The sequence below is a fragment of the Vibrio gallicus genome (assembly GCF_024346875.1).
In the GTDB taxonomy this organism is placed as follows: Bacteria; Pseudomonadota; Gammaproteobacteria; order Enterobacterales; family Vibrionaceae; genus Vibrio; species Vibrio gallicus.
This window is the reverse complement of the sequence record NZ_AP024872.1, coordinates 403699-461369: the sequence shown is the minus strand read 5'-3', so window position 1 is coordinate 461369 and position 57671 is coordinate 403699. Positions and strand designations below refer to the sequence as shown.

Below are 57671 nucleotides of genomic sequence, written 5' to 3'. Positions count from 1 at the left end.
GCAGGTTTAAACTGCGCCTTACGCAGCCGGTTAACCGTGGCTAATGCGTCCAATTTACGCGGCTTAGCCAGATCGCCATTGTTAGGCATGCTCTGATACCAATCTTGTTGGTTGAAGATAGTATCTATCTCTAAACCAAGGTCTTGGCTCCAGCCAGGTTGTTGGGCAACTTGAAATAGGCTCCAACCGATAGCGTTTATCTCGTTAGGGGTTTGTAGCTGCTCAAGAGCGCTAATATCGATAAACTCTTTGCCTAATCTTAAGGAGTCAGTGCCTTTTGCTGTCACTCTGTATTTACCATCGGCAAGGATAGTCTGAATGCACTGGCGATTAAAGGCACGCGCAGCGGTAGTAGTAAATACGGTTTCGCCCTCAGCCTTGCGCGCACTCGGGTGTTGAGTGACAACAATCTTGGTTTTCTCTGTTACATCGATGGCTTGATAGTCGTGCATTTGGATAACGCTGTCGGCATGATCAAAATAGTCCCCTGAGCCACCCATAACGATAATACTGCTCACATCTGCGGTGTCACGAAGATCAGAGATGCGATCCACCAGTGGTGTAATGGGCTCATCGGTTTTATTGACCAAGGCTTGCATACGTTCATCACGAATCATGAAGTTAGTGGCAGAGGTATCTTCGTCAATCAAAAGTGCGCTGACCCCGGACTCAAGAGACTCTTGCAACCACGCGGCTTGTGAGGTTGATCCTGACGCGTCTTGAGTTGAAAAATCGACGGTTGAGCGTCCCATCGGCAGGTGTGAGATGAAATTATCAATATTAAGGTTGTGGATACATCGACCATCTTCTGCACGGATCTTCATGCTCATAGGGTCTGTGACACAATACTCACGACCGTCTTGTGGAATATGATTATAGATAGCCAGCTCGATTGCATTTAGCAGAGTTGATTTACCGTGAAATCCACCCCCTACGATTAAGGTAATTCCCTTTTTGATACCAAGCCCGGTAATCGGGCCTTTATTTGGGGTATCAAGGGTTATGGCCATAGATTCGGGAGCTGTGAAAGCAATCGCATCTTTCATTGGCAGTTCGCTATTACCGGCAAGGCGAGGCAGGCGTGCGTCGTTGGCGATAAAACTGACCAGATTGTGCTGCTGGAGCTGGCTACGTAGCGCTTCTTGATCTTCAATTACTTCGCAGTGTTGATTTAGGGCTGGAGCCGGTAGTTCGCGCAACAAGGTTGCTTTGCGTATGTACTTAGGAAGATGGAATGTAATCAGATTTATGGCTTTTTTACCTAGCACTGAACGACCGTCTGCTGGAAGGTTTACCCGAAAGCGTAATTCAATGCCTTCATCAGTAAACAGTACTGCGGTATTGTCGAGTACTATTTGACCTGTGGTGGCTACGGAAATGGCGTTATCTTGTTTGGCAAACTGCGCTAGGCTACGGGCAATAAAATCGCGGGCAGCGATTTGATAGGCTTGTGACTTATCTCTTAGGTAATCTAAACCGGTCACTGACCATGGTCTAATGGCACGAAAACGCGATGGAGAGGCGTAAGGGTCTCCCTGAACCTGATCTATGATAAGAGTAAAGTCTTTGAAATCGTACTGTCCCTTGATCTGTTGATAAGCGCGATAGTTTTGTTTCTCAATTTTTTTTAGTTTGGATATCAGCAGATCCATCGGAAGGACTCTTAATTTAGTTAGCTATGGCTCTAATGATACTTATTTTTCAACGAATTGCTGAATAAGTTTGCAAGCAGAGGGTCTGCTTGCTTAGAGCTTGCTCAAATTCGTGCGCGTTGAGGGGGATTTGATATATTTCTCCCTCCGCAAATGGCCTTTTGAACTGGGTTAACCATCGCTCTTGTTCCTTGGTTTTGATACCAGTAACAACCGGTTGCAGTTCCAGTTTTTCGATAATCTGCATCAATGAGTGTAAGAACGCCTTGTCTTCAGCACTGCCTTGAAGGTTATAGGTGAAATTTTTATCTATCTTAATGCGTTTAAATGGGCTGTGCTTTAGATAACTAAATGAAGCATGACCATGGCCAAAATCGCTTAACGTGAGAATTATACCCAGCTTGGCAATGGCATCGAGCGAGGTACTTAATGCTGCTTGGTTGGAAACCAGTTGCTTTTCTGAGATCTCAATCTCGATAGCATCTGGAGGAAGCTTAAAATGTTGCAACTGCTGTTGTAATAATTCAGCAAGGGTGTTTGACGCCAGCTGGCTAGCAGTGAGCTTGATTGCGATCCTGAAATCTTTGTTGTATTTGCGCCATTTTACTGCGGTTTTAAGGGAGTGGTGGACTAAGTAGTGGCATAGGGAGTCGGCTAATTCAGGTTGATCGCAAAGCTGTACAATGGATAGCTCAGAAATCATTCCTAAAATAGGATGACTCCAGTAAATACTGGTGGTGGCACATTGCCAAACTGCGCTGTGAACACAAACTTGGGGTTGATAATGCAGGCTTAAGGTATGATCTTGTATGGATTCAATAAAATAACTCTCCATACGGTTGAAACGCGTCCCTCCGTCATTTTGCGTCTCATCGAAGAATAAAATACGCTTACCCGATTGTTGGGCGTGTTGCATTGCTTGGCGCGCTTGCACGGTTAAACCTAGGTTTCTTTGTCCAGCCAGCGAATTGGAAACCGAGACTCCGATATATGCTTGCAGGCGAACATGATTATCTGCTACGTGAAACTGTTGCGCTGTGATGTCCAATATCCGTTGGATACTCGAATCATACTGCTCCTGTGCAATTGGATTAACCAAGGTGTACGCAATGTCGCTACTATGGGGGCGTGCAGTGATCTGAGTTCCGTTACTGAGTCGGCCAAGTTTATCGGTTAACTGCTTGAAAATAAGATCAAGAGCGCGCGCACCTAGCTCGGCTTGGATGCGCGCACCATTACTAATTCCGATATAAAATACCGCCACTTCATGGGTATAAAGGTCTGTTTGATTGACCAGACGATTACTTTCTAGCTCCCACGCTTTGGCATTGAGCAAGCCACTCCCGATATCGTGATAACGTTGATAGTGAACCTCACGCTCTAACTGCTTGCACCGGGAGGACTCCTTATCAAGTTGATAGCTGAGGCTAGCAAGTTCAATGGTACGATTGTGAATTCGGGAGGTGAGGGTTTCGTTGTTACGTTGTAGCTTTTTGTTTTGATATATAACAGTCAATTGCGCTTCCACAGAGTCTTTAAATACTTCCAGTAGTTCCAATACCTGAGGCTTAAACTTATTGGGTTGCGTGTCTTGTAGAGTGAGAGTGCCAAACGGGCTGCCGTTAGGCCAATGAATTGGGATACCTAGGTATGCCTTAATCCCGAAGTGGGTAACGGGATCGAATGTACTCCATTGCGACTGATTTAGGGCGTCATTTAGGTCTAATATCCGGTCAGTTTTTAGTACCGATTCGCAGAAATTATTGCTATTTAGCGGAAAAGTGGTGCCAACACGATATGGATTCGTCGCGTCATGGTTAACGCAATACACCTCAAGCTGATTGGTGTTGAGGCGGTTTATCGCCGCAATTGGCGCCTTGGCAAACTGAGCAAATACCTCAAGCATGTCCTGCCAAGAGTGATAGGTTTTATTGGGAATTTGTAGTGCATGTATTTCGACCCTAGGCATAATATCATCCATAATTGCCCGAGCCCACTGACTCAATAGCAAGTCGTGGGCACCTTCGTTTGTCTATAAGGATAGTCGCGAAGCGGCAAAGGGTACAAATTACTGTTATTGTACCCCTAAAGCGATAAGCTGCTCAAGGTCAAATTCATGTTCATAATCAACACCTTCTATCTCAAATCCATTTAACTGCATAAACTCTTGTTTAAAGCCTTTATAGTCGCCCAGTAGTTTAAAATTATGTTTGGTGAGCTCACTTAATATCTGGTCGACTCTAGTTTGAACCCGTGGATTGAGCTCCAGATCATCGATTCGAATCAGTCGTTCCTGATCCACTCTCGGTGATGGGTAGAGATGAGCATTGAATAGGCGAATCATCTGTTCGATAGGTGTTTCGTGGACCCCTTGTTCTTTCATTGCTTTATACAGCGCAATGACATAGGGTGCGAAAGTAGGGATGTAAACACTGGCCTTAGTCACTAACGCTTTGCAAACTACCGCGTAAGCACTACCAGCAAATGGTGCTAGCTTTAGATTAATAGCATGACTGGTTTGATGTAGGTCAACCTTGGCTCTGCCTAGCGTTCCTTGGTGGTAGGTAGCATGGGTACTGCTTGGTCCTATATAAGAAAAAGCAATACTCTGCGCCCCTTTAGCAATAACATCGGCGTTAATCAGTTCGTCTATCCAGTTTGCCCAATCCTCGCCGCCCATTACTTTTTGAGTTTCATATATCTCTTGTTCAGTCGCAGGGGCGAGGGTACTTTCAAGCCACTGTTCACTGTCAAAGGTAATACTGGCGCCGGTTAACGACTCTCCAATCGGTTTTATGGCTGAGCGCCACAACTCGCCATTTGCTCCCGGTCTTGCCCCGGTAGCAAGGCTATAAATTATTAGGTCAACCTGTCCGTCAAATTCTTCCTTTATGGCTTGGATAACCTGCTTTCTTATGTCTTGGGCAAAGGCATCGCCATTGATATTGATAGCCTTTCGGTGCGCCTGCTGTGCACTTTGCTTAAAGTAAATATTGTTATACCAACCCGCGGTACCAACGCCTTTGTCACTGGGGCCTTTTTCATAGCTAACGCTAATGGTATCTGCTTGCGCTGCGCCAAATGCCAACGCAATCCGACTGGCAAGACCGAACCCAGAAGAGCCCCCCAATACCAGCACTCGCTTAGGTAATATGCTTTGGTCGAGAACATCATTAGCGCTGTCGACGGCTTTAATCTGATTCAATATTGCTTGCTTACAACCGAGTGGGTGGGCAGAGCGCGCAACAACACCTTTGACTATGGGTTCTATTTTCATCGTTTAGTTTCCCTTATTGATGATATTGGCAATGTTTTCAGCGACATACTGAGCAATCCATGGTTGTGCTTCTGGCTTAGGATGCAAACCATCTTGCATCATTAAATCATCATTTGTGATGATCTGTGCCAGAAAAAACGGCATAAGTGGCACGGATTGTTGCTCGCTTAGGGTAGGATAGACTTGTTCAAATGATTGCGTATAACGGCGACCATAATTTGGTGGTACTTGGATCTGCATCATAATGACTTGAGCCCCGGATTGACGGCTGATTTCAATAATTTGAGTGAGATTATTTTTGATCAGTTTAGGGGGGAAGCCTCGTAAACCATCATTAGCACCTAACTCAATCAGAACATAGCTGGGCTTATGTTGCGTAAGAAGCTGCGGAAGGCGAGCTAGGCCATTGCCAGTCGTATCTCCCGATACGCTGCCATTGATGGTTTCAATCTCAATCCCTTTATGGGCGAGTTCATCGGTTAAAAAAGACGGCCAGGCCTGATTTTCAGACATCTGGTAACCTGCGCTCAAGCTATCACCCAAAACCAATAGTGTGCTTGCTTGAGTGGAGAAGGAAAAAATAAATAAGAGTAAGGAAAATAAACGCGTCATGACTAAATCCGTAATTTGTGCTAAATCGCTAACTAAAATAGTGTCTACGAAACAAGAGCATTTAACAATCTTAAAGGATGTGAATTTAGACATCAAAGAAGGTGAAAGTGTTGCGATTGTTGGCGCATCCGGGGCGGGAAAATCCACGCTCATGACTTTGTTGGCTGGATTAGATACTGCCAGTGAAGGGGATGTTGCGTTACTAGGCCACTCGCTGACCAATATGGATGATGAAGCACGCGCTAAAATACGTAGTGATTATATTGGCTTTGTATTTCAAAGCTTTTTGTTGATTCCAAGTCTTAGCGCCCTAGAGAATGTTACGTTACCTTGTTTATTACGTGGTGAAGCAGAAGATAAACTGCGCGCTAAGGGGTTACTTGAATCTGTGGGTTTAGAACACAGGCTTGACCATGTTCCATCACAGCTATCCGGTGGCGAACAACAACGGGTAGCGTTGGCTCGTGCGTTTATGCTTCGCCCAAGAATTTTATTTGCTGACGAACCCACAGGCAATCTTGATCAACACACCGCACAAAATATCATTGAGCAGTTATTCTCTTTAAATAAGCAACACGGGACAACACTAATAATGGTGACCCACGATAGTGCGCTAGCGAGTCGCTGCGACCGAACCTTTACTATGCAAGCGGGCTCATTGGTGAGTGATTCCACATTGCAAACCTCGACCGATGAAGTGAGGTAAGGATGGAATCGACTAAAGCTGAAATACCATTGCCTGAACAACCACAACTGAATCGCCGATTATTGGCGTGGAGTTTCAAAGAGATCCGATACGGGCAGCTTTGGCCTATTTCTGTGGCGCTAACCCTTATTATTGCGTGTGTATTTGCTCTTTCAGCCCTTGCAGGGCGTATGGAACAAATTATTGTTAAGCAAGGTCGTGACGCACTCACTGCCGATCTTGTGTATCGCTCTTCCAATCCTGTGCCTCAACCACTAGTGCTTAAAGCGCAGCAATTAAAGCTAAACAATACCAGCATGGTCTCGTTCGCGACTATGGCATTTAGTCAAGACCAGATGATGCTGGTATCGGTTAAAGCGGTGGGAGATGGTTATCCATTACGTGGCGAGTTGCAATTGCAGGGAAGAGCAGATGCAAAGGGTGTCCGTCCGGGTGAGTTATGGCTAGACGAGCGGATTATCTCAGCGTTGGGGGTTGATGTGGGTGACGTTGTCACTATAGGTGACGCAGACCTTAAGGTTTCTGGGCGACTGCTACAAGAACCGGGGTTAGTATTTAACCCTTTCCAACAGATGCCAACAGCTATGATTCATGATTCTGATGTTGAACGAACCGGGGCCTTGCAAATGGGCTCTCGGGTACGCTATCAACAGTTTTTTAAGGGAGAGGATAGCGCGCTAAATCAATTACAGCAGGGGATTGAGCTGTCGCCGTCCGATCGCTGGCGCGACCAGAGTTCGCGCAGTCGAACCAATGATATTTTCACTCGCACCACGCAGTATCTATCATTGACTGTGGCGATTGTGATCATTATGGCGGCCACAACCTTAGTTTTAACCTGTCAACACTATGTAAGTGGGCGTCGCACTACGGTCGCGATGCTTAAAAGCATAGGCGCTAGTACGCATTGGATTGGTCGCTGGTTATTGACCCAAGTACTGCTTTTGATTGTGATAGGGATAGTGTTTGGAACCGGGATAGGTTATTTACTGGAGATATTACTAAGGATTCCGTTAACTGATTTACTTCCAACGCCTCTGCCTAGTTACGGCGTTTCCCCCGCGATTATTGCGATATCTACTTGCTTGTTGATTGGCGTGCCAGCATTGGGCATTCCCATGCTTAATTTACTTAACACCTCGGCAATTAATGTGATGCAACCTGCTCCAGTAAAGCAGGGTAAAAGCTGGTGGCTTATATTGGTGCCGTTTATCCCAATGCTGGTGGCGTATTCTGACAATACCTTAGTATGGATAGTTTTATTTGGTATTAGCGTATTGTTTGTGGTGTTGGCCTTATCGGCGGTATTGGTATCTCGGCTTATTGGTCGGTTCAAGTTACGGCCTGCGCTTGCCCTTGCTGTCAGTCGTATAAACCGCTCATGGGTTGCCAGTGGGCTTCAGTTTGGCGCACTTGGATTGTCTTTAATGTTGCTAGCTATCGTGTGGTTGGTCAGAACAGACTTGCTGCAAGATTGGCAAAGCACCCTACCTGCGGATGCACCCAATGCCTTTGCTATCAACATCGCGCCTTATGAAATAGATGATTACCTTGCGCTAATCGACAAACAAGGGATAGCGCGCTCACAGGCTTATCCGATAATTCGGGGCAGGTTGAGTGAGATAAATGGTCTTGACGCTAAGCAGGTTGCAGGGGATTCAGATACCGATTCGGTGCGTCGTGAGCTTAATCTAACTTGGGCAAATGAATTACCACTTCATAATGAGGTGTTGGCGGGAGAATGGGGAAGCGATAACGGCGTGTCAGTGGAATCCGAGGTCGCCCAATCCTTGGGGTTAGAGATAGGTGATAAGTTAACCTTTGTTATCAATAGCCAATCAATCACCGCCATCGTAAATTCTATTCGTAAGGTCGAATGGAGGGAAATGAAACCCAATTTTTACTTTATCTTTGCGCCACAACTTACTCAAGATATACCCGGTGCGTATATGGTCTCGTATCGACTACAAGATAAAGACAATCGGTTTATTCAAGCCCTTTCAGCACAATTTCCGACGGTAAGCTTATTAGATATCCGAATTATGGGAAACAAGATCCAAGCCTTGTTAGAGCAGATTGCGTGGTCAATTACGGTGCTTGCAGTGCTGGGAGTAGTTGCGGGTATGCTACTTATCTTCACTTTACTTCGTCTTAGTATCACACAGCGACAGATGGAAATTCGCTTGTACCGAACGCTAGGCGCAAGCCGAAAACGCATATCCGACACCTTATGGTTTGAGTATGGCCTTATGGCGTTAATTGCTGGAGCAATAGCCAGCGTGGCGGCCGATGCGAGCGTCGCGGGAGTGCTTTACTTTGGATTCGATCTACAGCCCAATATTCATCCACAGCTTTGGATTTGGTTACCTGTTATCACCTTTATAATGTTGGCTTTGGTGGTTAATAGCTTGATTCGTCAGTTGTTAATTCCGGTAAAAAATGGCGCGCTATAAAGGAGGGATCTCTTGTATAGCAAGGGCTTACGTTAACCGATTAGTTACAACCCTAAGTGGATAAATCAGTAATGACTACCGGTGTATACCTAATTAATATTATCCACACCATTTGTGGATAACTGTCGGGATAACTTATTTTAAAGGGTAGCGTAGTGACACGCTGCCCTTTATTATTGGGCGCTAGCAGCTTTTGGTTATGCACAGTCAGGGAAATGTAAAAAATGCCGAAAATCGGTCAAGCATTTTTTTATAATTTTATTGGAAACATAAGTGTTAAAAAAGCATCAATTGTTAAGAGGTTGGTTGAAATATTGCAACCAGTCTTGATACTGCTTGCGGCAGTTTTCAAGGTCAGCGGGATGAAACTTTACCCTTTGTCCAGGTTTAGCCTGAGCCAATTTACTGATGTCCATACGCACCACATTGCCGAGTTTGTGATAGCCACCTATGGTTTGGCGTTCGCAAAGCATAATAATGGGGTGACCACTGCTTGGGACTTGAATTGCGCCAAGGGTTATAGGCTCAGATATTAGATCAGTTTGTGGTGCTAACAAGGGCTCACCCTGCAACTGATAACCCATTTTATCGGCCGCTGCTGTTATCTTATATGGTGTAGTAAATAGTTTTACTAATTCTGTTTTTGCAAAGCCGTCGACTTGGGAACCTAGTGTCACGCGCAGGTCAATAGTGTCGCTATATTGTGGAACATAGTCCGCTGACACAAAGGCGTGCTTGAGAGTGGTGCGGGGCGTATTACAATAAAGTATATCTTGGAACTGCAAAGACGAACCATCACCTTTGAGCCCACCAAGTTGCTGAATTTTAGAGGTTGAGACACTGCCACTATCAGATTTTGCAATGAGCCCTCCATTAAAAGCGACATAGTTTCTTAGCCCATCTCTGGGTACCCCAATAACTAAGTGTTGTCCGGCAGCTGCGTAATAGGTTTGCCATGATGCGATTGGTGTTTGGTCTAGACAGGCGTTATTTTTGGCTCCTGACACACTAAAGTGAGTAGCTTTTAAGAATTTGAGCTCTAGACCACCCAAAGTTACCTCAATTACCGCACTGTTAAATAGGTTACCCAGTAACTTATTAGCCCAATGAAAGGCATATTCATCGGCAACGCCACCCTGACTCATACCGTAATGTGCCAACCTACAGCGACCGCTATCTTGAATAGAGCAGCCTTGGTGAGCGCGAACAACGACCGCAGTAGCAATCAAATCACGCCTCCCATTAGTAGAAAGTCGGATTTGCTTATAGAGGTAAATCTAACCTTGTCGCCAACCTTTAATAAGCAAGGATTTTGATGTTTCGGTTGGTATAGGGACAGTGGTGTTTTGCCAATTATGTTCCATCCTCCGGGAGAAGCGCTCGGGTAAATTGCGGTTTGATTGGCCGCTATCGCAACGCTTCCGGCCGCAACGTAGGGGCGAGGAGTCGGATTTCTGGGCATTTGCAGATCCGTGGCTACCTCGGCCATAAATGCAAAACCTGGGGTAAAGCCCAGCGCATAAACAAGGTAATCGATACTGGTGTGCAAACGAATTACATCATCAACAGCTAGCCCATTACCTTGATAGAGGTTTAAATCTAAACCGGTCTCTAGGCCATAATAGGTGGGCACTTCAATCACCCTAGTTGGTATAGGAGTCGCTAACGTACTGTTATCAGGGCACAATAACTTAGATATTTGCCAAGTGATGGTATCTGATTCAAACCGCAGTGGATCAAATTCGAGTAGCAAGGTGGTGTAACTGGGTACAAGCTGGTGCAGACTATCTTGGAAGTGATGTTGAATTACTGTCGCTACCTGTTGAATCGTAATGGGTAATGATGGTGTTATCTGCGACGAAAAGCGCAGTAATATGGAAAATTCTCCGACATGTTCTATACAAAAGTATGGCTTATTTTGCATCTAATATAAGCCTTGCTTTAGATGCAATCATCATAGCGTTTGGGTTATCACCATGGATACACAGCGACTGCGCATAAATTGGGATTGAGGTGCCATCGCTTGCTGTAATCCTTTGCATTACAAAGCCTTTCATTTGTTGCTCGATCTCGTTCCAATCATGGAGAACAGCGTTGGGATGGGAGCGCGGTACTAATAACCCATTGGCTAGATATCGACGGTCTAGAAATGCTTCTTTAATCAGTGTAACGCCGCATTGTTGCGCTAATTGATCAAGCTTCACGTTTGGCGTAGCGAGGACCATTAACGGCAGGTCGAGTGTCGTGGCAGCTCTTAATATAGCTTGGTAGATATCGATATTGGTCATCATGTCGTTGTATAACGCGCCGTGAGGCTTGATGTAACTAACGGCAGTACTATAAAGCGCGCAGATCCCGTTCAATGCACCAACTTGATACAAAATAGCATTGGTGATCTGTTGTGAGGTATGGGGTATTGAGCGCCGCCCAAAACCATGCAGGTCGTGATAGCTTGGGTGTGCGCCAATGCTAACCTTGTGTTGCTGGGCCAGGCGCACCGTTGTTTGCATAACATCAGGGTCTGACGCATGAAAGCCACAGGCAATATTGGCCATATCAATATAAGGCATTATTCCTTGGTCTTGACCCATGGTCCAGGCAGAAAAGCTTTCACCCATGTCGCAATTTAGATTCATTGTATGATTAAGTTATTGTTTAATTGGAATTAAGTATAGATTCTTTAATCGGTTTTTTGCTATCTCGCGGCTGTTTCTTTAATATAGCGTTATTCACATCACATTGAGTCAGTATTTAGATGAACGTATTAGTAACCGGCGGTATGGGCTATATCGGTAGCCACACATGTATTCAGCTTCTCCAAGCCAACATAACTCCTATCATCTTTGACAACCTGTATAACAGTAAAGCCAGTGTTACTTCACGCTTACATGAGGTAACGGGTCAAGAGCTTGCTTTTGTTAAAGGTGATATCCGCGATAAAGAACTATTGGTTTCAACTATGCGCCAGTACAATATTGATGCGGTTATCCATTTCGCTGGCTTAAAAGCTGTGGGTGAATCAGTGCAAAAGCCATTGGAATACTATGACAACAATGTGAATGGTACATTAGTTTTGGTCGATGCAATGCGAGAGGCTGGTGTAAACAGCTTGATCTTTAGCTCGTCGGCTACGGTTTATGGTGACCCACATACTGTGCCTATCACAGAAGACTTCCCAACCAGCGCGACTAATCCATACGGACGTAGCAAGTTAATGGTTGAGGAATGCCTTACTGATTTCCAAAAAGCTAACCCGGATTGGAGTATCACTTTGCTACGTTACTTTAACCCTGTTGGCTCGCACCAAAGTGGTCGTTTAGGCGAGGATCCCCAAGGAATTCCTAATAATCTGATGCCATTTGTGGCGCAAGTAGCGGTGGGCCGTCGAGAGTACCTATCAGTATTTGGTGACGACTATGCAACTCCAGATGGTACCGGGGTGCGCGATTACATCCATGTTATGGATCTTGCAGATGGTCATATCGCGGCGCTAACTAAAGTCGGCGACCGCAGTGGACTACATACCTTTAATCTAGGAACGGGTAATGGTTCAAGCGTATTAGATATGGTTAAAGCGTTTGAGCAAGCTAGCGGTAAAAGTATCGCATATAAGATTGCTCCGCGTCGCGCTGGAGATATTGCCGAGTGCTGGGCTGATCCGGCCAAGGCTGAAAAAGAGCTAGGATGGAAAGCAACCCGCAGTTTACAACAAATGACACAAGATACATGGCGTTGGCAATCGGAAAATCCGAATGGTTACCCTGAATAATTCCGAATAAACGATGTAAATATTTCCTCATATGTTGTTACACTATTGGTAGAGTTTTGTTTCGGGACACGGAACGTCAGGTCTGAATTAGACATATCTTGTATATATAGTGGGGAATATAATGGAATTAGCGTTAATTGTTACGTTTATTGTGTCAGCGGTTGTTATGCTTAAAAAAGAGATAAACGCTAACAAATAACTTTTTGATAGCCACTCCTTTTCATTTACAATTTAAGCTATCTGTAAGCCAACTCAACCGAGTTGGCTTTTTCGTATTTACTAAACGGAGCAATCCACAAAAGGATTTTGATGATCACCCCAATCACGTTAGAAGCGATGCATATCTTGGACGCAATTGAGCGAAGAAGCAGCTTTTCTGCGGCAGCAGAAGAGTTAGACCGTGCACCATCCTCATTGAGCTATCAAATCCAGAAGTTAGAGCAAGAGCTTGATATTGTTATCTTTGATCGCTCAGGCCATAGAGCTAAACTTACGCCCGCAGGGCGGGTTTTATTAGACAAAGGGCGCATGATTCTAACCGCAACACAAGAAATGATAGCCGATGCTAATAGTGTAGCAAATGGCTGGGAATTAGAGCTTACCATCGCCTTTGATGGGGTGATCCCGGTCTCGCATTTTTTTCCGTTAGTCGAAGAGTTGGGTAAGCGCAGCAAGACCAGACTCAAGCTTCAAGAGGAGATCTTAGCAGGTAGCTGGGAGTCATTGAGTAGTGATAGGGCGGATATTCTCGTTACACCCAAGATAGGAAATATGTTGCCTGAGGCAAAGATACAAACTATAGGTAATATAGGTTTTACTTGGGTTGCCGCACCATCGCATCAAGTACATAAACGTAGTAGTGAGTTTGATCGCGAGGCACAAACCAAATATAGGGTGATTGCGATTGCGGATTCAGCCAGAACTAACCCAGTTAGAAGTATTAATGTGTTGGAAAAACAATCACGCCTAACGGTATCCAACTTTGCAGCAAAACTAGAAGCGCTAGAAATGGGGCTTGGTATTGGCACTTTATCCACTCATGTTGCGCAACAAAAAATCGAGCAGGGAAAGCTAAAGCGCATAGAGGGCAGTGAACATGGAAACCTTGAACTGATTGTGGCTTGGAAGCGTAATCAGATGGGTAAAGCTAAGGCATGGGTTATTCGTAACCTATCCAAGATATGCGATCTTGAGTTATTGGATAGGAAATAACTCTGATTAATCGTGTGAGCGACCTTTAAACGCCAAGGCGATACGCTGACCAAATACATTCACCATTGCGCCGATTACTATCAGTGCCGCGCCTATATAGGTAGATATCGTAGGGCTTTCTTGAAATAACCATATGCCGAGCAGCGCAGAAAAAATAATCTGTACGTAAGAGTAGGCCGATGCCTGTCCTGCGGCTTGGGTTTGCATCGCTTTGGTTAATCCAAATTGGCCAATCTGAGTAAATATTCCCACTAAAACCAGTAATAGAATCATATTCATACTTGGCAAAATGAGGGTATCCCACCCTAAAACCAGTGAAACCGGTAGGGCTATTAGCGGAAAATAAAAGATAATTACAGAGCTATCTTCGCTATTGCTTAGCTTTCTTACGATCACATAAGCGATAGAACTACCCAAAGCACCCAGCAAGGCTACCATGATACTAAAGGGTGGCAATTCACTTGTGGTAGGGTTTGCCATTGATGGTTGGACAATAACGATTAAACCGACCAAGCAAAGGGCTATGCAAGCTATCGTAGGTAGCTTAATGGTCTCTTTTAAGAACAATAAACCGAGAAGTGCGGTAAATACGGGATGGGTGTATTGTAAAATCGTTGCTTCAGCCAATGGCAAAGTCGTAATCGCATAATAGACACACATCAATGCCATAGAGCCAACCACACCGCGTAAAATAAGCAAAGGCTTGTTGTTTCCCCAAATGGAGATCCGTTTTCTTTTTACGTCAGCATAACTAATGACCAAAGATACCAGTGCACGCGCTGCAACAATCTCAAATACGGGTACTCCGTGGTTGGAGACGTATTTAACACAAGCGGACATGAAGGCAAAGCCGAGTGCTGATAACAGCATGAAACGGACACCAGTAGGTATCAATGAGTGTGTTGTGGGCATGATTACTTTATACAACTGAACTGCGCGTCATGGACGCGCAGTGGGGGGAGATTAGAATTTTTTTGGAGCGAAACCTGTCATTACGTCAACGCGTAATTCTTTACCTAGTTTGGTCGTAGGGTGTACAACAACCAGTCCTTTGACAGAGCGTTTTAGTTTACCCATATCTGCTTGTTCTGCTTTGGTAATTTCACGAGAAAAAGGCATATCAAGTAGAGTCTTGCGTTCCTTGTTCATGTCGTAGCTTTGCTTATGCTTAAGCGTATTTGCTTTTTTGGTAAGCTTTTCAATTTCATCAGTAAATTTACTGATCATTTCCTGATCGCTACGTGATTTAGCCGCGTCGAGTTTACGCTTACAGGTTTCGATGCGGTTATGTAGATTTTGTAGCTCTTGCTTAGTTGACATGAAAATATTCTCGTTAGCTCAGGGTAAAGGCCGAGGATTGTAACATAGCACCATCCGTATTCTTAGCCTAAAACGGTATTATTTAACTAAAATCTAGCTTCATTTCGGCAATCCCTTCTTCAAAGTCGACCGCGACACTAAAGCCCAATGCTTGCGCTAGCCCTATCATTCCGCGGTTGGTAGGCATAGTGACCCCCTCTAAGCGCTTAAGGCCTTTGTTGCGGCTGTGTTGTATCGCCGCTTGCATTAGTATTTTACCTAACCCGACTCCTTTTTTATCAGAGCGTATCAATACCGCAAACTCAGCCACATTGTTACGGATATTGGTAATAACTCTAGCCACACCTATGATATCTCCGTCCAATTCGGCAATGAACGCCATTTCACGGTCATAATCAATTTGAGTGAGATTTGCGAGAGCCATATGGTCGAATTCACCCACGTCACTAAAGAAACGCTTATACAGATCTTCTTTGCTTACCTTGCTAATAAACGCCGCGTGGTTCGGTTCGTCTTCTGGACGAATAGGTCTAATTGTAACCTTAGTGGCGTCTTTTAGTTGGGTGCTTTGTTCGAGTTCAACAGGGTAGGCTTTTATGGCGAAGGTTGATTCCTTGGCTGAGGTTTCTAACCATGCGTCAATGTAGTTGAGTTGATGTTGGCTATCAAACACCCCAGCCAGTGTTATCCCGCTAATGCACGGTAAATCAATGACCATCTGCGAAAAAGAGACTAAGTTTCGAGTTAATTGGTCAAACCTCGTTTCAGATAAAGGGGCTAATTTTTGTTGCTTTAGGGCATCTTTTATCAGGGTTTGAGCAAGCTTTTGATTGAGTGGTGGTAGGCCAATGGTCAGTAAATGGTCTTGTGCATCGTCCAATCGTGAAAGGGCAATCACGGCACCGAAGGTAGGGTCATTATACATTTTGATATAAAGGTCGACTGGCCGTAACTGAGTGATCAGATTCAAGTCGTAGTGACTGAGAATTCGGTGTGCCACCTCTCTTGAAATGGAACCAGATACAGAGTCAAGAATTGAGACAACCTCAGTAAGTGGCTGACGCGCTTTGGTGATGGATAATGGTGTCTCCATAAGCTGGATCTGACTGGCGCGATAGCGAATAAGGTGCATAAATGCCGTGACACTGCTTTCTGGGGTGCGATAGGTAGGAATTCCTGCCTCGGCGAACAGGTTACGCGCTTGCTTGGCACTGGTTTCACCTAACCAATTGGTTAATAAATTAATTCGTTGTCGTTTAGGGTGGCGCTGGTAGGTATCAAGAATGGTTTGCGCAACATAAACCGGGTCAGCAAGTGCTGTTGGACTATACATAACGAGGATGGCATCCACGCAGTCGCTTTCCATTAGATGCTCTAATACCTGAGATAGCCGGCTAACCTGGTCTTCTCCTGATATATCAATCGGATTACAGTGACTAGATTGATTACCGGTTAGGCTGTTTATCTTGTCCTGGGTTGCATCATTGAGTTGCGCTAACTTACCCCCAAGTCGATATAGGGTATCGGTAGCGATTACCGCAGGGCCCGAGCCATTGGTAATGATGGCTAATCTCTTACCTTTAAGAGGAACAGAATGAGTCAAGGTTTCTGCGGCCGCAAATAGCTCATGGGTTGAGAATACCTGTAAAATCCCACTGCGCTCAAATGCGGAATCGTATACAACATTAAGAGATTTAAGGCCACCGTGATGCTGAATCGACAGCGATTTTGATGCGTCATTACGCGCGCCTTTTAACACCAAGATTCGCTTGTTCCGCGCACATGAACGCGCCGCTGAAATGAAGCTTCGCGCATCTTTAATATGTTCAATATAGAGCAATATTGCTTCTGTTTTGCTGTGCATTGCAAGGTAATCAATAACCTCTGACACCCCCACATCAGCCATACTACCGATAGAAATATAGGCTGAAAAGCCGATGTTCTTCTCTGCCGCCCAATCTAAGATGGTACTCCCCATTGCCGCTGACTGAGATACAAAGGCTATTTTCCCTGGTAACACCGGGGTTGGTGATAGAGAGGCGTTGAGATTTGCCCAAGGTAAAATGATACCCAGGCTGTTTGGGCCCAACAAACGGATTTTGTAGCGCGCCGATAATGCTCTGAGTGTAGAGAATTTGCTTGGGTCGTAAAAAGTATTGGCAATAATTATCGCGACGCGTACGCCGGAGGTGCGCATTTGTTCAAACAGTATCTCGTCATCAAAATGCTCAATGCAAATCACAGCAAATTCTGTGCTTATGGGCAGCTCGCTCAATGATGGATAACACAATATCCCTGCCACAGAGGTATGTTTTGGATTGACGGGTAAGATAGTTCCGCTGTAATCACTTTTTAGCAGGTTTTTTATGATCACGTTACCCGCAGAGCGAGGTTGGTTGGACGCTCCGATTATGGCAAGGCTTCTAGGATTGAATAACGAGTCCATCACAGTTCCGTAGTGAGATATCTGAGCGATGGTTTAATATTAATCTAAAACGTATCGATATTTTGTGGCTTTTGTTATGGATTAGTAAAATGTGCGTATGTGATCACAACAGATTATCGAATCAAATGACTATTTCCTTGCTTATCAATCAGATGATGGCATCATTTTATAAAATCTTAAGGATAGAGCCCTTGTTATGAAAAAAATTGCCATTATCAGTATCGCGTTATTGTTGGGAGCTTGCAGCTCGAGTGATGAATATCAAACTCAAGTTGAATCAGAGGGCTACCAAGAGCAGTTCCAACAGCAACCACAAGTTGTTGATCCAGTAGAGCAACCATCCGCAGCCCAAGATGAAGACGACGTAGTAGTAAACCAGCCGGTCGTTCAGGACCAACAAGCGATCTCAGAACAAGAGGTTGCAGCTACACCTGTCGCGGTAGACGAGTCACAACCACAAACTGATGATGCAAACAAACAAGCGCCAAGCCAAGGGTTTGCCATTCAATTGGCGACGTTGTCTGATCATGATAAAGCGATGGCGTTTGCTAAGAGCCTGAATTTAGACTCCTCATTATGGGTGCAACAAAAACAAATATCCGGAAAAACTGTCTATTCAGTGGTAATGGGCGACTTTGGTGATTATGACCAAACTAAGGCGACAATCGCAGCGATGCCACAAGACTTACAAAAATTAAAGCCATTTGTTAAAAACTTCTCCGATAGCGAGCTTTCTGACACGCAAAGCTTTGAGTTGATTAAGTAATTATTGAGTTAGGTATAAATAATAATGTCAAAAATTAATGTGCTGTTATTGTGCGGCGGCGGTTCTTCAGAACATGAGGTTTCATTAGTTTCTGCAGACTATGTGCAACAACAATTAGCGTTAACCGCGGAGTTTAATGTTGTTCGTGTCGAGCTTAAGAATGATAAATGGGTACTTAGTGATGGGAATGAATGTTACCTAGATATCCATAGTTCAGAGTTAGTCGATCAACAAAAACGCACGCACCTTGATTACATTGTCCCTTGTATTCATGGTTATCCGGGCGAAACTGGCGATATTCAATCGCTGTTTGAACTGGCTAACATCCCGTATTTAGGCTGTGGACCAGAGGCAAGCAGTAATAGCTTCAATAAAATCACCTCTAAGCTTTGGTATGATGCAATTGATGTTGCCAATACACCCTATTTATTCCTAACTCAAAATAACCCGCACAGTATTGAGAAAGCGCAGCAAGCGTTTGAACAATGGGGTGGGCTGTTTGTTAAAGCTGCTCGCCAAGGCTCTTCTGTTGGTTGTTACAAGGTCACGTCAGAGGGTGCGGTTGCAACAGCGATTCAAAACGCATTTGGCTATTCAGACCAAGTGTTAGTTGAGAAGACCGTAGTTACCCGCGAACTTGAGGTTGCTGCTTATCAGTATAACGGTGAGCTTATTGTCACACCGCCTGGAGAAGTGGCCGCACCGGTTGATAGCTTCTACACCTATGAAGAAAAATACAGCTGTGATAGCCATGCAGTTACTGAAGTTGAGGCAAAAGGACTCACTGAGCAACAACTTGAGCTCATTGAACAATATTCTCGACGCGTTTTCACCCAGATGGGGCTTAAGGATTTGTCGCGAATTGATTTCTTTTTAACCCAAGAAGGCGATATTTACTTGAACGAGGTGAATACCTTCCCGGGGATGACACCTATTTCAATGTTCCCGAAAATGGTGATAAACAACGGACATCAATTTTCTGAATTCCTTGCTCAAGCGATAAAACGCAGCCTTTAATCCCAAGGTTTTATGGTCTTGAATCGTAAGCGCTCTTTGTCTGCCATTACCTGTTTACCTAGGTATTGGGCAGGCATTGCAGGACTAACCCAGCGTCCAAATTCCGTGATGTCTGTTATGTGATATCCCTGTGCGGACAACTGTTTTACTGCGCCAACTCGCGCCGATTGTCCGGTAAACTTGGTATTCACATTAAGCCTTTGTTCAATTGCACGAAATACGCGGTAGATAGACGAAGCATCTAGAGCCATATCACCTATATTGCCGTGACGATCGAGTCGCCTAAATACCGGCCCGCTGTGCTCGGCAATCATTAGCATCCAACTACCTAAAATATCACTGCTGGCCTGAGATAACTGATAGGTCTGTTCGCCAAAACGGATCCAATAGTAGGGCGCTTTGTATTGTAGCTGTGCAAATTGAAGCGCTCTTAACTCGCTCCGTTTTAGGGCACATTCAAACATAACTGAGACAAGGGCGACATCTCTTAGCGTTTTAAGGTCGCTGTCACTGCTTAACTGCTGTTGTAGTATCTGCAAATGTTGTCGGTCAAAAGAGGGGGCTTGACGAGCGTCGCCTTTTTTATCTAAACGAGTTTGCGCCATATTTAGCTTAATCTGCCGGTGATTACATGGGTCTTTGTGGTCGTGAAAACGATGCACTAACCCTATGCTAATGGCAGTACGTTTGATTGTGGAGTACTTCTTGGTCTTGGCTTGCTTGTCGAGAAACAACCTAACTGCGATAGTCGAAGCCGGTAGGGCAACTACGTTATTGTTATGGCAAAACTCCACAAAGTGGTTCCAATCATTTGTCATAGATAACAATGAGTTGTGGCTATATTGCTGCACGGTTAATTGATTTAAATCTTCAATTGAGACCAAGGAGTTAAATCTGGCACAGCTCAATTGCCGCATTTGAACATCAACGATGGGGATACACTTCTTTCTCATCTAACGCACTATAACTAATATATTGTATGTCTTAACAATAAACCAAATCGCGCCAAATATCCAATGTATTACCTGGCTTCTATTCTATAGTGATACACACAGAGACTTCATCAATTTTTCAACCAACACTGCGATCAACGCTGAGCTTCGTTCGTAAAAATGATAATATTAACTATCACAAATTATTAGGGCATATCCATGAGTCTCGTATATTCAACCGAAGTTGGCAGAATCAAACCAGAACAAGAGAAAGTACAGCGCGAAAAAGGTGATGGCGTGGTACGAATTCAAAGACAAACTAAAGGTCGCAAAGGCAAGGGCGTGTGTTTAGTTACCGGTTTAGATCTTGATGATGTAGGGCTTAAGTTGATGGCTGCGGAACTTAAAAAAGTATGCGGTTGTGGTGGGTCGGTCAAAGACGGCGTTATCGAAATTCAAGGCGATAACAGAGACAAGATCAAACTACACTTAGAAAAGAAAAATTTTACCGTTAAACTTGCTGGCGGTTAATCTCCATCCCACTATTTAAGAGAGCCTCTTAAAATAGAGGCTTTTTGTGTTTTAATACCTAGATAAAACATCGAGAGAAGATGACAACTAAAAGTCACAAAAAATACGCACTTAAAGGCGCTATTGCTATGATCCCTTTAAGTGTTGCGGTCATTCCTTGGGGCCTATTAGCAGGCTCATATGCCATCGACTCAGGGCTAAGCCCGTTAGAGAGTCAGGCATTATCAACTATCTTGTTTGCTGGATCAGCACAACTGGTCATCACTGGGATGCTAAAGGCAGGCGCTGGAATGGTAACCATGCTGCTAACTACGCTGTTTATCACTTCAAGGCACTTTTTATATAGTGTATCGATGCGCGATCGGATTAGCCCATTGTCATTGAAATGGCGTTTGATCCTCGGTTTCTTATTAACAGATGAACTGTTTGCTATCTGCGGTAATCAATCAAAAGATAGGTTTAACACTTGGTATGCGCTTGGCGCAGGACTGAGCTTTTATTTATGCTGGAATATCGCAACCTTAGTTGGCATTGTGGCCGGAAGTTATCTTCCTATTTTAAGCGAATTAGGGTTGGAGTTTGCGGTAGCCGCCACCTTTATCGCTTTAGTCGTACCCGCAATTAAGGACTCTCCGACGTTAATCGCTGTACTGGTCGCCTTGTTCCTATCGGTGGGACTTCATCTATTAAACATTGAAGGGGCTCTTATGCTCTCAAGCCTTGGTGGAATGTTAGCCGGCTTTGCTGCAGAGAAAGTGAAGGGGAGTCAGCTTTGACTTTAATAACAATCTTCATACTTGCAAGCTTGGTTTTTTTCAGTCGTTATCTTTTCCTGGAGCCTAAACTGCCACTCAGGATTGCGCCTTGGTTGCAGCGGATCCTAAGTTATTCAGGGCCTACCGTTTTGACCGCTATCACGGCGCCAATTGTATTTACGCCGCAAGATACATTATGGGTTTCTTTATACAATCCATATCTTCTGTGTGCCATATTAGCCATCATCATTATATATAGAACTCATAACGTACTGTTGACCACAGTAGTTAGCATGATGATCTTCTTAGTGCTTAATAACCTGGTATTTACTCATTAACATTCAGTCAAAATTTGGCACAAAAAAAGCCCCGTTAATAACGGGGCTTAATAATATCTATCAGATTATCTGAGATTACTTCTTAAGGTTAGTGAAGTAGTCGAAGATAACTGGTACGTCGTTTTGACCCATGCCTGCATCAACAGCAGCTTGTAGGCTAGTAGAAGTACCTTGAGCGATTAGAGACTCAGTACCTAGCTCTTCACATAGTGCAAGGAAGTAACCAAGGTCTTTGTTTGCGTTAGCAACAGAGAAACCTAGTTTTTCTTCGCCATCTACAGCGTAGAATTTGCAGAACTGCATGAATGGAGAGTTAGAAGGACCAGCTGACATTATGTCAAATAGTTGCTGACCGTCAACGCCTGCTAGTTTAGCAACTGCGAACGCTTGAGACATAGTAGCAACAGTAGTCATACCCATGAAGTTGTTAACAAGCTTAGTAACGTGACCTGCACCTAGAGCACCTAGGTGGAATACGTTTTCGCCTTGTTCGTCAAGAACTGGTTTAACTTTGTTGAAAGTATCGATGTCGCCAGCAGCCATGATGTTAAGAAGACCATCTTTAGCGTGAGCAGGAGTACGACCTAGAGGAGCATCGATCATGCCAGCGCCTTTAGCAGCAAGGTCAGCACCAATCTTCTTAGTAGAAGCAGGGATAGAAGTACCGAAGTCGATTAGAGTTTTGCCTTCAGACATACCCGCTAGGATACCAGTTTCGCCGTAAACAACTTTCTCAACAACTTCAGAAGTTGTTAGGCAAAGCATTACGATGTCAGATTTTTCAGCAAGTTCTTTACCAGAAGTTGCTTGAGATGCATTACCACGAGCTAGAACAGCTGCAACTGCATCTTTGTTTAGATCCATTACGTTTACTTCAAAACCGCGGGTTTGAAGGTTTTCTACCATGTTGCCGCCCATAAGGCCAAGGCCGATGAAACCAATTACTGGTTTAGTCATGTCTAACTCCTAATTCATATACTATTGTATTACTATTTATGAGGATAATATACTTTGCCTTAGATTTACGCAATGACTCAGAGGCCAAAAGTGTTAAATAGGTCGCGTTTCTTGATTTGATGTCGTCCAAAACAGGTGCCTAATCGCATATTAGTATAGGCAATACCTGAGTTTATAAGCACTTTTTTTAAAAATTCTTTAAACGCAGGTAAGTGTTACTAGATATGAATAGGGATAATAACGACGCTTAAAAGACCAAATATGCACCGTTTCAATAGAAGAATATCACTCGAAAATAGGGTTATATTGTAATATTAATTAGATCAAGTTCGAATGAGTCTATCACCTGTATATACACACAAATCAGGCAAGATTGAGGATAAAGCTAAGTTGTGCGTTTACACCGGTCTGAAAAATATGAGCAATAAAAGTATCCGCAATAAAACTATGCGCAATCGTTACAAAGACAATTCATCTCTAACTGTTGACTGGAAAGCGTGTAACCAGCTTGCTGCGCGCAAGATTGCAGCTCGGCCATAGTAGATTGACTGATACTGAACTCAGAAACCTTATTACAGTTACTACAAATAAAGAATTGCGGAACCCCGTGGTCGTGTTGGCAGGTAATATGAGAACATGCGACATATTTATTGGCTAGGCTTAGTTTATGTACTAACGACTCAGCCTCTAAAAACTCGAGAATGCGGTACATAGACATTGCAGGTACCGTAATATCAAACTCCTGTTTGCAGTAATCGATTAGCTCATAAGCAGATAATGCTTTTTTAGACAGTACCAAACCAGATAAAATCTGCTTACGCTTTGTAGTTAAGCGAGAGCCTCGATCCTTACAAACCGATTCTGCATGGTTAATGATATCGTCTAATTGCGTCATTGAAATTACCTGTAAAAGCGAGCATAGCCTCATAGAGCCTGTATGATATAACATACAGAGCAGTTTCCATAATCCATATTAAAGAACTCTAAGTTTCTATTCAAATGTTGATATTTTTGGCGTAAAAGAATCTGCCAACTACCACACCTAGTTACGGCTATACAAGGAAAGTTAAGAACATGGTATTACCAAACACACAGATATGCATTGAAACACCAAATCTGTTGATTTCGAACTTAGTCGATGCCGATTGGGACATGTTCCACTCTCTATATACTGACACAGACGTAATTAAACATTGTTTTGACCAACCCCAACTTCCTGATATTAAAAACAAGTTCGTAGATAGAGTACAACCTTGGCTAAAAGAGTCCGATTCGTGGTTATGCCTCACCATTCAACAATCCAATAGTTCAGTTAAGTTTGGAATCACCGGTTTCTGGCTGGATGGGGACACCGCCGAAGTGGGGTTTCTATTAAGGTCCCAGTTTCAAGGCAAGGGCTATGGCACAGAGTCCTTATCAGCATTGATACATTGGGCAGAGCGCCATCACGGGATAGACAAATTTCGCGCGGTTGTAACGCAAGGTAACATTGCCTCAGAACGCGTACTACACAAATGTGGATTCAGACTTCAAAAAATCATCCCAGATGTTTATCAAATGCGCGGGCAGCTTTATTCTGATCTTATTTACGAGAGATAAAAATTGAGGAAACCCAAATATATTGACGTCTCTTGACCCCACAACTAGCCTTGCACGCGATAGCGGGGCTAGGGTATTTTAATCCGAATTTTTTGGAATAACGGTTTTCGTGTTTGACGGCCTCAATCGCTAAGAAAATTTGTGGACACCCATAAATATTGACGCCTCTTGGTCCCACAACTAGTTTTAAGTGATTCATAGCGCACTTCGGAGGTAGTTGTTATGACCCAATCTCGACAGTCTCAAGTCTCCCTTTCTGATACTCCTTATTATCATTGTATCTCGCGTTGTGTTCGCAGAGCCTATCTGTGTGGTGACGATAAATATACAGGGCAATCATTTGAGCACCGCCGAGCGTGGGTGGTTGAGCGGATGCATTATTTGTCGACGGTATTTAGTATGGATATCTGCGCCTATGCGGTGATGTCAAATCATTACCACATTGTGCTGCATGTCGACGAGCAATTAAATCAACAGCTTAGTGATGAAGAGGTCTGCTGGAGGTGGGGGCTGTTGTACTCACTTCCCGTATTAGTTCAGCGCTGGCTAAAAAAGCAAACCTGCGCTGAAGTTGAAAGTAAAGCGGCTCTTAGTATCATCAATGATTGGCGAGATCGCCTGATTGATATTTCATGGTTTATGCGCAGCCTAAATGAGTTTATTGCACGCAAAGCCAACGCAGAAGATGACTGCTCCGGAAGGTTTTGGGAGGGGAGGTTTAAGTCTCAAGCGTTACTTGATGAAGAAGCCTTATTAACGTGCATGGCTTATGTCGATTTGAATCCGATACGCGCAGGCATCAACGACAGTATCGAAGCGTCTGAATACACCTCCGTTTATGAGCGTGTTCACGGAGTGTCACATCAAGATGAACAGCAAAGTGACAACCCTTGTAACAAGAAGGCATTATTTGGTTTTGTTGGCGATACCAGTGAGTCTGAGCAGCTTGGCATTCCGTATTCATTACTCGATTATATTGAGCTAGTGGATTGGAGTGGCCGTGTTATTCGAAATGACAAACCCGGTGCAATTGTCGCTTCGCACCCGAAACTACTGCACTCACTCGGCTTAGATACAGAGACTTGGATGGGCTTAGCCAGTAATTTTGGTAAAGATTATCAAGGAGCTGTCGGTACACTAGATGAATTGGCGTTATTTGCAGAGCACACAGGTAGGCGATGGATAGCGAAAAAGAACCAACTGCGACGATGTTTGCACTAACCACTCGCTCTATTTACTCATATTCACCACATCTCCATATTAATTAGCCTAGCTAACGATACGCCACGCCTTGAATTCCCCAATTTACGTATTTTAATGTCAATTTCACGGCACTGACCAACATTTAGCCGATTTGAACGCTTGATTTTGCGCTTTACCATGTAGGGGTTAAGTATCGTTCTGATTTCGAAATAAACTGGATGTCTGATTTCTACTATTGAGCTCCGAATCGAATACTAAGCAGAGCATATTATTTATAAAGAACCTTAAGAAGAGGGTAAGCAATCTATCTTGATTGCTTATGAGCTATATTAACAATATTATTCAATTTAACATAATATACATTATGCGCACCGAGGTATTCTAGGTATCGAACCAAGGCCGACACTTAATCATGAGTTCATTTTGGTAATGTTACTGCCGCCTTACGAGCTGCAACTCCAATTAAAATTACACCCGCACCTAAAATCCATTGAGAGTCTAAATGTTTTAAAAAATCATTATAGCCATCAACAAGCGCCAATACAGTCAAAGCTACCCCGCAACATAAACAAACTGCGCGGAACACATGTTTAGGTCGGATCATCAGGTAGCACCTCTAAATCTATTCTACACCAACAAGTGGCTCGGAAATCAGATCCACTGCATATCAATAATTATAACTTGTGTTGGTTAATTCGTATTCTTTGGCTCTTGAGTACATTTACGCCCTAAAGCCCTAAACGATATACATCGTCAGAATAATTACTAGTGACGCGGTCACAAAGAGCGTCATTTTAAATAACGACCACAGGCTTAGATGAATCCAATATACGCTTGTTTAATTGCGAACCAAAACATAATAAGCTATTGATAATTAAATAGTTACGCCTATTCACATAGAATTAATCTTGCTTGTTTTTATACTCAGCTCGAATTCGTTCTGCTACTAACTTAATTGCTTGTGCAGTACTCATTCCTTCACTCATCAAGCGTTGGATCTCTTCAACTGCTTTCTGTTGCTCGGCATGGCTTATCGGTGGTAAATCATCAAACATGTTAATCCTCTTTTACCCTACTCTTCTGTAAGGTCAATGGTTTTACTAATGGTGTTTTGCTGCTGTATTACTACCGGTCCCTGCCAACGAGAATTGACCATGGAGACGCTCAGTAAATAGCGATTTGCTTCAATCGCATTTTTCGGTAAATGAGTAGGATATCGGGGCGACTCGTAGCTATTACTCCACACCTGACTGTATTTACCTTCTTTATATTCTGAAACTTGTATTTCTTGCCTTGGCAGTGGGCAGGCTCGATTAAGCAATTTGGTTTTATCTACCACCCACTTATCTCGAGATTCCCAGCGCACTGATTGTGGCGGCTTTATCGCATCAATAATGACCCAAGAGTTCCAGCTTTCCCCGTCATTATCTTTAATAGTGAGTTGGTACAATCCACTATCTAAACGGCGAGGGATGTTATAGACCTTCTGCGTTGTATGCATCTGTCTATCATCATTGTAGATTTTTTCAGTCTTTTGAAAGATCTGGTGTTCAGCAGAGATGTGTCGTTCCGGCCATCGGATAAAATCAATACTGTCTAATTTAGACTGACTATCTATTGTGATTACCAGTTTATGAGACGTTCTACCAGGTCGCTGGGTTGTATTGCGGCTGATATTTATGCTAGTTAACCAAGTTGGCAGGCTTTGTGTCATCAAGCTTTTACCACAATCCTTACTAACAGCCTGCTCAAGTAACGCATCTAAATGAGGTCGAATGTACTGTTCTGACTCTTGCTGCCAAACCTGCACCATCTGTTCAAACATCCCATCTAGGTCATCTTGCAGCAGGCTTTTATGCATCTGTGCAATAGTATTGCTTTCTTCGAACCATTTAGCTTGTGGAGCACTAAATGGCAGTAGCAAAATTAATGAGGCAAGGGATGTTATTTTCATTCAGCTTTCATTTTGTAGCCAACACCACGCAATGTTTCAATTTCGACGCCAGGTAACTTCTGTCGTAATTGCAATACATGGGTATCAACGGTTCTGGTAGTAGGGAAATGATTGTAGCCCCAAACATGGTCTAACAATTCGTCTCTAGTAAATACTCTGCCTAAATTGCTAGCTAGAAACATTAGCAAATCAAACTCAGTGCGTGTTAATGTCACGTCGTCACCTTTATAAGATACCTCTCGGGTAGCTTTATCGATGACAAGGCTTTGTGTAATCACTTTAGAGTCGTCTTGGTCTTCGTCACTATTTAGTGAGCGCAGGTTAGCCCTAACACGTGCAAATAGCTCTGCTTCGGCAAACGGTTTGGTTAGATAATCATCCGCTCCTGCGTCTAACCCTGTCACTTTATCCTTAACTGTAACCAATGCTGTTAACAAGATAATAGGTACGTCTTTAAGGGCCTTCCATTCATGAATATGTGACGCTGAGTCTCCATCGGGTAATTGACGGTCTAGGATAACGAGATCCGCTTGTTGCCAAAGCTTGTTGGCTTCAGCAATAGATTCCGCATGTAAGCATTTATAGCCAGCTAATTCTAAGCTAACCAATAAACCATCGGCTAAGTTTTTATCATCTTCAACGAGAAGAAGGGTCTGTTCCACTTGGGATCTCCATTACAAATTTAGTTGGCGGGCCTTCAAGGTGCATTCGTCCCCCCATTCGATTAACCATAGACTCAACAATCGTTAAGCCCAAACCAAGACCTGCTTCACTTACAAATGGTTTGCGTAGTGATTTCCAATCTTTGGAGCGCAAATTGCCTTGGTCTTCAACTGAAATTATTAAATTTTGTTTGATCTTCATAACACTCAGGCTAACGGGCGCTTGTCCGTACTTAATCGCGTTATTTACCAGATTATCGATACAGTTACCCAACCAATAGATATTGACGTTAGCGTCGGTATCAGAATCAATAACTAATTGAACTGGCGCACTATATTCTTCAACTTTATATTCAAGCCACTCTTTAATCGAAGGCAAATATTCAGTCGCTAGTACCTGATTATCTGATTGCAGATAATCTTTGCTCGCTTCCGCCAACTGCCTAAGACGCATAGAATCTTCACATAAGCGCCTAAATTCATCGTATACAGACTCAGGCAGTTGCTCAAATTCTCGGCGAAACCCCTCTACTGTCATAGACAAACTAGCGATTGGTGTACGCAGTTCGTGAGTCAGTATTTGCAGTACTAACATGCGACTTCTAAGGTCTTGTCGTTTACTATTCCAGCGATAGATTGCCCAACCTGAGATCAGTAACAGGTTTATCACAACCAATAGGTACGCAAACGGCTTTATGAAATCTTGGTCACTATTCTGACTCCAGCAGATATTTCCACGCTCAAAAAAGCATTCATCCACCTGATTGCGCAATGTAAATGTCAGATCGACAGCTTTGGCCTTTTTCTCTATGTTAGCTCTATCAAAAATAAAGTAACTGTCACCCTTTCGAATCCAAAACTCATCACCTTGTATCAACATTGGTGCGCCTTTAATAAGGGCGGTAATAGCATCTCGATTCATTATTTGTAAACGACCGAGCAATGTATCTGGTGAAGCCAAGCTACGTTCACTAATGTGCATGAATGGTTGCAGCTGCTTAAACATATCTGGATGCGCAACCACGTATCGGGATGCGTATGTGCCACCACCGGGATGAATATGATCAGAACGAGCGAACCATTTCAGTGGTAAATGAGTACCACGACAGATAGCTCGGGTAAAAACCAAAGGCTCAGTTACTGCGGGACTCAGCGGCAGCTTACCCTTACATTTTTGCTCCAAACGATAAAGCAACTGAATATCTTTAAGGGGATAATTACTGGTCTGCGGTAGCATCGAATCGGGGCTAATCAGCTCCGTTGGGAAATCGACTTGTATTCGTTGCATGTCATACATTTGCTTTGCGTCATCAAACGAAAACATGCTGGTCAGTAAATCCAACTGTTGAGGTAGCGTTTTAGCCTGCAACATTGGCGATACAAGTATAAGAAATAAGGTAACGAACGAGAAACGCAAAGACAGCAACATATAGTAAATAACAATGGTGCTCACTATACCTATAAACTTACTCGCATACCAAAATTAACTGGCATTCTTACTAAGAAATGACACGAAGACGAGTTGCGGGGTTAGCATCTCACCCCTTCAACTTAACCGAATGCACTGTTCAAAAAAAGGGACTCAAATTGAGTCCCTTTTTGGTCATTTAATTCACTTAAAGGTGCTCTAAAATACTAGAGCAGCTCGCCTTAGCATCACCAAACAACATCGTTGAATTCTCTTTGAAGAACAGTGGGTTTTGAACGCCAGCGTAACCTGGATTCATAGAGCGCTTAAACACCACTACATTTTTGGCATTCCACACTTCTAGGACTGGCATGCCAGCGATAGGACTACTTGGATCGTCAAGAGCGGCTGGGTTTACCGTATCGTTTGCACCAATGACTAGCACTGTATCCGTTGTTGGGAAATCATCATTGATTTCATCCATTTCTAGTACGATATCATAAGGCACCTTAGCTTCAGCAAGTAGTACGTTCATATGCCCAGGCAAACGTCCTGCTACAGGGTGAATACCAAAGCGAACCTCAACCCCTTTCGCTCGAAGCTTTTCTGTAATTTCACGCACTGGATATTGCGCTTGAGCGACTGCCATGCCGTATCCAGGAGTAATAATTACAGACTTTGAATCCTTAAGCATCTCAGCGACTTCTTCAGCAGATGACTCACGATGTTCACCATAATCTTCATCAGAACCTGAGGCTGAAACGTCTTGTCCAAATCCGCCAGCAATTACGCTAATAAATGAGCGATTCATTGCTTTACACATAATATACGACAGTATTGCGCCTGAAGAACCAACCAGCGCCCCTGTCACAATCAGAAGATCGTTCGCCAACATGAAACCGGCCGCCGCCGCCGCCCAACCAGAGTATGAGTTCAGCATTGATACAACCACTGGCATATCCGCACCACCGATTGACGCGACCAAGTGACAACCAAACGCAAATGCAATCAATGTCATCAGGAACAATGGGAATAGAGCACCATCGCCACCTAGATACCATTTCATCAATAACCCTGAAACCACAATCGCAGCTAGATTAAGCTTATGCTTATGCGGAAGATTTAATGCAGATGAAGAGATCACCCCACGCAGTTTACCGAAAGCAACAATGGAACCGGTAAAGGTTACCGCTCCAATAAAGACCCCTAAATAGACTTCAACTAGATGGATCATATGCTCAGCATGCGTGGTAAGCACAGGTGCGTGTAGCAGGCTGTTATACCCGACTAGCACCGCAGCCATACCTACGAAGCTGTGTAGGATGGCGACCAATTCAGGCATTTCAGTCATTTCAACTTTCTTGGCATAATGAATACCAATTCCGCCACCAATAACCATAGCTAAGAGAATCCAAGCAACCCCGCTTGAATGTGGGCCGAAGATGGTAGCCAGCAAGGCAATCGCCATACCAGCAATACCATAATAGTTACCATTACGTGCGCTTTCTTGCTTTGAAAGCCCCGCTAAACTCAATATAAAGAACACCGCAGCAACGATGTAAGCTGCTTGTACTAATCCTGCAGACATTGAATACTCCTTTAGTCTTTACGGAACATTTCTAACATACGTTTAGTCACCGTAAAGCCACCAAAGATGTTGATACTCGCAATTAACACGGCGATAAATGCTAAAACATTCACCACACCATGCCCCTGTCCAATCTGCAATAATGCGCCAACGATGATAATGCCAGAGATGGCATTAGTTACTGACATTAAAGGCGTATGCAGTGCATGGGTTACATTCCAGACCACGTAATAACCCACTACACAGGCCAATACGAATACCGTGAAATGCGCCAAGAATGCAGCTGGAGCAACAGATGCGACCCAAGCAAAGGCGCCAACACCGACCGCCAACCCAATGACTTTTTTGATTGGTGATGTTGGTTCTTCTACCTTCTCAATCACTTCTTTGGCAGGTTTCGGGGTAGATTGTGGCTGAGCGGATACTTGAATTGGAGGTGCTGGCCAGGTTACTTCACCTTGTTTAACTACCGTAACGCCTCGTAGTACGACATCATCAAAATCGATATTGATGTTGCCATCTTTCTCTTTGCAAAGCAGTTTAAGTAGATTGACGATATTGGTCGCATAAAGCTGAGAAGCCTGAGTTGGCAGACGACCGACCATGTCCGTATAACCAATAACCTTGACCCCATTTGCGGTAGTAACAACTTTATCCGCTTCGGTGTAGGCGCAGTTACCGCCGTTAGCTGCAGCAAGATCAACGATCACACTGCCCGACTTCATGCTATCCACCATCTCTTTGGTAATTAGCTTGGGTGCAGGACGGCCAGGGATAAGCGCGGTAGTAATAATAATATCAACGTCAGTCGCTTGTTGAGCGTAAAGCGCTTCGGCCTTCTTGTTGAACTCATCTGACATTTCTTTCGCGTAGCCGTCACCAGCGCCACTGTTTTCTTGAAAATCCACTTCCAAGAACTCAGCGCCCATAGATTCGACCTGCTCTTTTACTTCTGGTCTCACATCAAACGAACGAACAATTGCACCAAGACTGCCTGCAGCGCCAATTGCTGCAAGGCCAGCCACACCAGCACCGGCAACTAATACCTTAGCTGGCGGCACTTTTCCGGCTGCCGTTATTTGTCCGGTGAAGAAGCGTCCAAACTCATGTGCGGCTTCAACCACGGCGCGATAACCGGCGATGTTGGCCATTGAACTCAATGCATCTAATGCTTGCGCACGTGAAATTCTAGGCACTGCATCCATTGCCATCACATTGATGTTTTTGCTAGACAGCTTTTCCATCAACTGTGGATTTTGCGCTGGCCAAATGAAACTAATGAGAGACGCGCCCTCTTTTATCATTTCAATCTCAGCGTCTGTTGGTGCGTTGACTTTAAATATCAGATCCGATTGCCAGATCTCATCTAGCGCGGCAATACTCGCACCAGATGTTATATAAGCTGAGTCATCAAAACTGGCTAACGCTCCAGCGCTGCATTCTACTTTAACTTCAAAACCGAGTTTAATTAGCTGCTCAACTGATTTAGGTGACGCAGCGACACGGGTTTCTCCATCGAGTACTTCTCTAGGTACACCGATAATCATTAACGCATACTCCTTGTATACAAATCACAATATTCCACTGTGCAAGCGCTACGCTTGCTTTGTATTTAATACTGCACATCGGCAATTTAAATAACAACAAAAATATAACAAAGTAAGGTCTAACCAGATGCCTACGCCTCTAGTCGAAGATTGAGTCACCCATTTGATCGATAAACATCTGAGCTTTTTTGATCATAAGATCTTGCGCATCCCCTTGGCTTATCAACAGGTCTGAACGAATAAAGCGATGTGTTTTTTGAGCCTCACCTTGGTTTAAAACGATGCGGCCTGCAATACGGTACTGGCCATTTTCAGCAATAGGTTCAGCGTAGATCAAGTACCCTTTATATTCATAAGGTTCGATTTCAACTGCCGGTTTTTGTTGTTTACCGGTGAAAAGACGGCTTAGCCAACCCATATATGTTCCTTGCGACAAAAATATCTATATCCACAATCTAAGGGATACCTAACCTAAAGGCGAGACCAAACTATAAATATTTGAACTTTCTACACAATTTATGAGATCAAGGATGCGTTATACCGATCACACAAAGTAAGTGAGCAGAACCAGCGCAGGAAAAAGACGTGACAATAAGGCTGCTTACTTTCGATAAGTCGCTATTTAGTTGGATTGGTTTTAAAGGGCAGCCGATAGGCTATTGGGCTGGGGTCTATGGCCTAGATGATATGACCATTGATTGCTTACGGATTAATGCATTTAGTGCACTCTTGCTCGTTTTCGATACTTTTTTCATAAATGAAAAATCTGGCTCAATGACGCCCTTCCCTTGTAAGTCTTGCAGCATGAGTAGCCATAGTTTGGCCGTCATCTCAGAATCGGCTAGCGCGCGGTGAAACACTCCATCATGCTCAATATTCTTATACCGAACCAAGTCCCCAAGTTTATGGGTTGGCGCATCTTGATATAAACGGCGCGCTATCAACATAGAGCACGCGAACTGCCCTTGATATTCAATGCCCAAAGGTGCGTATTCCGCATCTAAAAAGCGTTTATCAAAAGACGCATTATGGGCCACTAAATTGCTTGCCCCGACAAATGTCGCAAACTGCTGCATTACCTCAGCACAACTTGGTGCAGAGCGAAGCATCTGGTTTGAGATACCAGTATATCCCTCGATAAATGTGCTGACACGAAAGCCTGGATTCATAAGTTGTTGAAATGTATCTACCACCTCACCGTCGACAAGCTTCACCGCCCCAATTTCAATCGCTCGATCTCCCATATTGGGGGACAGACCGGTGGTTTCGAAATCAAGAACAACAACAGAATTTGCGGACAAAGGCATAACGACTCGAGAAGTTAATAATAGAAAAGAGAGATTCTAACGGCATGGCATCATAAAATCGAAGCCAATTCGTATTTCACGCTAGAAAAATTACAATTAGTGGTGTGTCTAGCCATGCATATTAGTCTTGGTTAAACATTAATATGATGGTGCCCCCACTAAGAGAGCTACCATAATTTAAGTTAATACCGATACCAATGTTATCAACGTATTGCTTAAGAAACGGCGGCGACAATAACCAACCCACACTGGCTTCCCAATACTCACTCGTACCAAAAGCCACCTTCAAGTCGGAGCTAAGATTTATATGACGGACACTAGTGAACAGCGTTTGTCCATATCCTCCCCAGTGCGTAATATCATAAAACACCTTAACGCCGTTGATCCAATATAAGCCTTCTGGGTTGCCTATATCTCCCTGATTAGCTTCACCCCATCCATAGCCATAAAAGTAGTTAAGCTCAGAAAATCCATCCCAGCGCCCCCAATCTTGAGGTCGCTTATAATGCAAATTCACATTGGTTTGAAAGGTCTGTGACCAAGCACTGGTATTAAATGCATTGCCGTCTAAAACATCTCTGAACTGGATCGTGATCGGGTTATTGTAATGATAGGTATTTTTGAAATACATCAGGTTAGTGCCAATACCTGCACCCAAATTCCAATACTTTTGCCAAGGGCGATTTACCGAGTACTCAACACCAGTTGTATAAATATCGTCTATCGCTTTATCCGATTCAAAATCTGGGCTAAGACTCACATCACGCGCCAACCTCATATAAGAAAACATAAACCGCAGGCTGTGTTCTAACTTTGAATTATCCACAAAGGTCAAGGTGGGTAATTGATAGGTATAAGGTAGCGTGGTTACCCCTAATTCTTTACGCAGATTAAGGGAGTCTTCATTGCCAATATCATCACCAATATCAACAAAACGGTTCGGATCAAAGTCCTGAAAACCAAAAGAGAATGCGTCGCTGTCACTTAATAACACCGCCGTTGCAAAGTTACCCTCCAAGATAGAGCGGTAAAATTCAGTTGCATATGCGCAGCTGCTAGCCCCTATAAGGGAAAGCGCAATAAATAACCTAAATTTAAAATTGATTCCCTTCACGTACCATTCAATCCTTAATATATGCCCACTTATCACCGATTTTCATGCTAATTGTTGACTTTAGTGTAAGACTTCTTACGATGGCTATTGAACATTACATAGGTATTAATCATGTCAGAAACCCAAGATATCCAAACCATTGACTTAGCTGAAGTATCGAAAGAACTGCGTCAAGTTATCGAGTTTGATGAAGTCCCAGAACAAATGTATCAAATGGTGGTTTCTATCCATGAAGCTGCTGAACAAGAAGTTCGCCAAGCATGGGATGACCTACCCGCTAGTGCGCAAAACGTGGTAGACAGCTTTGAGCAATTCCACGCCTTAACATCTGTTAGCCAAGCTTTCGCCGGTGTTGGTCTTCTTGAAGAATTTCCAAGCTTAAACATTCCGGAAAACATGGATGAAGAACAAACCAATGCCTATAAGGCACAAATGCTCGATCAAGTACTGTTTAATTGTATAAAAGATATGGTTAAACAGCTGAAAAAAGCTCGCCGTGACCCTATCTTAAAACGTGAATTTAATAGCGTATTCCTACGCGATTAAATTCAATCATCCCATTAGCCCATATTTGGGCTAATGGGATGCCAAATTCTGCTGAGTAAAACTCACGCCTTTGATTTGAGCGTAGAGTGTTGTTCCATGCGTCAGATCTAACTCTCTTGCCGCCCACACAGTTATCGTAGACTTAATTGAGACGCCTGCGGCTAGTTCTAACTCCAGTAATACAGAATGTTCGCTCAACTGCGCAATAGATAGCACCGTTACCGGTAATATATTTCGAATAGAGCTCCCCACCGCTTGTGACGTTGTCACAGATACATCACTGGCATTGATACGTAAACGCATACACTTGTTTACAAGGCCGTTAAAGCCATCATCAGGAACCCATAGACTGTGATTGGCTACCTCTAGTCTGCGCATGCAGTGATCTGTGTGAGGTTCACATACCTTAACGTTCAACAGTGAGCTGTGCTGACCCTGTCCTTTCCATAGCGCTAAGCTTTCTCCGTTCCAAACATCCTCTACTGAGCCAAATCCTGTTATTTCACCCTGTTCGACTAATAACAAGTTATCGGCTAGATTCATGACTTCTTCAAGACTGTGCGTGACATAAATAACTGGAATATCAATGCGTTGTGCCAAATTTTGTAGATAATTTAATACCTCACGCTTACGAGGAATATCTAAACTCGCTAACGGTTCATCCATCAAAAGTAATTTGGGCTGCGAGAGCAATGCACGAGCAATACCAACTCGCTGCTTTTCGCCGCCGCTCAGCTGATGAGGTTTTGCCTCAACCAGATGTTCTATATCTAATAGATTAATAATCTCTTGGTATTTACTCTCATTGACGGTGTTAGGTCTACCATAGTTTAGGTTTTGTTTGATAGACAGATGCGGAAACAATCTCGAATCTTGAAAAACAACTGCGCACTCTCGCTTCCAGATGGGCACTGTTATCCCCGTAGCACTATCAAATAGCACCCTTCCTGATAGCGCAACCCTGCCTTCATCAGGTGTAACTAAACCCGCAATGACATTGAGTAAGGTGGTTTTACCACTACCAGAGCGCCCAAATACGGCGGTAACGCCTTTAGCTGGGATATTGGCATTTATATCAAATGTTTGGGCTTCAAAGCTGTGTTTGAAACTCACCGTCAGCATCAAATATACCCCAAGTTACGTTGTGCTTTTCGAGATAGCAGTTCACTAATAAACAGTGAGCTCAATGCAATAACTATGGCAAGAATACACAGTCGCATCGCTTGAAACTCTGCGCCCGGAGTCTCTAAAAAACTAAACATGGCTAAGGGAATGGTTTGGGTTTCACCCGGAATGTTGGAAACAAAGGTGATGGTGGCTCCAAACTCACCTAAACTGCGAGCAAATGCCAATAGGAACCCAGAAATTAACCCCGGAAGAGTTAGCGGTAAGGTTATCGTAACAAAAACCTTCCACGGCTTTGCACCTAGCGTCATTGCAGCTTGTTCAAACTTAGGGTCAACCCCCATAATGCCTAACCGAATCGACCGCACCATTAACGGCAACGACACCACCGCTGCCGCAAGAACCGCACCATGCCAATTAAACGCAAATGAGATGCCGAATGCATTTTGCAGTGCTCGACCAAATATTCCTTGGCTGCCAAACAAAACCAATAATAGATAACCCACCACCACTGGGGGTAATACCAACGGTAGGTGGATAATCCCATCGAGTAGCGATTTACCGTAAAACTCCTTACGCGCCAACAACCAGCCTAAGCCAATTCCTATCGGTAATAAGCATACAGAAGCGATTAGGGCTATCTTAAGGCTAAGAAGTAATGCCGCTAATTCATAATCGGTTAGCACCATGGTATGTCTTAATTAATCGTCGTAAAGCCAAGCTCTTTTAGCTTGCTTTTCATTTCTTCACCCAAGAAATAGTTATAAACCTTCGTAACTTCAGGCTTATCGGAAAGTTGAATAATTGGATAATTAATTGGTTCATGGAACTGGCTTGGAATAACTTGAAGAACCTTCACCTTTGACGATTGAATTGCGTCGGTATGGTAAACAATCCCCGCAGGAACCTCACCACGCTCAACCATGGCAAGTGTGGCACGGGTGTTCTTCATCGGTGCTAGTTGCTCTTTAATTTGGTCCCATACCTTGAGTTTTTCTAGGGTTTCTTTTGCGTAGATCCCAACTGGTACCGTATTGGGTTCACCAATAGCTAAACGCTGTTTACCCAATAGCCCAGCCCAGTCTGAAGCATTACTCAAAGCAATCGGTTTGGCATGACTCGAATTAGGAATCGTAAGCACCAAGCCGTTAGAGGCAAAATTAAACCCTTTCTGTTTTGGAGATAATGCCTGTTCAACATAATCCATCCACAGTGTATTTGCAGAAATATAGATATCCGCTGGCGCCTTATGCTCTATTTGACGCGCTAAAGAAGACGAGCTACCAAACACCGCTTTAACTTCGATATTTGAGTCTTCAAAGTGCTTGGTTACTTGTGTTACCGCTTCGGTCATAGAGGAAGCGGCATATATATAAACAACCGGTTTAGCGTAGGTCAGTGAGCTAAAACAGATAGCTAAAAATAGCGTTATAAATCGATACATAATGAATGGTGTCCAAATGCACTTAAGTTAAAAAGTGCGTTATTTCGTAACTTTTGGTTGAACATATTTGCGGCTAACATCTACGATAGCGACATCACGAACAAAGCTGCGTCCTAGCAAAACCGGATAACTCAAATGAGATCGATCCACCAGCGTAAACTCGGTTTTTTCTTTTAAATCGCCTAGTTGGATCCAAACTGAGACCACAGCTCGCTTATCTGCCGAGTCAGTACTAGATTGCTTGATCTTCGCCCAGCGCTCTACTGGCAGGCTTAATTCTTTACCAACCTTATTATTGAAAGCCGGCTTAAACTTAACCCACTTTTTACCATCTCGTTCAAACTCTTTGACGTCGACAGCGGACAGCGATGATGTCGTCGCGCCAGAGTCAATTCGCGCTCGCACATGACGATTAGACTTAGGGAAATAAACCCATTCTTTCTCGCCTAGAATTAGCTTACCGTCCTTAGTTTTGGAAGGTAGCGGCACTTTTACCGCCTCAACTGGCTCTTTTTTTACTTCTGGCTCTTTCACTTCGTCAACGACTTCGACGCTTTCTTCAGTTTCTTGCTCAAAGCTTGGTGTGCTTGTGGCACCATTATCTTGACTTGTAGTCGGTGCGCTCGAACATGCACCCAACATAACACCTGCTATCGCAATTGCTAAAGACTTCCAATATTTCATTCATCCACCTGGTAATTATCTAAGATTTAACGTCAATAATTGCTTGAGCTACATTCGCAAGGTCTTGCTCGCGCAGTCCTGCAATATTAATACGCCCATCATCAACGCCATAAATCGCATACTGCTCACGAAGTTTAACCATCTGTTCTGCGCTAAAACCAAGCACGCTGAACATACCTTGATGTTGCTTAATAAACTCAAACTCATCACTACCACTACGTTGCTTAATCTCTTGGCAAAGACCCGTTCGAAGAGCACGCAAACGTAGGCGCATCTCTTCAAGCTCACTCTTCCAATCTGCGGTTAAGTCGTTGTCGAGTAATATAGTTTTAACTATAGACGCTCCATGCGCAGGTGGCATAGTGTAAGTTGATCGAGCTAACTGCATAAGCTTGCCACGAGCGTTATTTGCGTGAGTGATATTTTCACCGATGATAATCGCGCTACCAGTTCTTTCACGATAAAGACCAAAGTTTTTAGAGCAAGAACTTGTTACCAACATCTCTGGAAGATTAGCTGACATATACTGTACACCGAACGCATCTTGCTCAAGCCCATTACCAAATCCTTGATATGCGATATCAATAAACGGGGTAAAACCGTTGTGCTGTGCCAGTTCCGTTACCGCTTTCCATCCCTCAACGCTTAAATCTGCACCGGTTGGGTTATGGCAACATCCATGCAGTAACACGATATCTTGTCTACCCGCACCTTTTAAGTCGCTTAACATGGCATTTAGGTCAACTTGTTTGGTTTTTGCATCAAAATATTGATAATGCTTGACCTTCAAACCCGCCGCTTCCATCACTGGTTGATGATTCACATAGCTAGGATTACTAAGCCAAACCGTCGAGCCCGGTTGAGAAAACGCGATAATCTCTGCCAGCATACGTAGACCACCACTCGCGCCTGGGGTCTGTATTGATGATGCTCGTTCGATTACCGACTGATCTTGAGTAAGCAGACGCAATGCTTGCAGGTTGAATTCTTCGTCCCCCGCCATACCGACATACGCTTTAGTAGTTTGGGCATCGAGCATTTTTTGTTGTGCGGCAATAACAGCACGCATGACAGGAGTGACACCGTCACTGTTTTTGTACACCCCGATACCAAGGTCTACTTTGTTATCTCGTGTATCTTTACGATAAGCGGCTGACAATGACAGGATCGGGTCCTGTTGTGGGGAAGGTAGATGGCTAAACATGAAAACTGCCCTTTGAAATCCATTTAATTAAGTTCACGTTATCACTTGCGAGACAAAATCTAAATAAATAACTAAGAGCAATTGAGGTTTCGCGTAATTTTTAGGCACATTAAATAACTGAGCTAAATGGGTGGCCTATTACAGCTCATTTTTTTTAAAATAATGTATGACTTGGTTTGCACTGCCACGCCATTCTAACATCGCGCTCGCTTGCTCTTGTTCAAACTTTCCATCAATTAAGGTATCAACATAATCAACTACTTGACGTTGTGCATCGCTCAATTCACCGAGTAGGTAACCGGTCCACATCCAGATATCTTTATCTGGACATTCACGCTTGACCCGTTGTACCAAATGCAAGACCGCAGCAACGTTAGCAGGTAGTAAAGGATCGCCACCAGATAGAGAAAGCCCTCTTCTCTTAATTCGCGTGTCTTTTAGATCATTGATGATCTGCTCTTCCATCTCTGGAGTGAACTGTACTCCAGAGCTTGGTGACCAAGTAGATTGATTGTAACAACCACGACACTGATGAATACAACCTGACACAAACAAAGTACAGCGCGTACCTGGCCCATTAACAACGTCTATTGGGTAGTATTGATGGATATTCATCAGTGCTCTCTCTTCCCTATTTAAGGGGTGAATTAAAGGTGCTTAACGCGGCGTTTAACTTCTTCTTGCTTACCAAAGTTAAATGGTCGAGCGTCAGGGCTTCCCAAGTACCCACATACGCGACGGGTAACTGAAACCTTGGTTGAATCATGATTGCCACAATTTGGGCAAGTAAAGCCCTTACTTGTACAATCAAACTCACCCGTGTATCCACATTCATAACACTCATCTATCGGTGTATTAGTGCCATAGTATGGAACGTGAGCGTAGGAGTAATCCCAAACATTTTCTAGGGCTTCTACGTTGCGCTGCATGTTAGGAAATTCGCCATAACAGATAAAACCGCCACTTGAAATGTGTGGATAAGGTTTTTCAAAATCAATCTTATCGTACGGGTTTACTTTCTTCTCAACATCTAGGTGGAAGCTGTTGGTGTAATAACCTCGGTCAGTAACTCCGGCTACGACGCCAAATTCTTGGGTGTCGATGCGTGCGAAACGACTGCATAGATTTTCGCTTGGTGTGCCATAGAGGCTAAAGCCATACCCTGTTTCATCTGTCCATTGATCAACATTTGATTTCAGGTACGCGATCATTTCTAGTGCTTTTTCACGAAGCTCAGGGGCATCGTAAACATGCTCACTAGTACCAAATAGCGCATTGATTGCTTCATGAATACCGATATAGCCCAATGAAATTGATGCACGGCCATTTTTGAATATTTCGGAAACTGAATCATCAGGTTGTAAACGAACACCACATGCCCCTTCCATATATAGGATAGGTGCAACACGCGCTTTCACGTTTTCTAGGCGCTCAATACGGGTTTCAAGTGCACGGCGAGCCGTAACAAGGCGTTGATCCAAAATTTCATAGAAACGTGCAATATCGCCTTTTGCTTGTAGTGCGATACGTGGCAAGTTCAGGCTAACAACACCCAGGTTATTACGCCCGTCATGTATCATCTCACCATTTTCTTCATAAACATTTAGGAAGCTGCGGCAACCCATTGGCGTTTTGAATGAACCCGTCACCTCGACAACTTTGTCGTAGTTTAAGATATCTGGGTACATACGCTTAGATGCGCATTCTAATGCCAGTTGTTTGATATCGTAGTTTGGATCAGATTTCTTGTGGTTTAAGCCATCTTTGATAGCGAATACCAGCTTTGGAAATACTGCTGTTTTACGGTTTTTACCAAGGCCTGCAATACGATTACGTAAAATAGACTCTTGAATAAGCTTTGATGCCCAAGAGTCACCTAAACCAAATCCAAATGTCACAAACGGAGTTTGGCCATTTGCGGTATGTAGCGTGTTGACTTCATACTCTAAAGATTGGAATGCGTCATAGCACTCTTTTTCAGTACGAGAGCGAGCAAATGCTTCGGGAGCGTGGATATCCCACTCTTGAGCAACCTTAAGATGTTTCTCGTAGCTTGAGATCACGTAAGGTTCTAGTATTTCATCAATGCGGTTGATGGTTGTACCGCCATAAATATGACTCGCAACCTGTGCAATAATTTGTGCTGTAACCGCTGTCGCCGTAGAGATAGATTTCGGTGTATCGATCTCCGCATTACCCATTTTAAAGCCATGGGTCAACATGCCTTTAAGGTCAATCAACATGCAGTTAAACATTGGGAAAAACGGTGCGTAATCCAGGTCATGATAGTGAATATCACCTTGATCATGTGCCTGTACAATATCACGAGGAAGAATGTGCGTTTTCGCGTAGTGCTTAGCGACAATACCGGCCAATAAATCACGCTGAGTCGGAATAACCTTGCCATCTTTATTTGCGTTTTCATTGAGAAGATCCGCATTAGATTGTTCGATCAAACCTTGGATCTCTTGGTTTAGTGCGCTTTTCTTTTCACGTGCACTATCACGGTCATGGCGGTATTCAATATAAGAGCGAGCCAGCCCTTTTAACGGACCTTGCATCAGTTCATTCTCAACGAGTGTTTGGATCTGTTGTATATCGACCTCTTTACACCCTTCCAGCTGAGCCTCAACCGACTTTGCTACAGTTACTGCATACTCTGATGCATTGAGGTTGATTTGAGCCGCGGCGCTTTCTACTGCTGCTACGATACGGTCTAAAGTAAACGGAGCAAGAGAGCCATCTCTTTTTTGCACAACTGGATTCACATTTTCTCCTTACCCACAGCATATTCACAGATACACTATATAGGGTATATAAATTACGATTACACACTACATCTTGTGGGCGTATTAAACGAAAAGCACCCAATCATGTATTTGATCTAGATCAATAAACGTTTAGACTGGGTCTCTTACTAACCAATATTTTTTGCATACTATGAGCCATCTTAAAAACAAAAAAAATAGTGAATTTTTTTTTAAAGAGGTTGCTTTTTTCGAAGCGCCTTTGTCATGGGCAATGTAGAAGGAATTAGAAAATTGAAGGGATTTATTGCAAAAAAACACCTTGCATTTAGAGTAATAATACTATGCATTATATTTGGGTCACCCGTTGCATATAGCCAACAATTACGCATCGCAACGTGGAACATTGCATGGCTTACAAAGGAGCCTTATCCACAATTTTCTCAAAGTATACGCAGCTCTCAAGATTGGCAAACATTGCAGCAATATGCCGATCAACTCTCTGTTGATGTACTCGCATTTCAAGAGGTCGATTCTAAACAAGCTATTTCCAAAGTCATGGGGGATAACTATCGCATCGTGTTATCTGAACGCAGCCTAACTAAATATCATCGGCATCAGTTTAGCGACATCAATCAATACACAGGTTTCGCGGTACGTAATACATGGCGCATCATCAATCATGCCGATCTCAACCTTAATACCAGTCCCAACGGCAAACTGCGATTTGCCACCTATATAGAGCTGCATCAACCAAGCAAGGAGTCAATACACCTATTGTCTGTACATTTAAAAGCGGGATGCCAAGCCAAGAAACGAAGTACTCGCTCGTGCGCAATACTGGAGAAACAAGCAAAACAGGTCAATCTATGGATAACGCAGCGTGAACTAAAGCGGCAACCCTATATCATCATGGGAGACTTTAACCACAATCTAGCTTACCCAAATGACTGGCTATGGAACCTGATAGCCAGCAACAGCTCACCCGCTCTCGCAACAGTTAACACCAAGGCTACCTGTGAAATACGCTCCGATAAAAACCCGAACCATACTCATAGGTTTCGCTCTCTGATTGACCATATTATTGTCAGTAAAGGACTAGCGACTCGCAATACCGCACAAGTCAACTATCAAAAACGCGATGTGCTTCAGTATCAACTCAGTGACCATTGCCCATTACGGGCAACCCTATATTAATAAAAAAGGGCTCTACTATTTAAAGCAGAGCCCTTTCTATCAAACAGATTCAGTTTTGGTCGGTACTATTTAGCCGTTATTCGCCGTCCTAACATCATACCCATCAACATAGTCATCAAAAATAACCACGCTCCACTGTGATTTATCGCCAAAGATGACACCACAGGCCCAGGACAAATACCAGCCAACCCCCAACCAATACCAAACAGGCTGGCTCCTAATAATAGTCGCTTATCTATAACGCTATTTTTAGGCGTTGAGAATTGTGGATGCAATATAGGTTGGCTACGCCTTTTTATCACTAAATGATAGACAGGTGCAAATACCAGCAGCGCGCCACCCATAACAAAGGCCAAGCTTGGATCCCATTGTCCTGCAACATCAAGAAACCCGATGACCTTTTGCGGTGATGCCATTCCCGAGATAGCCATTCCTAAGCCAAACAACACGCCTGCAATTAACGCAATAATTTTAAACATAACCTATCCCACCACATGTAATCGAAGATATACGGTTACGCCCGCCACCAGCATAAACACGCATGTAGCAACGATAGAGCGTATTGAGAATCGACCTATACCACAGATGCCATGCCCAGAAGTGCAGCCATTACCAAGAGTGGTGCCCAGACCAACCAACAACCCAGCCACAAGCAACATGGCTAAGTTAGTATCGTAGTTTTTAGGGATATCAGCGCCAAACACCACTACCCCAGATAATCCGCCTAACACCATTCCGACGACAAACAAGCCGCGCCATATCCGTTCATCTTTCACACTAGAAATAATGCCAGACACTATCCCACTGATACCGGCTATCTTGCCGTTGAACAATAACAGTAGACTGGCAGAGACACCCAACAACATGCCGCCTAACAGCGAATCCCACGGAATCGAAAAAGCCATGCTCAGCTCCTAAACACAATAAATATTGTAAAGACTCTCGATCAACTGTCTGATTCGAGGATCTTTCAAAGAATAAAATACCTGTTGCGCCTCTTTGCGAACCGCAACCAATTGATTGTCACGTAATACCTTTAGGTGTTGTGAAAGCGCCGACTGATGCAGCGTTGAATGCTTCAATAGCTCAGTTACCCCCTTCTCACCTTCAATCAACTGACATAGCACTAACAAGCGTTCGTGGTGAGATAATACCTTTAGCGTTGTCGCGACTTGCATCGCTTTAGCGGTCATTTCCGATAAACCGATATCGGCATCATCAGTGCTGTTTATCTCTATATTCAATTACATATCCCATTGGCAAATCCTAGGCACAAAATTAACCCAGCTTTAAATATTAGTCAATTCTAATTAAGGTTATTGCAATATAGGTTAAGTTAATTTAGCATTTACTAATTATAAAGCACTTAACGGTCACAATGGCCGATGTGGAGAACTTGAAATGACTAAGATAATTATTGTTGGTGGAGTAGCCGGTGGAGCATCCGCAGCAGCTCGTGCACGCCGCCTAAGTGAAGACGCTGAGATTATTATGTTTGAACGCGGTAGCTTCGTTTCATTTGCGAACTGCGGATTGCCTTATCATATCGGTGGAGATATCCAAGATCGTTCAAAGCTATTACTGCAAACTCCACAAAGCTTTCTAGCACGCTTTAACGTCGATGTTCGCGTAATGAATGAAGTGATAGAAATAGACCGTCAAAACAAAACAGTTACCGTTAAAAACGTAATCGATGGGACTGAATACGTTGAGTCTTATGATTTTCTATTGTTAAGCCCTGGCGCGGCGCCATTCGTTCCTCCAATTGATGGGATTGACAACCCTCTCACCCATACCCTTCGTAACATCCCTGATATGGATCGTATTCTGCAAACCATTCAAATCAACAAACCAGAGCATGCCACAGTTGTTGGTGGCGGGTTCATTGGCCTAGAAATGATGGAAGCCTTTCATCAGCTTGGCATAAAAACCACCTTAATTGAGATGGCTGATCAAGTTATGACGGCTGTTGATAGAGAAATGGCAGGGTTTGCGCATGCTGAGATCAAAGCGCATGATGTGGATCTACGCCTAGGGACCGCGCTCGAGGCTGTCAGCTATTTACCAAACCAGCATGTAGCTGATAAGAACGCTGGGGAATCTAGTGAACATCAACACCTGCAAGGTGAATTAGAGCTCACTCTTAATAATGGTGAAACGCTCAACACTGACATCCTTATCATGGCAATTGGCGTTCGTCCTGAGTCCACATTGGCTAAGGAAGCAGGCCTACAACTTGGCGATTTTGGTGGCATATATACTAACGACGCAATGCAAACCAGTGATCCGTATATCTACGCGGTGGGAGACGCGGTTGAAGATGCGGATTTTGTAACCGGCAAACCTGGCTTCGTTCCACTGGCAGGCCCTGCAAATCGTCAGGGACGCATGGCGGCTAACAATATGTTTGGTGGTGAGCAGACTTATCAAGGCACCCAAGGTACCGCTATTGTTAAGATCTTCGATTTAGCTGTCGCATCTGTAGGTAAAAATGAGAAATCACTCGAGCGTGAGGGTATCTCTTACCAAAAAGTGTACGTACACACAGCCAGTCATGCGAGCTATTACCCGGGATCTGAAATCGTGTCTTTAAAACTTCTGTTTAGCCCAGAAACGGGTAAGATCTTAGGTGCACAAGCAGCAGGTAAAGATGGTGTTGATAAGCGAATCGATGTGCTTGCTGTTGCTCAGCGTGCAGGAATGACCATAGACCAGCTACAACACTTAGAGCTAACCTATGCGCCACCATATGGTAGTGCGAAAGATGTCATTAATCAGGCAGCATTTGTTGCCAATAACATTGTTAATGGTGAAGCAATGCCAATCCACTTTGATGAGATTGACAACCTAACTGACAATCAATTATTACTCGATGTACGTAATCCAAATGAATTGCAAAATGTAGGCTTTATTGAAGGCGCTATTAATATCCCTGTTGATGAATTACGTAATCGTATCAATGAGTTGCCAATAGACAAAGAAATCATCATTTATTGTCAGGTAGGGTTACGCGGTAACGTAGCCTATCGTCAACTGGTTAATAACGGGTATAAGGCACGTAACCTAATTGGTGGTTATCGCACCTATACGTTTGCCAAAGCGTAATCATTTAGCGCTATACACTCTAACCACAGGTAAAACCGTGGCTAGAGTGTAATACAGCCTAGATTTACAACGGCTTATTCTTACAATGATCTATCGCTTTTTCTAACAGCTGTAATGCACTTTGATCACACGGTGCAAGCTCAATATCGCTCGCACCAAGTGGTGTCACCCTATCGCCCCATTTAATATGCCCTGCACCCCAAGTTAAACCGGCCCCAAATGCTGCAGTAAGAATATCAAAGCCCGGCTTTATTCTTCCTTGCTCTACTGCTTCGCACAATGCAATTGGCACAGTGGCAGCGGAGGTATTACCATAATTTTTGATATTCACAAACGCCTTACTTTGCTCAATACCTGCAACATCGCATAGAGTTTGAATAATGCGAACGTTGGCTTGATGTGGAACGACCAAGTCTATATCGGATTTGGTGAGCTGAGCTTCAGTCAAGACATGATGAGCTGCAGCCCCCATCCCTTTTACTGCGCGCTTAAAAATCTCTCTACCTACAAAATCAAACTCAAAATAGCCGTTATCTACTGCAAATCGGTCCATCGCAGTACCGAAAGCTGGAACAGCAAGAATGTCACGCGCAGCTGAATCACACCCCAGTTTACTTTCCAGTAATCCAACCCGTTTTTCGGTTGCGCTAAGCACAACCGCGCCAGCACCATCACCAAATAACACCGCTGTATCACGCTGAGTCCAATCAATAAAAAAGCTCAAATGCTCCGCGCCGATTACTAACGCATGTTGGTAATTTCCCGCTTGAAGCATACGGGTAGCCGTTTCCAGACCATACACAAACCCGGTACATGCCGCATTGAGATCAAACGCCGCCGCTTTAATAGCTCCTAAGTTATTTTGCACCTTTGATGCAATATTTGGGATCAAGGTATCAGGTGAACAGGTAGCAACGATAATAAGGTCTAGATCTTGCGCACTAATTCCCGCGCAAGCCACTGCTTGGCCCGCAGCAACGGTGGCTAAATCAGAGGTATCGACGTGACTTATCCTACGCTGGGCGATCCCAGTTCTTGACTGAATCCATTCATCCGACGTATCTAAAAATGTACTTAAGTCGGCGTTTGACAAACTCGCTGATGGAAGACATTTTCCCCATCCCGTGATCTCAGCATATGTATTAGCCATGTTTCCTCTTGCTACAGATTTGTTATCATATTAAAACAACATAACACAAACTTATTTAGCGGGCTCTAAGTCCAGTCTCAACAAGGAAAAATCATGTCCAATTTTGTGAGTCGATGCCCTCATTGCTCAGCCCTTAATCGCATTCCCACCTCTAAGATTGAACAATCTCCCATATGCGGAAAATGTAAATCGGCAGTACTCGACCGTGCAGTCATCGAAGGAACCCAAGACAACTTCAACCCACTGATTCAAGGTAGCATTCCAGTGGTGGTTGATTTTTGGGCAAGTTGGTGTGGTCCGTGTATGAGTTTTGCACCTACATTTTCACAAACAGCGCACAATTTCGATGCGCCACTACGTTTTGTAAAGCTAGATACCGAAGCTCACAGTAACCTTAGTGCACAATTTGCCATTCGCAGCATTCCTACCCTGAAAATATTCAAGCAAGGTAAAGAGATCGCTTCAATTAGCGGTGCGCTCACCCAATCTCAATTTAAGACATGGTTAGCACAGAATTTGTAGTATTGGAGGGAATGACAATTAAATGACGTCGCCTTATGTATATCGGCAACGTCATTTTCCATTGAAGGGCGCTATATATAGAGATTATACAAGGCTGGTTTGTTTAGAGTAATCAGAGTTAGATAGGTCAGAATTTGGTTCAAGCATTTTTAATATGTCACGCAAGTCATTAATTTCAGAGACATTATCGAAATAGATCTGAGGAGAGATAGCGTTGGGCTTAAAATGCACAGTGTGAACATTAGCACTTACACCAGCTTGGATGCCCTTACTGGTATCATCGATACATAAGCATTCACTGGGTAAAAACCCCATACTCATGGCAGCAAATTGCACTAAATCGGGCTCTGGCTTCCAGCTATTAGCGTCAAAAGCTGAGAAAATACGCCCTTTAAAATAGCTATCTAATTCAGTAAACGTCAGCTGCGCTTCAATGCGTGCCCGAGGGCTATTTGACATGACACAAACCTCAATATCACGCCTTTTCAATTCATCTAGTACATCTTTGGCATACACCATAGGCTGCAGATGTTGTTCATACAATATTCGAGCTTCTTCTCGATACAGTGGCTCTAACTCATCGATATCGACGGCGAGGTGGCGCCTAAAGCAGGTTTGCAGCAAGATTTCTGACAGTTTTCCGCCGTCAAAGTGCCTTAGCGCTTCTTCCATACTAATTTTTACATCGAATTGAGCAAAGGTGTTAACCAACGCCTGACAGCAAAGCCTTTCGCTATCAACTAGCGTGCCTTCACAGTCGAATATTACGCACTTTATCCCTTGATGAACCATAAACATCTCCTTCTGGTTGTATGTTTATAGTCAATGAATCAAGTTGAATAAAACACTGTGGATAGGTTTTGTTAACTGAGTGCGAATTGTGTTTCTAAAAATTGATTTAGATCACGACTGTACAGCTTGTAACCAAATTGTATTATGCAAACCACCAATTTGCTGAATCAACGATCCCAGCTTGTGTTTATCCGCCAACTGGAAATCCGATATTAAGATCTGTTTATCCATTTGGGTAACAATTGCGGTGGCAACTACCTGCCCATCATTAAAGGCTAGCCATAGCTGCGATGCTTCTTTATCTAGAATAATCTGGGCCAAGAACTCAAGCAACAAACCCTGACTTTGAGTTGGAAGTTGTACATTATTAGAAAAATGGTCGGCGAACATTACCGTCATTTTATGAAAGTCAGCCTGCAACCACTCTATGCCTGTTTTCGCAGCAATCTCGCCAGTCAATGCTTCAGTGCTCGACGCCTCCATGAGGTCAAGGTATATGGCTTTACCCAATACACTTTCACGAGTGGGAAAATCAACTTCAATATGAGAAGTCATCCAGCTTATTTTCTTACCTAAAATTTCACTACTCATATCAATCAGTTAACTATTGGTTGTGTGTTAGACTATATACCTAAGTAATGGTAACGCCTAGTTAAACAAGGAAACTCAATGAAGAAGTTAATGACATTAGCGAGCTGTGCACTTGCCCTAACCCTAAGCGGCTGTAATAAAAACGAAGTGGGTGACGTGTCTCTGGGGCTGTTTACGATGAAAGATATTAAAATATCAAATTTGAATGATGACAAAATCCCCGGTGTAACATGTCATATCGCATCCATTGAGGCTAACTTGAGTTTCTCTGATCCTAGTGACAGTTCTATTTCCTGCCGCCAAACCGGTGACATAACGCCGGAAATGATTGCCGCTATCGACAAGAGTAAATCAGGGGAAGTGGTATTCAAACAATCGAAAAGCATCTTCTTCAAAACGATGAAAGTTAGGCGTATCTATGATGCGAAAAATCACACCTTACTCTATCTCTCCTATACCACCAAAGAGACCGAGGGCAGTTTCAAGCATAGCCTTTCAACGGTACCTTTATGGGGAACAAAGGCGTATCCGAGCCTAACCAATCAAACCAGTTTGCCTGATGTTCAGCCACAGCCAGCGCCAAGTGCACGCCAGACCTTAGACGAAAGCAACTCAGCAGATGGAGAACCTATTTTTTAGGCATCTAAGTGATTATTGTTTGAGCGAATAGAGAATGTGCAGAGATATCACTATGGTATACTCTGCATAAAACAATACCACTGAGCCTTACATGAAATTCCCTGGCCAAAGAAAATCTAAACACTATTTCCCGACCGAACTTCGTGATCCCCTCGCGAATCAAATTCAACAAACGCCAAAACTTGCCCGACCAACCATAATTGGTGTAGGTCAAACAATTGTTGATATTGAAGCTCGCGTCGATAATGCGTTCATAGACAAATATGGTTTAAGCAAGGGCCATTCGCTGGTTGTTGAACAACATGTGGCCGACGCATTATATCAAGAGCTTGTAGAGCGAAATCTTATCACTCATGAGCATCCCGGCGATACAATCGGTAACACCCTACATAACTTCTCTGTGCTGGCTGACAGCAAATCCGTACTACTGGGTGTCATGTCTAAGAATATTGAAGTTGGTTCTTATGCATACCGCTACCTATGTAAAAATTCCGCTAGGGTTAATCTCAATCACTTACAAACCGTTGATGGCCCTATTGGGCGCTGTTATACCCTTATTAGCGATGATGGAGAGCGCACATTTGCCATCAACGAAGGGCATATGAATCAGTTAAAGCCCGAGAATATCCCTGAAGCTATCTTTGAGAAAGCCTCGGCGTTGGTAATTTCAGCGTATCTTATGCGCGGCCAACCTGAAGACCCAATGCCCCAAGCCGTTCAGCGTGCAATCACTCTTGCTAAAGAATATAACGTGCCAGTGGTATTAACCCTTGGTACTAAATTTGTCATTGAAGGCAACGCTGATTGGTGGCAAAACTTCCTCAAAGCCAATGTGACCGTTGTCGCCATGAACGAAGAAGAAGCTGAAGCCTTAACCGGTGAAAAAGACCCATTGCTGGCTGCCAATATGGCCCTTGATTGGGTTGATTTGGTGCTCTGTACTGCAGGTCCTGTTGGGCTTTATATGGCAGGTTATTGTGACACTCGTAATACACGTGAAACCGACTTCACATTATTGCCCGGTAATATCGCTGAATTCAATAAATACGAATTCAGCCGTGCTATGTTATACAAGGACTGTGTAGAACCAGTGCGGGTATACTCTCATATCGCACCGTATCTGGGTGGGCCACTAGAGATCAAGAACACCAATGGCGCTGGAGATGGTGCGTTATCTGCTGTATTACACGATATTGCAGCCAACGCTTACCATAAGCAAAATGTTCCGACCTCTAAAAAGCATAAGGTTAATTTCCTAACTTATTCATCGCTTTCTCAAATTTGTAAGTATGCAAATCGGGTAAGCTATCAGCTATTAACACAGCATTCAGCTCGTTTATCGCGCTCTTTACCCGAGCGAGAAGACAGCTTAGAAGAAGTATATTGGGACCGTTAACCAACTGACAATTAGGCACTTAGGTGCCTATTTTTATATAAAGAAGAACAATGAAATCAATAATCAAAAGCATTGCATTACTTACCTTCAGTTGTTTATTTATTACAGCCTGTAGTGAGAATTCAACACCAGAACTTAATAAACAGTACAGTAAATTACCCAATGACGTCAGCGATATACTCGATGCTCCAGTTGCGGAAGTATTCTCTTTGACCTGCGGTCATTGTATGAAGATGGAGCAATTTATACCTGAGATCGAAGACAAAATTGGTCAGCCTATCGCTAAGGTGCACGTGACGTTTAACAAAGATGCTCAGCTTGCTGCAATGTTCTATTACGCGGCACAGATGCAATCTCCAAATAACAAAGTCGCACCAGATATGATGCACGCCTTATTCGATATCTATCATGCTGACAGCGACAAAACCTCTGAGCAGCGTACTGCATTGCTAAAAAAGGCGTATCACGACCACGGTATGGTTTCCCCTTACGATCTAGATAAGTCGCAGCAGCAACAATTGTTCGCTGATGTTGGAGATGCAATCAAAATCTCAGAAAAGGCGATGATCAATTCCGTACCGACCTTCATTGTAAATGGCAAATATATGGTGATTACATCTGCTCATAACGATGTTCAATCAATGGCAAATACTATCAACTACCTTCTAAATCAAGGATAATCAAACTTATGTCAAAATTCTTATTTCCGGCGATCATCATCGTTCTTGCCGTATTTATGGCCTATCGTGTATGGAACAACCATAAAGAAGGTCAAGTTAACTTTGAACAAGGCCAAGAATTTCTAAAGCAAAATGCACAGCGTTCTGAGGTTATAACTACCGAAAGTGGCTTACAATATGAAGTGTTACACAAAGGCGACGGTGAAACCCATCCAGGGCCTAAAAGCGTAGTTAAAGTGCACTATCACGGTACCTTGATTGACGGTACGGTATTTGATAGCTCAGTAGATCGTGGTGAGCCAATTGAGTTCCCTTTAAATAAGGTGATCAAAGGTTGGCAAGAAGGGCTTCAACTAATGACTAAAGGCGATAAATTCCGTCTATTCATCCCTAGCACCCTAGCTTATGGTAAAGGTGGAACTGGCCCAATTCCAGCTTCAGCAACCCTAATTTTTGAAGTTGAGCTGCTCGATATCAAATAGAAAATACCGGCGCGCAACAAAAAGGGATGGCTTGCCATCCCTTTTTACTTTCCACTTTACGCAATTTTTTATCACCTAACGTTCCAGCTCAACTACCCCAAGCCTCCCCCTATTCCAATACGTGCATTATCATGCGATTTGCATATTAATTTCATAATTTGCCAATCTAATGTTGCATTTTTCCATAATGCACTGATTGAATAAAAGCAGTATTGTTACAGCCGACAAAATAACCAATTATGAGGCTGAACCATGAAAGTATTAATTCAAATTACTAAACCTGGAAAATACAAAGACCAAGCATGGGAACCAACTAAGATGAAATCAAAAGGCGAGGTATTTGCCGTCACCCCTTCTTATGCAGCACAGTTAATCGAGAAAGAACAAGCTGTATTAGTCGATAATGGCAGCGAAAACATCTTAATTGATGCTTAATTGACGCCAAATTGAGGAAAAGGACCATATGCTTGGTCCTTCCTTAATATCAAGTATTAGACAGGCTTAAACTCCAAACCCGCCTCAGTCACCAAGATACAATCCATACCCGCAGCATGTGCTGCTTGTAACCCCAGCAAAGTATCCTCAAACACCACACAACTCTCTGGAATTAGTCCTAATTTTTCTGCTGCTAACAAAAATGTATCCGGAAATGGTTTATGATTTTGAACATCGGTTGCGGTCACAATAGCATCAAAATGTTCAATAATACCTTTGGCTTTAAGTAACTCAATAGCACCCTTTCGCTGCGCTCCAGTCCCCACAGCAAGTTTTTTCTCACCTAAATGGTTCTGTAAAACGCGGTAGGTCGACTCAATGAGTTCGCCTTTATCTTTCAGGCTGTTAAATAGTGCCATCTTAAATGCAGAGACTTCTATAGGATCAAGGGCCAAGCCATATTTGTTGTTGATCTCAATGACTATCTTGGGGCTTGGCATACCCCCCATGCCATTTAACCATTTACCATCAAATTCAAACTGGTAATGTTGCGCAGTCTGTTGCCATGCAGCCACATGATGCGGCATCGTATCAATCAAAGTCCCATCCATATCAAAGATAATGCCTTGATAATCTTGCAGTTGTATTGTCATTGTTATGTCTTAGATAAGTGAATATCTTACGGATACTAAACGGTAATTGATTGAATATACATCCGTTTAATCTCAAACATATTACATTCACTAGAAATTAATCATACCCGCGACGGTCTGAGTCGGTTTGAACTCTGTTGGGCGCCTAATCCAGGCGGCTACTGCATCAATTCGATTGTCAGTAGAGTTCGAAAATTGCCACTGTTGCTTTCCTTGCCTTTGCTGCTCTTGTATAACAACGAAATCATGCGATAGTACTCGCCCCTGATTCTCTCCCTTATTAACCTCGGTTTTCTCATCTAAAGCAAGAAAAACCAAAGTTGCTATATACTCCTTGCTACCTTCATAGCTAAGGCGATAGCTAGAACCATCCAAGGTTAAGGTCAATTTACCTGCGGAGTTAACCTCCCTTGCCGGAAGTTGCTTACTCCTACGATAGAAAAATCCTCGCCATTCCATACCATCTACAACAAAACTTGGGGTATAGACACTGCTTAGCACTCCATAAGAGTGAAATAAGCGTTGTTTTTGAGTAAAGGCAGGCTGTGCATAGCGATCTTTCCAACCAATATAATCCCAGTAATCTACGTGATATGCAGCCGGAATTTTGTCAAGCCACAACCTTGGTTCGCTCGCAAATGATGACAAGTATTGATCCGCTGGAGGACAACTCGAACACCCCTGCGAGGTAAATAATTGTATCAGTTGTGCCGGTTTTCCAGAATTAGACCATGTCTGTGCCCAGCAAATAATAGGAATTTGTAGCAGTATAAGAATTACAAAACGCATAGGTTTCTCCTTGTCTTACAGTAACAAGACCCTACTAACACAATTTTCCTTTCATTCTAGACATCCATTCTTTTATTAGTGGACATCCAAATATTGTATATTCTAAATACGATACTTAACTGTTACATAGTGAAGTGTAAGTTAGTGATTTGAATCTGGTAAATGTTGAATAATGCCGTGAAATTGACATTAAAATACGTAAATTGGGGAATTCAAGGCGTGGCGTGGCGTGGCGTGTCGTTAGCTAGGCTAATTAATAAAGATGTGCGGTGAATATGAGTAAATAGAGCGAGTGGTTAGTGCAAACATCGTCGCAGTTGGTTCTTTTTCGCTATCCATCGCCTACCTGTGTGCTCTGCAAATAACGCCAATTCATCTAGTGTACCGACAGCTCCTTGATAATCTTTACCAAAATTACTGGCTAAGCCCATCCAAGTCTCTGTATCTAAGCCGAGTGAGTGCAGTAGTTTCGGGTGCGAAGCGACAATTGCACCGGGTTTGTCATTTCGAATAACACGGCCACTCCAATCCACTAGCTCAATATAATCGAGTAATGAATACGGAATGCCAAGCTGCTCAGACTCACTGGTATCGCCAACAAAACCAAATAATGCCTTCTTGTTACAAGGGTTGTCACTTTGCTGTTCATCTTGATGTGACACTCCGTGAACACGCTCATAAACGGAGGTGTATTCAGACGCTTCGATACTGTCGTTGATGCCTGCGCGTATGGGGTTCAAATCGACATAAGCCATGCACGTTAATAAGGCTTCTTCATCAAGTAACGCTTGAGACTTAAACCTCCCCTCCCAAAACCTTCCGGAGCAGTCATCTTCTGCGTTGGCTTTGCGTGCAATAAACTCATTTAGGCTGCGCATAAACCATGAAATATCAATCAGGCGATCTCGCCAATCATTGATGATACTAAGAGCCGCTTTACTTTCAACTTCAGCGCAGGTTTGCTTTTTTAGCCAGCGCTGAACTAATACGGGAAGTGAGTACAACAGCCCCCACCTCCAGCAGACCTCTTCATCACTAAGCTGTTGATTTAATTGCTCGTCGACATGCAGCACAATGTGGTAATGATTTGACATCACCGCATAGGCGCAGATATCCATACTAAATACCGTCGACAAATAATACATTCGCTCAACCACCCATGCTCGGCGGTGCTCAAATGATTGCCCTGTATATTTATCGTCGCCACACAGATAGGCTCGACGAACACAACGCGAGATACAATGGTAATAAGGGGTATCAGAAAGGGAGACTTGAGACTGTCGAGATTGGGTCATAACAACTACCTCCAAGGTGCACTGTGCATCACTTAAGGCTAGTTCTGGGATCTAGTTGCGTCAATATTTGTGGGTGTCCATTAATTTCTTTTTTAGTTGCGTCAATATTTGTGGGTGTCCATTAATTTCTCCTTAATTTCTCTCTTGCTAATTTCCTAATTTCTGCGCGAATTTCTGATTCTTTAGTTTAAGTTATCTAAATACTTCTGCTGCTCGCCGATCTTCTGCAGTTTATCCATAATATGTTGAAAACGCTGTCGATCTGAGTCTGAATAAAAGATCAAGGTGTTGTTTTGGACATCCCACGCATCTCTATTCTCATCCAACATATTAATAATACTGCGCACCTCTCTTAACGCTAGAAGCTCGGCTTTCCAGATCTTCTTTTGAACCTGAGATTTATACATTAGATCTTTAACATAACCCTCTTCGACACCACTGGCTTCGGAGTTATATACTTTTTTTTCTAATTCATATGATTGTTGTTGAGTTTGCAATAAGTGCTTAAGGATCGCTTTGCGCGTTTCATCAATGATAAAATAGCTTTCAACTAAATCAGTATCATCCTCTATTCGTGCCGGATCTAAGATCGTATACCATCCTGACTCCAACACCGCTTGTTGGTAGCTCTGACTCAAATCTGAGGCTTCAAAGATCTCTTCACTTACCTGATTATCGCTGGACAAACTGGGTGCCCTATCAATTCGAATAGCCGTATCTGTGTATTGTAAAGGGATCGATTGTACTGAGAAATAATAGCCGATTCCTAGCGCGATAATGATCGATACCAATGCCCACGCAGCCCTTACAATGCGTCGAGCACTCGTAAAAAAGATCAGTAAAATTCCCCAAGAGAATAGAATCGATGCTATCCATTGCCAACTGTTGCTAATAATGGATGAAGATTCGAGTTTGACTATATAGCCTTGATAGAACGAAAGTGATGTAACAGCCGCTAAACCCAACATAAAGTAGGTAAAGCTAGAGAGAGTATCGACTCCCCGCCATCGTCGCCTCATAGTTAGCATTCCTTGCTAGCAGATATGGAGCCTCTTCCTGAGGCTTAGATA

At 43.5% G+C, this 57671-nt stretch carries 59 protein-coding genes and 1 pseudogene (1 of these 60 running past the window's edge); 20 read left to right on the top strand and 40 right to left on the bottom strand.

Features of this window, described 5'->3' with window-relative positions:
* From OCU28_RS13720 to OCU28_RS13705, 4 genes are all read right to left on the bottom strand, one after another.
* Positions 1-1652, bottom strand: partial view of an ABC-ATPase domain-containing protein gene (locus OCU28_RS13720; RefSeq protein ID WP_261818242.1) — the 5' portion only. It extends 4 nt beyond the left edge of the window; the window shows 1652 of its 1656 coding nt (coding positions 1-1652); the start codon lies at positions 1650-1652; the stop codon falls past the left edge of the window.
* Between the two features lie 49 nt (positions 1653-1701).
* The gene (locus OCU28_RS13715; RefSeq protein ID WP_261818241.1) at positions 1702-3621 is read right to left on the bottom strand and encodes a sensor domain-containing phosphodiesterase; all 1920 of its coding nucleotides are present in this window, start codon (positions 3619-3621) and stop codon (positions 1702-1704) included.
* Between the two features lie 105 nt (positions 3622-3726).
* Positions 3727-4929: an enoyl-ACP reductase FabV gene (gene fabV / locus OCU28_RS13710; RefSeq protein WP_261818240.1), complete on the bottom strand. Its 1203-nt coding sequence runs from the start codon at positions 4927-4929 to the stop codon at positions 3727-3729.
* 3 nt (positions 4930-4932) lie between these two features.
* Positions 4933-5541 (bottom strand): arylesterase, encoded by a 609-nt coding sequence (locus tag OCU28_RS13705; protein WP_261818239.1) that lies wholly within the window; start codon positions 5539-5541, stop codon positions 4933-4935.
* On the opposite strand from OCU28_RS13705, the gene OCU28_RS13700 reads away from it, so the two are divergent.
* Complete coding sequence (locus OCU28_RS13700) at positions 5540-6247, top strand: ABC transporter ATP-binding protein (RefSeq protein WP_261818238.1); 708 nt, start codon at positions 5540-5542, stop codon at positions 6245-6247. The two genes, OCU28_RS13705 and OCU28_RS13700, sit on opposite strands and share 2 nt — an antisense overlap.
* Positions 6248-6249: 2 nt before the next feature.
* Positions 6250-8700: an ABC transporter permease gene (locus OCU28_RS13695; RefSeq protein ID WP_261818237.1), complete on the top strand. Its 2451-nt coding sequence runs from the start codon at positions 6250-6252 to the stop codon at positions 8698-8700.
* 287 nt (positions 8701-8987) lie between these two features.
* On the opposite strand, the gene OCU28_RS13690 is transcribed toward OCU28_RS13695, so the two are convergent.
* From OCU28_RS13690 to OCU28_RS13680, 3 genes are read right to left on the bottom strand one after another with little or no spacing between them, the layout of a single operon-like run.
* A complete protein-coding gene (locus tag OCU28_RS13690) occupies positions 8988-9929 on the bottom strand; it encodes a 5-oxoprolinase subunit C family protein (protein ID WP_261818236.1) in 942 nt (313 codons plus the stop codon).
* Positions 9926-10624 (bottom strand): 5-oxoprolinase subunit PxpB, encoded by a 699-nt coding sequence (gene pxpB, locus OCU28_RS13685; RefSeq protein WP_261818235.1) that lies wholly within the window; start codon positions 10622-10624, stop codon positions 9926-9928. Before pxpB ends, OCU28_RS13690 begins: the two co-directional genes overlap by 4 nt.
* Positions 10614-11336, bottom strand: coding sequence for a 5-oxoprolinase subunit PxpA (locus OCU28_RS13680; RefSeq protein WP_261818234.1), 723 nt, complete (start codon positions 11334-11336; stop codon positions 10614-10616). Before OCU28_RS13680 ends, pxpB begins: the two co-directional genes overlap by 11 nt.
* Positions 11337-11455: 119 nt before the next feature.
* On the opposite strand from OCU28_RS13680, the gene galE reads away from it, so the two are divergent.
* A complete protein-coding gene (gene galE, locus OCU28_RS13675) occupies positions 11456-12469 on the top strand; it encodes a UDP-glucose 4-epimerase GalE (protein WP_261818233.1) in 1014 nt (337 codons plus the stop codon).
* 309 nt (positions 12470-12778) lie between these two features.
* Positions 12779-13681 (top strand): LysR family transcriptional regulator, encoded by a 903-nt coding sequence (locus OCU28_RS13670; RefSeq protein ID WP_261818232.1) that lies wholly within the window; start codon positions 12779-12781, stop codon positions 13679-13681.
* Positions 13682-13687: 6 nt separating this feature from the next.
* On the opposite strand, the gene OCU28_RS13665 is transcribed toward OCU28_RS13670, so the two are convergent.
* From OCU28_RS13665 to OCU28_RS13655, 3 genes are all read right to left on the bottom strand, one after another.
* Positions 13688-14593 carry a DMT family transporter gene (locus OCU28_RS13665; protein ID WP_261818231.1) on the bottom strand — a complete coding sequence of 302 codons (906 nt, stop codon included), beginning with the start codon at positions 14591-14593 and terminating at the stop codon, positions 13688-13690.
* A gap of 51 nt (positions 14594-14644) precedes the next feature.
* Positions 14645-15001 (bottom strand): YibL family ribosome-associated protein, encoded by a 357-nt coding sequence (locus OCU28_RS13660; protein ID WP_261818230.1) that lies wholly within the window; start codon positions 14999-15001, stop codon positions 14645-14647.
* Between the two features lie 82 nt (positions 15002-15083).
* Positions 15084-17447, bottom strand: coding sequence for a bifunctional acetate--CoA ligase family protein/GNAT family N-acetyltransferase (locus tag OCU28_RS13655; RefSeq protein WP_261818229.1), 2364 nt, complete (start codon positions 17445-17447; stop codon positions 15084-15086).
* Positions 17448-17643: 196 nt separating this feature from the next.
* Between OCU28_RS13655 and OCU28_RS13650 the strand changes: the two genes are divergently transcribed.
* Positions 17644-18213, top strand: coding sequence for an SPOR domain-containing protein (locus OCU28_RS13650; RefSeq protein ID WP_261818228.1), 570 nt, complete (start codon positions 17644-17646; stop codon positions 18211-18213).
* A gap of 24 nt (positions 18214-18237) precedes the next feature.
* Positions 18238-19230, top strand: a complete 993-nt coding sequence (locus tag OCU28_RS13645; protein ID WP_261818227.1) for a D-alanine--D-alanine ligase — start codon at positions 18238-18240, stop codon at positions 19228-19230.
* Here the strand turns inward: OCU28_RS13645 and OCU28_RS13640 are convergent.
* Positions 19227-20183, bottom strand: coding sequence for a tyrosine-type recombinase/integrase (locus OCU28_RS13640; RefSeq protein WP_261818226.1), 957 nt, complete (start codon positions 20181-20183; stop codon positions 19227-19229). The two genes, OCU28_RS13645 and OCU28_RS13640, sit on opposite strands and share 4 nt — an antisense overlap.
* Positions 20184-20381: 198 nt before the next feature.
* Between OCU28_RS13640 and yciH the strand changes: the two genes are divergently transcribed.
* The 3 genes from yciH to OCU28_RS13625 all read left to right on the top strand — a co-directional run bounded on the left by yciH (position 20382) and on the right by OCU28_RS13625 (position 21786).
* The gene (gene yciH, locus OCU28_RS13635; protein WP_261818225.1) at positions 20382-20693 is read left to right on the top strand and encodes a stress response translation initiation inhibitor YciH; all 312 of its coding nucleotides are present in this window, start codon (positions 20382-20384) and stop codon (positions 20691-20693) included.
* Between the two features lie 80 nt (positions 20694-20773).
* Positions 20774-21469, top strand: a complete 696-nt coding sequence (locus tag OCU28_RS13630; RefSeq protein ID WP_261818224.1) for an AzlC family ABC transporter permease — start codon at positions 20774-20776, stop codon at positions 21467-21469.
* Positions 21466-21786 carry an AzlD domain-containing protein gene (locus OCU28_RS13625; RefSeq protein WP_261818223.1) on the top strand — a complete coding sequence of 107 codons (321 nt, stop codon included), beginning with the start codon at positions 21466-21468 and terminating at the stop codon, positions 21784-21786. The genes OCU28_RS13630 and OCU28_RS13625 overlap by 4 nt, the downstream gene beginning before the upstream one ends.
* A 75-nt stretch (positions 21787-21861) precedes the next feature.
* On the opposite strand, the gene OCU28_RS13620 is transcribed toward OCU28_RS13625, so the two are convergent.
* Together OCU28_RS13620 and OCU28_RS13615 are read right to left on the bottom strand one after the other, a co-directional pair.
* The gene (locus tag OCU28_RS13620; protein WP_261818222.1) at positions 21862-22743 is read right to left on the bottom strand and encodes an NAD(P)-dependent oxidoreductase; all 882 of its coding nucleotides are present in this window, start codon (positions 22741-22743) and stop codon (positions 21862-21864) included.
* 445 nt (positions 22744-23188) lie between these two features.
* Positions 23189-23638, bottom strand: a complete 450-nt coding sequence (locus tag OCU28_RS13615; protein WP_261818221.1) for a Fur family transcriptional regulator — start codon at positions 23636-23638, stop codon at positions 23189-23191.
* A gap of 179 nt (positions 23639-23817) precedes the next feature.
* Between OCU28_RS13615 and OCU28_RS13610 the strand changes: the two genes are divergently transcribed.
* Positions 23818-24342, top strand: a complete 525-nt coding sequence (locus OCU28_RS13610; RefSeq protein WP_261818220.1) for a GNAT family N-acetyltransferase — start codon at positions 23818-23820, stop codon at positions 24340-24342.
* A 222-nt stretch (positions 24343-24564) separates the two neighbouring features.
* Complete coding sequence (locus OCU28_RS13605; protein WP_261818219.1) at positions 24565-25563, top strand: transposase; 999 nt, start codon at positions 24565-24567, stop codon at positions 25561-25563.
* Positions 25564-25963: 400 nt separating this feature from the next.
* Here the strand turns inward: OCU28_RS13605 and OCU28_RS13600 are convergent, their stop codons facing one another.
* The 10 genes from OCU28_RS13600 to OCU28_RS13555 all read right to left on the bottom strand — a co-directional run bounded on the left by OCU28_RS13600 (position 25964) and on the right by OCU28_RS13555 (position 35125).
* Positions 25964-26149 (bottom strand): hypothetical protein, encoded by a 186-nt coding sequence (locus OCU28_RS13600; RefSeq protein WP_261818218.1) that lies wholly within the window; start codon positions 26147-26149, stop codon positions 25964-25966.
* A gap of 298 nt (positions 26150-26447) precedes the next feature.
* The gene (locus tag OCU28_RS13595) at positions 26448-26600 is read right to left on the bottom strand and encodes a YoaH family protein (RefSeq protein WP_261818217.1); all 153 of its coding nucleotides are present in this window, start codon (positions 26598-26600) and stop codon (positions 26448-26450) included.
* A gap of 17 nt (positions 26601-26617) precedes the next feature.
* Positions 26618-27499: a DUF2861 family protein gene (locus OCU28_RS13590; RefSeq protein ID WP_261818216.1), complete on the bottom strand. Its 882-nt coding sequence runs from the start codon at positions 27497-27499 to the stop codon at positions 26618-26620.
* Positions 27496-28161, bottom strand: coding sequence for a response regulator transcription factor VxrB (gene vxrB, locus OCU28_RS13585; protein WP_261818215.1), 666 nt, complete (start codon positions 28159-28161; stop codon positions 27496-27498). Before vxrB ends, OCU28_RS13590 begins: the two co-directional genes overlap by 4 nt.
* A complete protein-coding gene (vxrA, locus tag OCU28_RS13580) occupies positions 28136-29590 on the bottom strand; it encodes a sensor histidine kinase VxrA (protein ID WP_390623835.1) in 1455 nt (484 codons plus the stop codon). Before vxrA ends, vxrB begins: the two co-directional genes overlap by 26 nt.
* A gap of 187 nt (positions 29591-29777) precedes the next feature.
* Complete coding sequence (gene pntB / locus OCU28_RS13575) at positions 29778-31157, bottom strand: Re/Si-specific NAD(P)(+) transhydrogenase subunit beta (protein ID WP_261818214.1); 1380 nt, start codon at positions 31155-31157, stop codon at positions 29778-29780.
* Positions 31158-31168: 11 nt separating this feature from the next.
* A complete protein-coding gene (gene pntA / locus OCU28_RS13570) occupies positions 31169-32704 on the bottom strand; it encodes a Re/Si-specific NAD(P)(+) transhydrogenase subunit alpha (RefSeq protein WP_261818213.1) in 1536 nt (511 codons plus the stop codon).
* 139 nt (positions 32705-32843) lie between these two features.
* On the bottom strand, positions 32844-33122 hold the full coding sequence (locus OCU28_RS13565) for an HlyU family transcriptional regulator (protein WP_261818212.1): 279 nt from the start codon (positions 33120-33122) through the stop codon (positions 32844-32846).
* 253 nt (positions 33123-33375) lie between these two features.
* Positions 33376-34011, bottom strand: coding sequence for a 3'-5' exonuclease (locus OCU28_RS13560; protein WP_261818211.1), 636 nt, complete (start codon positions 34009-34011; stop codon positions 33376-33378).
* 121 nt (positions 34012-34132) lie between these two features.
* Positions 34133-35125 carry a Solitary outer membrane autotransporter beta-barrel domain gene (locus tag OCU28_RS13555; protein WP_261818210.1) on the bottom strand — a complete coding sequence of 331 codons (993 nt, stop codon included), beginning with the start codon at positions 35123-35125 and terminating at the stop codon, positions 34133-34135.
* A gap of 111 nt (positions 35126-35236) precedes the next feature.
* On the opposite strand from OCU28_RS13555, the gene OCU28_RS13550 reads away from it, so the two are divergent.
* Complete coding sequence (locus tag OCU28_RS13550) at positions 35237-35671, top strand: DUF3069 domain-containing protein (protein WP_261818209.1); 435 nt, start codon at positions 35237-35239, stop codon at positions 35669-35671.
* 30 nt (positions 35672-35701) lie between these two features.
* Here the strand turns inward: OCU28_RS13550 and modC are convergent, their stop codons facing one another.
* The 7 genes from modC to nrdD all read right to left on the bottom strand — a co-directional run bounded on the left by modC (position 35702) and on the right by nrdD (position 42896).
* Positions 35702-36793, bottom strand: a complete 1092-nt coding sequence (gene modC / locus OCU28_RS13545) for a molybdenum ABC transporter ATP-binding protein ModC (protein ID WP_261818208.1) — start codon at positions 36791-36793, stop codon at positions 35702-35704.
* Positions 36793-37485 (bottom strand): molybdate ABC transporter permease subunit, encoded by a 693-nt coding sequence (gene modB, locus OCU28_RS13540; RefSeq protein WP_261818207.1) that lies wholly within the window; start codon positions 37483-37485, stop codon positions 36793-36795. Before modB ends, modC begins: the two co-directional genes overlap by 1 nt.
* 8 nt (positions 37486-37493) lie before the next feature.
* Positions 37494-38240 (bottom strand): molybdate ABC transporter substrate-binding protein, encoded by a 747-nt coding sequence (gene modA / locus OCU28_RS13535; RefSeq protein WP_261818206.1) that lies wholly within the window; start codon positions 38238-38240, stop codon positions 37494-37496.
* 39 nt (positions 38241-38279) lie between these two features.
* Positions 38280-38924 (bottom strand): ATP-dependent zinc protease family protein, encoded by a 645-nt coding sequence (locus tag OCU28_RS13530; RefSeq protein WP_261818205.1) that lies wholly within the window; start codon positions 38922-38924, stop codon positions 38280-38282.
* Positions 38925-38943: 19 nt separating this feature from the next.
* A complete protein-coding gene (locus OCU28_RS13525; RefSeq protein WP_261818204.1) occupies positions 38944-40128 on the bottom strand; it encodes an amino acid aminotransferase in 1185 nt (394 codons plus the stop codon).
* 138 nt (positions 40129-40266) lie between these two features.
* Positions 40267-40743 carry an anaerobic ribonucleoside-triphosphate reductase-activating protein gene (gene nrdG, locus OCU28_RS13520; RefSeq protein WP_261818203.1) on the bottom strand — a complete coding sequence of 159 codons (477 nt, stop codon included), beginning with the start codon at positions 40741-40743 and terminating at the stop codon, positions 40267-40269.
* Positions 40744-40775: 32 nt separating this feature from the next.
* Positions 40776-42896: an anaerobic ribonucleoside-triphosphate reductase gene (nrdD, locus tag OCU28_RS13515; RefSeq protein WP_261818202.1), complete on the bottom strand. Its 2121-nt coding sequence runs from the start codon at positions 42894-42896 to the stop codon at positions 40776-40778.
* Between the two features lie 273 nt (positions 42897-43169).
* Between nrdD and OCU28_RS13510 the strand changes: the two genes are divergently transcribed.
* The gene (locus OCU28_RS13510; protein WP_261818201.1) at positions 43170-44072 is read left to right on the top strand and encodes an endonuclease/exonuclease/phosphatase family protein; all 903 of its coding nucleotides are present in this window, start codon (positions 43170-43172) and stop codon (positions 44070-44072) included.
* Positions 44073-44137: 65 nt separating this feature from the next.
* Here OCU28_RS13510 and OCU28_RS13505 read toward each other — a convergent pair whose 3' ends face one another.
* From OCU28_RS13505 to OCU28_RS13495, 3 genes are read right to left on the bottom strand one after another with little or no spacing between them, the layout of a single operon-like run.
* Positions 44138-44551 carry a YeeE/YedE family protein gene (locus OCU28_RS13505; protein ID WP_261818200.1) on the bottom strand — a complete coding sequence of 138 codons (414 nt, stop codon included), beginning with the start codon at positions 44549-44551 and terminating at the stop codon, positions 44138-44140.
* 3 nt (positions 44552-44554) lie between these two features.
* Complete coding sequence (locus OCU28_RS13500; protein ID WP_261818199.1) at positions 44555-44977, bottom strand: YeeE/YedE family protein; 423 nt, start codon at positions 44975-44977, stop codon at positions 44555-44557.
* A 9-nt stretch (positions 44978-44986) separates the two neighbouring features.
* On the bottom strand, positions 44987-45265 hold the full coding sequence (locus tag OCU28_RS13495) for an ArsR/SmtB family transcription factor (RefSeq protein WP_261818272.1): 279 nt from the start codon (positions 45263-45265) through the stop codon (positions 44987-44989).
* A 208-nt stretch (positions 45266-45473) separates the two neighbouring features.
* On the opposite strand from OCU28_RS13495, the gene OCU28_RS13490 reads away from it, so the two are divergent.
* Positions 45474-47177 carry an FAD-dependent oxidoreductase gene (locus OCU28_RS13490; protein ID WP_261818198.1) on the top strand — a complete coding sequence of 568 codons (1704 nt, stop codon included), beginning with the start codon at positions 45474-45476 and terminating at the stop codon, positions 47175-47177.
* A gap of 64 nt (positions 47178-47241) precedes the next feature.
* Here OCU28_RS13490 and OCU28_RS13485 read toward each other — a convergent pair whose 3' ends face one another.
* Positions 47242-48327, bottom strand: coding sequence for a ketoacyl-ACP synthase III (locus OCU28_RS13485; RefSeq protein WP_261818197.1), 1086 nt, complete (start codon positions 48325-48327; stop codon positions 47242-47244).
* 93 nt (positions 48328-48420) lie between these two features.
* Here OCU28_RS13485 and trxC point away from each other — a divergent pair, with 93 nt between their 5' ends.
* Positions 48421-48849: a thioredoxin TrxC gene (gene trxC, locus OCU28_RS13480; protein WP_261818196.1), complete on the top strand. Its 429-nt coding sequence runs from the start codon at positions 48421-48423 to the stop codon at positions 48847-48849.
* Positions 48850-48933: 84 nt separating this feature from the next.
* On the opposite strand, the gene OCU28_RS13475 is transcribed toward trxC, so the two are convergent.
* Positions 48934-49641: an HAD-IA family hydrolase gene (locus OCU28_RS13475; RefSeq protein ID WP_261818195.1), complete on the bottom strand. Its 708-nt coding sequence runs from the start codon at positions 49639-49641 to the stop codon at positions 48934-48936.
* 111 nt (positions 49642-49752) lie between these two features.
* The gene (locus OCU28_RS13470) at positions 49753-50232 is read right to left on the bottom strand and encodes a flavodoxin (protein WP_261818194.1); all 480 of its coding nucleotides are present in this window, start codon (positions 50230-50232) and stop codon (positions 49753-49755) included.
* A gap of 90 nt (positions 50233-50322) precedes the next feature.
* On the opposite strand from OCU28_RS13470, the pseudogene OCU28_RS13465 reads away from it, so the two are divergent.
* From OCU28_RS13465 to OCU28_RS13445, 5 genes and pseudogenes are all read left to right on the top strand, one after another.
* Positions 50323-50760: pseudogene (locus OCU28_RS13465) on the top strand (CreA family protein); the annotation flags it as partial.
* A gap of 202 nt (positions 50761-50962) precedes the next feature.
* Positions 50963-52267 (top strand): inosine/guanosine kinase, encoded by a 1305-nt coding sequence (locus OCU28_RS13460; protein WP_261818193.1) that lies wholly within the window; start codon positions 50963-50965, stop codon positions 52265-52267.
* 50 nt (positions 52268-52317) lie between these two features.
* The gene (locus tag OCU28_RS13455) at positions 52318-52947 is read left to right on the top strand and encodes a thioredoxin domain-containing protein (RefSeq protein ID WP_261818192.1); all 630 of its coding nucleotides are present in this window, start codon (positions 52318-52320) and stop codon (positions 52945-52947) included.
* Positions 52948-52955: 8 nt separating this feature from the next.
* Positions 52956-53429, top strand: coding sequence for an FKBP-type peptidyl-prolyl cis-trans isomerase (locus OCU28_RS13450; RefSeq protein ID WP_261818191.1), 474 nt, complete (start codon positions 52956-52958; stop codon positions 53427-53429).
* A gap of 252 nt (positions 53430-53681) precedes the next feature.
* A complete protein-coding gene (locus OCU28_RS13445) occupies positions 53682-53864 on the top strand; it encodes a hypothetical protein (protein WP_261818190.1) in 183 nt (60 codons plus the stop codon).
* A gap of 56 nt (positions 53865-53920) precedes the next feature.
* On the opposite strand, the gene OCU28_RS13440 is transcribed toward OCU28_RS13445, so the two are convergent.
* The 4 genes from OCU28_RS13440 to OCU28_RS13425 form a co-directional block, all read right to left on the bottom strand.
* Positions 53921-54517 (bottom strand): beta-phosphoglucomutase family hydrolase, encoded by a 597-nt coding sequence (locus tag OCU28_RS13440; RefSeq protein ID WP_261818189.1) that lies wholly within the window; start codon positions 54515-54517, stop codon positions 53921-53923.
* A gap of 90 nt (positions 54518-54607) precedes the next feature.
* The gene (locus tag OCU28_RS13435) at positions 54608-55306 is read right to left on the bottom strand and encodes a DUF1223 domain-containing protein (protein ID WP_261818188.1); all 699 of its coding nucleotides are present in this window, start codon (positions 55304-55306) and stop codon (positions 54608-54610) included.
* A gap of 296 nt (positions 55307-55602) precedes the next feature.
* The gene (locus OCU28_RS13430) at positions 55603-56601 is read right to left on the bottom strand and encodes a transposase (protein ID WP_261818187.1); all 999 of its coding nucleotides are present in this window, start codon (positions 56599-56601) and stop codon (positions 55603-55605) included.
* Between the two features lie 182 nt (positions 56602-56783).
* On the bottom strand, positions 56784-57620 hold the full coding sequence (locus tag OCU28_RS13425) for a hypothetical protein (protein ID WP_261818186.1): 837 nt from the start codon (positions 57618-57620) through the stop codon (positions 56784-56786).
* Positions 57621-57671 lie beyond the last annotated feature (51 nt).

What these genes read in the sequence shown, in the direction of transcription:
- OCU28_RS13615 (WP_261818221.1), bottom strand. Translation starts at nt 23,638, where the DNA reads ATGACGCAATTAGACGATATCATTAACCATGCAGAATCGGTTTGTAAG.
- OCU28_RS13475 (WP_261818195.1), bottom strand. Translation starts at nt 49,641, where the DNA reads ATGGTTCATCAAGGGATAAAGTGCGTAATATTCGACTGTGAAGGCACG.
- OCU28_RS13450 (WP_261818191.1), top strand. Translation starts at nt 52,956, where the DNA reads ATGTCAAAATTCTTATTTCCGGCGATCATCATCGTTCTTGCCGTATTT.
- pntB (WP_261818214.1), bottom strand. Translation starts at nt 31,157, where the DNA reads ATGTCTGCAGGATTAGTACAAGCAGCTTACATCGTTGCTGCGGTGTTC.
- OCU28_RS13645 (WP_261818227.1), top strand. Translation starts at nt 18,238, where the DNA reads ATGTCAAAAATTAATGTGCTGTTATTGTGCGGCGGCGGTTCTTCAGAA.
- OCU28_RS13485 (WP_261818197.1), bottom strand. Translation starts at nt 48,327, where the DNA reads ATGGCTAATACATATGCTGAGATCACGGGATGGGGAAAATGTCTTCCA.
- OCU28_RS13460 (WP_261818193.1), top strand. Translation starts at nt 50,963, where the DNA reads ATGAAATTCCCTGGCCAAAGAAAATCTAAACACTATTTCCCGACCGAA.
- pntA (WP_261818213.1), bottom strand. Translation starts at nt 32,704, where the DNA reads ATGATTATCGGTGTACCTAGAGAAGTACTCGATGGAGAAACCCGTGTC.
- OCU28_RS13560 (WP_261818211.1), bottom strand. Translation starts at nt 34,011, where the DNA reads ATGCCTTTGTCCGCAAATTCTGTTGTTGTTCTTGATTTCGAAACCACC.
- OCU28_RS13700 (WP_261818238.1), top strand. Translation starts at nt 5,540, where the DNA reads ATGACTAAATCCGTAATTTGTGCTAAATCGCTAACTAAAATAGTGTCT.
- OCU28_RS13445 (WP_261818190.1), top strand. Translation starts at nt 53,682, where the DNA reads ATGAAAGTATTAATTCAAATTACTAAACCTGGAAAATACAAAGACCAA.
- trxC (WP_261818196.1), top strand. Translation starts at nt 48,421, where the DNA reads ATGTCCAATTTTGTGAGTCGATGCCCTCATTGCTCAGCCCTTAATCGC.
- modC (WP_261818208.1), bottom strand. Translation starts at nt 36,793, where the DNA reads ATGCTGACGGTGAGTTTCAAACACAGCTTTGAAGCCCAAACATTTGAT.
- OCU28_RS13605 (WP_261818219.1), top strand. Translation starts at nt 24,565, where the DNA reads ATGACCCAATCTCGACAGTCTCAAGTCTCCCTTTCTGATACTCCTTAT.
- OCU28_RS13660 (WP_261818230.1), bottom strand. Translation starts at nt 15,001, where the DNA reads ATGTCAACTAAGCAAGAGCTACAAAATCTACATAACCGCATCGAAACC.
- OCU28_RS13650 (WP_261818228.1), top strand. Translation starts at nt 17,644, where the DNA reads ATGAAAAAAATTGCCATTATCAGTATCGCGTTATTGTTGGGAGCTTGC.
- OCU28_RS13665 (WP_261818231.1), bottom strand. Translation starts at nt 14,593, where the DNA reads ATGCCCACAACACACTCATTGATACCTACTGGTGTCCGTTTCATGCTG.
- OCU28_RS13620 (WP_261818222.1), bottom strand. Translation starts at nt 22,743, where the DNA reads ATGACTAAACCAGTAATTGGTTTCATCGGCCTTGGCCTTATGGGCGGC.
- OCU28_RS13595 (WP_261818217.1), bottom strand. Translation starts at nt 26,600, where the DNA reads ATGTTTGATGATTTACCACCGATAAGCCATGCCGAGCAACAGAAAGCA.
- OCU28_RS13490 (WP_261818198.1), top strand. Translation starts at nt 45,474, where the DNA reads ATGACTAAGATAATTATTGTTGGTGGAGTAGCCGGTGGAGCATCCGCA.
- OCU28_RS13600 (WP_261818218.1), bottom strand. Translation starts at nt 26,149, where the DNA reads ATGATCCGACCTAAACATGTGTTCCGCGCAGTTTGTTTATGTTGCGGG.
- modB (WP_261818207.1), bottom strand. Translation starts at nt 37,485, where the DNA reads ATGGTGCTAACCGATTATGAATTAGCGGCATTACTTCTTAGCCTTAAG.
- pxpB (WP_261818235.1), bottom strand. Translation starts at nt 10,624, where the DNA reads ATGCAAAATAAGCCATACTTTTGTATAGAACATGTCGGAGAATTTTCC.
- vxrA (WP_390623835.1), bottom strand. Translation starts at nt 29,590, where the DNA reads ATGTTGCTGTCTTTGCGTTTCTCGTTCGTTACCTTATTTCTTATACTT.
- OCU28_RS13705 (WP_261818239.1), bottom strand. Translation starts at nt 5,541, where the DNA reads ATGACGCGTTTATTTTCCTTACTCTTATTTATTTTTTCCTTCTCCACT.
- fabV (WP_261818240.1), bottom strand. Translation starts at nt 4,929, where the DNA reads ATGAAAATAGAACCCATAGTCAAAGGTGTTGTTGCGCGCTCTGCCCAC.
- OCU28_RS13470 (WP_261818194.1), bottom strand. Translation starts at nt 50,232, where the DNA reads ATGAGTAGTGAAATTTTAGGTAAGAAAATAAGCTGGATGACTTCTCAT.
- nrdG (WP_261818203.1), bottom strand. Translation starts at nt 40,743, where the DNA reads ATGAATATCCATCAATACTACCCAATAGACGTTGTTAATGGGCCAGGT.
- OCU28_RS13695 (WP_261818237.1), top strand. Translation starts at nt 6,250, where the DNA reads ATGGAATCGACTAAAGCTGAAATACCATTGCCTGAACAACCACAACTG.
- OCU28_RS13455 (WP_261818192.1), top strand. Translation starts at nt 52,318, where the DNA reads ATGAAATCAATAATCAAAAGCATTGCATTACTTACCTTCAGTTGTTTA.
- OCU28_RS13435 (WP_261818188.1), bottom strand. Translation starts at nt 55,306, where the DNA reads ATGCGTTTTGTAATTCTTATACTGCTACAAATTCCTATTATTTGCTGG.
- OCU28_RS13500 (WP_261818199.1), bottom strand. Translation starts at nt 44,977, where the DNA reads ATGGCTTTTTCGATTCCGTGGGATTCGCTGTTAGGCGGCATGTTGTTG.
- OCU28_RS13630 (WP_261818224.1), top strand. Translation starts at nt 20,774, where the DNA reads ATGACAACTAAAAGTCACAAAAAATACGCACTTAAAGGCGCTATTGCT.
- modA (WP_261818206.1), bottom strand. Translation starts at nt 38,240, where the DNA reads ATGTATCGATTTATAACGCTATTTTTAGCTATCTGTTTTAGCTCACTG.
- OCU28_RS13425 (WP_261818186.1), bottom strand. Translation starts at nt 57,620, where the DNA reads ATGAGGCGACGATGGCGGGGAGTCGATACTCTCTCTAGCTTTACCTAC.
- OCU28_RS13495 (WP_261818272.1), bottom strand. Translation starts at nt 45,265, where the DNA reads ATGACCGCTAAAGCGATGCAAGTCGCGACAACGCTAAAGGTATTATCT.
- OCU28_RS13440 (WP_261818189.1), bottom strand. Translation starts at nt 54,517, where the DNA reads ATGACAATACAACTGCAAGATTATCAAGGCATTATCTTTGATATGGAT.
- yciH (WP_261818225.1), top strand. Translation starts at nt 20,382, where the DNA reads ATGAGTCTCGTATATTCAACCGAAGTTGGCAGAATCAAACCAGAACAA.
- OCU28_RS13590 (WP_261818216.1), bottom strand. Translation starts at nt 27,499, where the DNA reads ATGAAAATAACATCCCTTGCCTCATTAATTTTGCTACTGCCATTTAGT.
- OCU28_RS13610 (WP_261818220.1), top strand. Translation starts at nt 23,818, where the DNA reads ATGGTATTACCAAACACACAGATATGCATTGAAACACCAAATCTGTTG.
- OCU28_RS13505 (WP_261818200.1), bottom strand. Translation starts at nt 44,551, where the DNA reads ATGTTTAAAATTATTGCGTTAATTGCAGGCGTGTTGTTTGGCTTAGGA.
- OCU28_RS13670 (WP_261818232.1), top strand. Translation starts at nt 12,779, where the DNA reads ATGATCACCCCAATCACGTTAGAAGCGATGCATATCTTGGACGCAATT.
- OCU28_RS13655 (WP_261818229.1), bottom strand. Translation starts at nt 17,447, where the DNA reads ATGGACTCGTTATTCAATCCTAGAAGCCTTGCCATAATCGGAGCGTCC.
- OCU28_RS13530 (WP_261818205.1), bottom strand. Translation starts at nt 38,924, where the DNA reads ATGAAATATTGGAAGTCTTTAGCAATTGCGATAGCAGGTGTTATGTTG.
- OCU28_RS13550 (WP_261818209.1), top strand. Translation starts at nt 35,237, where the DNA reads ATGTCAGAAACCCAAGATATCCAAACCATTGACTTAGCTGAAGTATCG.
- OCU28_RS13640 (WP_261818226.1), bottom strand. Translation starts at nt 20,183, where the DNA reads ATGAGAAAGAAGTGTATCCCCATCGTTGATGTTCAAATGCGGCAATTG.
- OCU28_RS13525 (WP_261818204.1), bottom strand. Translation starts at nt 40,128, where the DNA reads ATGTTTAGCCATCTACCTTCCCCACAACAGGACCCGATCCTGTCATTG.
- OCU28_RS13680 (WP_261818234.1), bottom strand. Translation starts at nt 11,336, where the DNA reads ATGAATCTAAATTGCGACATGGGTGAAAGCTTTTCTGCCTGGACCATG.
- OCU28_RS13715 (WP_261818241.1), bottom strand. Translation starts at nt 3,621, where the DNA reads ATGCCTAGGGTCGAAATACATGCACTACAAATTCCCAATAAAACCTAT.
- OCU28_RS13565 (WP_261818212.1), bottom strand. Translation starts at nt 33,122, where the DNA reads ATGGGTTGGCTAAGCCGTCTTTTCACCGGTAAACAACAAAAACCGGCA.
- OCU28_RS13430 (WP_261818187.1), bottom strand. Translation starts at nt 56,601, where the DNA reads ATGACCCAATCTCGACAGTCTCAAGTCTCCCTTTCTGATACCCCTTAT.
- galE (WP_261818233.1), top strand. Translation starts at nt 11,456, where the DNA reads ATGAACGTATTAGTAACCGGCGGTATGGGCTATATCGGTAGCCACACA.